Annotated in this window: 57 protein-coding genes and 1 riboswitch (2 of these 58 only partly in view); of the genes, 31 read left to right on the top strand and 26 right to left on the bottom strand. The window is 63.2% G+C overall.

Going from position 1 to position 54,912, the window contains the following annotated elements; genetic code table 11:
* Nucleotides 1–28 carry the 3' portion of a hypothetical protein gene (locus OO306_RS06795; RefSeq protein ID WP_013972506.1) on the top strand. The gene continues 239 nt to the left of window position 1, outside the view, so 28 of the gene's 267 nt are visible here — the last part of the coding sequence; its start codon lies off the left edge, out of view; it ends in the stop codon at nt 26–28.
* Between the two features lie 129 nt (nt 29–157).
* On the opposite strand, the gene OO306_RS06790 is transcribed toward OO306_RS06795, so the two are convergent.
* Genes OO306_RS06790 through cobW form a run of 4 tightly spaced genes read right to left on the bottom strand, consistent with a single transcriptional unit; the run spans nt 158 to nt 6,670 of the window.
* Entirely contained in the window at nt 158–772 is a 615-nt protein-coding gene (locus OO306_RS06790) for a VWA domain-containing protein (protein ID WP_225935652.1), read from the bottom strand.
* A 53-nt stretch (nt 773–825) separates the two neighbouring features.
* A complete protein-coding gene (locus OO306_RS06785; RefSeq protein WP_265968150.1) occupies nt 826–1,836 on the bottom strand; it encodes an ATP-binding protein in 1,011 nt (336 codons plus the stop codon).
* A gap of 1 nt (nt 1,837) precedes the next feature.
* Entirely contained in the window at nt 1,838–5,599 is a 3,762-nt protein-coding gene (gene cobN, locus OO306_RS06780; protein WP_265968149.1) for a cobaltochelatase subunit CobN, read from the bottom strand.
* Nucleotides 5,600–5,602: 3 nt separating this feature from the next.
* Nucleotides 5,603–6,670 carry a cobalamin biosynthesis protein CobW gene (gene cobW, locus OO306_RS06775; RefSeq protein ID WP_323055824.1) on the bottom strand — a complete coding sequence of 356 codons (1,068 nt, stop codon included), beginning with the start codon at nt 6,668–6,670 and terminating at the stop codon, nt 5,603–5,605.
* A 99-nt stretch (nt 6,671–6,769) separates the two neighbouring features.
* Nucleotides 6,770–6,984: riboswitch (cobalamin riboswitch) on the bottom strand.
* A 111-nt stretch (nt 6,985–7,095) separates the two neighbouring features.
* Between cobW and OO306_RS06770 the strand changes: the two genes are divergently transcribed.
* The 5 genes from OO306_RS06770 (at nt 7,096) to OO306_RS06750 (ending at nt 11,432) form a co-directional block, all read left to right on the top strand.
* On the top strand, nt 7,096–7,473 hold the full coding sequence (locus OO306_RS06770; protein ID WP_027594825.1) for a glyoxalase superfamily protein: 378 nt from the start codon (nt 7,096–7,098) through the stop codon (nt 7,471–7,473).
* Nucleotides 7,470–7,829 (top strand): hypothetical protein, encoded by a 360-nt coding sequence (locus tag OO306_RS06765; RefSeq protein WP_085273476.1) that lies wholly within the window; start codon nt 7,470–7,472, stop codon nt 7,827–7,829. Before OO306_RS06770 ends, OO306_RS06765 begins: the two co-directional genes overlap by 4 nt.
* Nucleotides 7,830–8,204: 375 nt before the next feature.
* Nucleotides 8,205–9,224: a branched-chain amino acid aminotransferase gene (locus OO306_RS06760; protein WP_085273477.1), complete on the top strand. Its 1,020-nt coding sequence runs from the start codon at nt 8,205–8,207 to the stop codon at nt 9,222–9,224.
* A 158-nt stretch (nt 9,225–9,382) separates the two neighbouring features.
* Complete coding sequence (locus tag OO306_RS06755) at nt 9,383–10,063, top strand: response regulator transcription factor (protein ID WP_027594822.1); 681 nt, start codon at nt 9,383–9,385, stop codon at nt 10,061–10,063.
* Nucleotides 10,041–11,432 carry a HAMP domain-containing sensor histidine kinase gene (locus OO306_RS06750; RefSeq protein ID WP_265968147.1) on the top strand — a complete coding sequence of 464 codons (1,392 nt, stop codon included), beginning with the start codon at nt 10,041–10,043 and terminating at the stop codon, nt 11,430–11,432. Before OO306_RS06755 ends, OO306_RS06750 begins: the two co-directional genes overlap by 23 nt.
* Here OO306_RS06750 and OO306_RS06745 read toward each other — a convergent pair.
* Nucleotides 11,345–12,190 carry a helix-turn-helix domain-containing protein gene (locus OO306_RS06745; protein WP_265968146.1) on the bottom strand — a complete coding sequence of 282 codons (846 nt, stop codon included), beginning with the start codon at nt 12,188–12,190 and terminating at the stop codon, nt 11,345–11,347. The genes OO306_RS06750 and OO306_RS06745 overlap by 88 nt on opposite strands.
* A 113-nt stretch (nt 12,191–12,303) precedes the next feature.
* On the opposite strand from OO306_RS06745, the gene OO306_RS06740 reads away from it, so the two are divergent.
* A complete protein-coding gene (locus OO306_RS06740; protein ID WP_099429508.1) occupies nt 12,304–13,191 on the top strand; it encodes an EamA family transporter in 888 nt (295 codons plus the stop codon).
* A gap of 45 nt (nt 13,192–13,236) precedes the next feature.
* Here the strand turns inward: OO306_RS06740 and cysS are convergent, their stop codons facing one another.
* Together cysS and OO306_RS06730 are read right to left on the bottom strand one after the other, a co-directional pair.
* Complete coding sequence (cysS, locus tag OO306_RS06735; RefSeq protein WP_085273481.1) at nt 13,237–14,619, bottom strand: cysteine--tRNA ligase; 1,383 nt, start codon at nt 14,617–14,619, stop codon at nt 13,237–13,239.
* A gap of 9 nt (nt 14,620–14,628) precedes the next feature.
* Nucleotides 14,629–16,332, bottom strand: coding sequence for a glutamine--tRNA ligase/YqeY domain fusion protein (locus OO306_RS06730; RefSeq protein WP_027594817.1), 1,704 nt, complete (start codon nt 16,330–16,332; stop codon nt 14,629–14,631).
* A gap of 249 nt (nt 16,333–16,581) precedes the next feature.
* On the opposite strand from OO306_RS06730, the gene OO306_RS06725 reads away from it, so the two are divergent.
* Both OO306_RS06725 and lpxH read left to right on the top strand, forming a co-directional pair.
* Nucleotides 16,582–17,085, top strand: a complete 504-nt coding sequence (locus tag OO306_RS06725) for a peptidylprolyl isomerase (protein WP_265968145.1) — start codon at nt 16,582–16,584, stop codon at nt 17,083–17,085.
* Entirely contained in the window at nt 17,082–17,804 is a 723-nt protein-coding gene (gene lpxH / locus OO306_RS06720; protein WP_265968144.1) for a UDP-2,3-diacylglucosamine diphosphatase, read from the top strand. Before OO306_RS06725 ends, lpxH begins: the two co-directional genes overlap by 4 nt.
* 41 nt (nt 17,805–17,845) lie before the next feature.
* On the opposite strand, the gene OO306_RS06715 is transcribed toward lpxH, so the two are convergent.
* Nucleotides 17,846–20,137, bottom strand: coding sequence for an acylase (locus OO306_RS06715; protein WP_265968143.1), 2,292 nt, complete (start codon nt 20,135–20,137; stop codon nt 17,846–17,848).
* A gap of 196 nt (nt 20,138–20,333) precedes the next feature.
* On the opposite strand from OO306_RS06715, the gene OO306_RS06710 reads away from it, so the two are divergent.
* Nucleotides 20,334–20,708 carry a fe2+ zn2+ uptake regulation protein gene (locus tag OO306_RS06710; RefSeq protein ID WP_085273484.1) on the top strand — a complete coding sequence of 125 codons (375 nt, stop codon included), beginning with the start codon at nt 20,334–20,336 and terminating at the stop codon, nt 20,706–20,708.
* 36 nt (nt 20,709–20,744) lie between these two features.
* Here the strand turns inward: OO306_RS06710 and OO306_RS06705 are convergent, their stop codons facing one another.
* The gene (locus OO306_RS06705) at nt 20,745–20,933 is read right to left on the bottom strand and encodes a hypothetical protein (RefSeq protein ID WP_027594812.1); all 189 of its coding nucleotides are present in this window, start codon (nt 20,931–20,933) and stop codon (nt 20,745–20,747) included.
* 149 nt (nt 20,934–21,082) lie between these two features.
* On the opposite strand from OO306_RS06705, the gene OO306_RS06700 reads away from it, so the two are divergent.
* The 4 genes from OO306_RS06700 (at nt 21,083) to OO306_RS06685 (ending at nt 23,524) form a co-directional block, all read left to right on the top strand.
* A complete protein-coding gene (locus OO306_RS06700; RefSeq protein ID WP_099429510.1) occupies nt 21,083–21,541 on the top strand; it encodes a hypothetical protein in 459 nt (152 codons plus the stop codon).
* 249 nt (nt 21,542–21,790) lie between these two features.
* Entirely contained in the window at nt 21,791–22,198 is a 408-nt protein-coding gene (locus OO306_RS06695; protein ID WP_027594810.1) for a Mor transcription activator family protein, read from the top strand.
* A gap of 40 nt (nt 22,199–22,238) precedes the next feature.
* Complete coding sequence (locus OO306_RS06690) at nt 22,239–22,901, top strand: DUF2589 domain-containing protein (protein ID WP_265968141.1); 663 nt, start codon at nt 22,239–22,241, stop codon at nt 22,899–22,901.
* A gap of 62 nt (nt 22,902–22,963) precedes the next feature.
* The gene (locus OO306_RS06685; RefSeq protein ID WP_265968140.1) at nt 22,964–23,524 is read left to right on the top strand and encodes a DUF2589 domain-containing protein; all 561 of its coding nucleotides are present in this window, start codon (nt 22,964–22,966) and stop codon (nt 23,522–23,524) included.
* A gap of 9 nt (nt 23,525–23,533) precedes the next feature.
* Here OO306_RS06685 and OO306_RS06680 read toward each other — a convergent pair whose 3' ends face one another.
* From OO306_RS06680 to OO306_RS06670, 3 genes are read right to left on the bottom strand one after another with little or no spacing between them, the layout of a single operon-like run.
* On the bottom strand, nt 23,534–27,208 hold the full coding sequence (locus OO306_RS06680) for a translocation/assembly module TamB domain-containing protein (RefSeq protein WP_265968139.1): 3,675 nt from the start codon (nt 27,206–27,208) through the stop codon (nt 23,534–23,536).
* Entirely contained in the window at nt 27,205–28,947 is a 1,743-nt protein-coding gene (locus OO306_RS06675; protein WP_027594807.1) for an autotransporter assembly complex family protein, read from the bottom strand. Before OO306_RS06675 ends, OO306_RS06680 begins: the two co-directional genes overlap by 4 nt.
* A 51-nt stretch (nt 28,948–28,998) precedes the next feature.
* Nucleotides 28,999–29,649 (bottom strand): N-acetyltransferase, encoded by a 651-nt coding sequence (locus OO306_RS06670; RefSeq protein WP_027594806.1) that lies wholly within the window; start codon nt 29,647–29,649, stop codon nt 28,999–29,001.
* A 163-nt stretch (nt 29,650–29,812) separates the two neighbouring features.
* On the opposite strand from OO306_RS06670, the gene xthA reads away from it, so the two are divergent.
* Entirely contained in the window at nt 29,813–30,625 is an 813-nt protein-coding gene (gene xthA / locus OO306_RS06665) for an exodeoxyribonuclease III (RefSeq protein WP_027594805.1), read from the top strand.
* Nucleotides 30,626–30,959: 334 nt separating this feature from the next.
* Here the strand turns inward: xthA and OO306_RS06660 are convergent, their stop codons facing one another.
* Both OO306_RS06660 and OO306_RS06655 read right to left on the bottom strand, forming a co-directional pair.
* Nucleotides 30,960–31,712 carry an anti-sigma factor gene (locus tag OO306_RS06660; RefSeq protein ID WP_027594804.1) on the bottom strand — a complete coding sequence of 251 codons (753 nt, stop codon included), beginning with the start codon at nt 31,710–31,712 and terminating at the stop codon, nt 30,960–30,962.
* A complete protein-coding gene (locus OO306_RS06655; protein ID WP_265968138.1) occupies nt 31,709–32,230 on the bottom strand; it encodes a sigma-70 family RNA polymerase sigma factor in 522 nt (173 codons plus the stop codon). Before OO306_RS06655 ends, OO306_RS06660 begins: the two co-directional genes overlap by 4 nt.
* A 124-nt stretch (nt 32,231–32,354) precedes the next feature.
* Between OO306_RS06655 and OO306_RS06650 the strand changes: the two genes are divergently transcribed.
* From OO306_RS06650 to OO306_RS06630, 5 genes are all read left to right on the top strand, one after another.
* On the top strand, nt 32,355–33,407 hold the full coding sequence (locus tag OO306_RS06650) for a catalase family peroxidase (protein ID WP_265968137.1): 1,053 nt from the start codon (nt 32,355–32,357) through the stop codon (nt 33,405–33,407).
* Entirely contained in the window at nt 33,404–33,970 is a 567-nt protein-coding gene (locus OO306_RS06645; RefSeq protein ID WP_265968136.1) for a cytochrome b, read from the top strand. The genes OO306_RS06650 and OO306_RS06645 overlap by 4 nt, the downstream gene beginning before the upstream one ends.
* A gap of 51 nt (nt 33,971–34,021) precedes the next feature.
* The gene (locus OO306_RS06640) at nt 34,022–35,227 is read left to right on the top strand and encodes an MFS transporter (RefSeq protein ID WP_265968135.1); all 1,206 of its coding nucleotides are present in this window, start codon (nt 34,022–34,024) and stop codon (nt 35,225–35,227) included.
* A gap of 79 nt (nt 35,228–35,306) precedes the next feature.
* Nucleotides 35,307–35,852, top strand: a complete 546-nt coding sequence (locus tag OO306_RS06635) for a cupin domain-containing protein (protein ID WP_027594799.1) — start codon at nt 35,307–35,309, stop codon at nt 35,850–35,852.
* Nucleotides 35,853–35,854: 2 nt separating this feature from the next.
* On the top strand, nt 35,855–36,154 hold the full coding sequence (locus tag OO306_RS06630) for a hypothetical protein (protein WP_265968134.1): 300 nt from the start codon (nt 35,855–35,857) through the stop codon (nt 36,152–36,154).
* Here OO306_RS06630 and OO306_RS06625 read toward each other — a convergent pair.
* Both OO306_RS06625 and OO306_RS06620 read right to left on the bottom strand, forming a co-directional pair.
* Complete coding sequence (locus OO306_RS06625; protein ID WP_186702697.1) at nt 36,127–36,741, bottom strand: 2-hydroxychromene-2-carboxylate isomerase; 615 nt, start codon at nt 36,739–36,741, stop codon at nt 36,127–36,129. The two genes, OO306_RS06630 and OO306_RS06625, sit on opposite strands and share 28 nt — an antisense overlap.
* A gap of 29 nt (nt 36,742–36,770) precedes the next feature.
* The gene (locus tag OO306_RS06620; RefSeq protein WP_265968133.1) at nt 36,771–37,502 is read right to left on the bottom strand and encodes an SDR family oxidoreductase; all 732 of its coding nucleotides are present in this window, start codon (nt 37,500–37,502) and stop codon (nt 36,771–36,773) included.
* A gap of 89 nt (nt 37,503–37,591) precedes the next feature.
* On the opposite strand from OO306_RS06620, the gene OO306_RS06615 reads away from it, so the two are divergent.
* Both OO306_RS06615 and OO306_RS06610 read left to right on the top strand, forming a co-directional pair.
* The gene (locus tag OO306_RS06615) at nt 37,592–38,155 is read left to right on the top strand and encodes a TetR/AcrR family transcriptional regulator (protein ID WP_265968132.1); all 564 of its coding nucleotides are present in this window, start codon (nt 37,592–37,594) and stop codon (nt 38,153–38,155) included.
* Entirely contained in the window at nt 38,142–38,735 is a 594-nt protein-coding gene (locus OO306_RS06610) for a DUF4157 domain-containing protein (RefSeq protein ID WP_265968131.1), read from the top strand. The genes OO306_RS06615 and OO306_RS06610 overlap by 14 nt, the downstream gene beginning before the upstream one ends.
* A 195-nt stretch (nt 38,736–38,930) precedes the next feature.
* On the opposite strand, the gene OO306_RS06605 is transcribed toward OO306_RS06610, so the two are convergent.
* Nucleotides 38,931–39,923 carry a bile acid:sodium symporter family protein gene (locus OO306_RS06605; RefSeq protein ID WP_099429524.1) on the bottom strand — a complete coding sequence of 331 codons (993 nt, stop codon included), beginning with the start codon at nt 39,921–39,923 and terminating at the stop codon, nt 38,931–38,933.
* 119 nt (nt 39,924–40,042) lie between these two features.
* On the opposite strand from OO306_RS06605, the gene ampC reads away from it, so the two are divergent.
* Both ampC and OO306_RS06595 read left to right on the top strand, forming a co-directional pair.
* On the top strand, nt 40,043–41,185 hold the full coding sequence (gene ampC / locus OO306_RS06600) for a class C beta-lactamase (RefSeq protein ID WP_265968130.1): 1,143 nt from the start codon (nt 40,043–40,045) through the stop codon (nt 41,183–41,185).
* A 324-nt stretch (nt 41,186–41,509) separates the two neighbouring features.
* The gene (locus OO306_RS06595; protein WP_027594791.1) at nt 41,510–41,842 is read left to right on the top strand and encodes a hypothetical protein; all 333 of its coding nucleotides are present in this window, start codon (nt 41,510–41,512) and stop codon (nt 41,840–41,842) included.
* A 46-nt stretch (nt 41,843–41,888) separates the two neighbouring features.
* Here OO306_RS06595 and OO306_RS06590 read toward each other — a convergent pair whose 3' ends face one another.
* The 6 genes from OO306_RS06590 to OO306_RS06565 all read right to left on the bottom strand — a co-directional run bounded on the left by OO306_RS06590 (nt 41,889) and on the right by OO306_RS06565 (nt 45,918).
* The gene (locus OO306_RS06590) at nt 41,889–42,194 is read right to left on the bottom strand and encodes a hypothetical protein (protein WP_027594790.1); all 306 of its coding nucleotides are present in this window, start codon (nt 42,192–42,194) and stop codon (nt 41,889–41,891) included.
* A 144-nt stretch (nt 42,195–42,338) separates the two neighbouring features.
* Nucleotides 42,339–42,527 carry a hypothetical protein gene (locus OO306_RS06585; protein WP_027594789.1) on the bottom strand — a complete coding sequence of 63 codons (189 nt, stop codon included), beginning with the start codon at nt 42,525–42,527 and terminating at the stop codon, nt 42,339–42,341.
* Between the two features lie 139 nt (nt 42,528–42,666).
* A complete protein-coding gene (locus OO306_RS06580; RefSeq protein WP_027594788.1) occupies nt 42,667–42,987 on the bottom strand; it encodes a YbjQ family protein in 321 nt (106 codons plus the stop codon).
* Nucleotides 42,988–43,048: 61 nt separating this feature from the next.
* Nucleotides 43,049–43,936 (bottom strand): EamA family transporter, encoded by an 888-nt coding sequence (locus OO306_RS06575; protein ID WP_099429526.1) that lies wholly within the window; start codon nt 43,934–43,936, stop codon nt 43,049–43,051.
* Nucleotides 43,937–44,077: 141 nt separating this feature from the next.
* The gene (locus tag OO306_RS06570) at nt 44,078–44,833 is read right to left on the bottom strand and encodes a class II aldolase/adducin family protein (protein WP_265968129.1); all 756 of its coding nucleotides are present in this window, start codon (nt 44,831–44,833) and stop codon (nt 44,078–44,080) included.
* Between the two features lie 41 nt (nt 44,834–44,874).
* On the bottom strand, nt 44,875–45,918 hold the full coding sequence (locus OO306_RS06565; protein ID WP_265968128.1) for an ABC transporter substrate-binding protein: 1,044 nt from the start codon (nt 45,916–45,918) through the stop codon (nt 44,875–44,877).
* Nucleotides 45,919–46,095: 177 nt separating this feature from the next.
* Here OO306_RS06565 and OO306_RS06560 point away from each other — a divergent pair, with 177 nt between their 5' ends.
* The 4 genes from OO306_RS06560 to OO306_RS06545 all read left to right on the top strand — a co-directional run bounded on the left by OO306_RS06560 (nt 46,096) and on the right by OO306_RS06545 (nt 51,070).
* Nucleotides 46,096–48,048, top strand: coding sequence for an FAD-dependent oxidoreductase (locus OO306_RS06560; protein ID WP_265968127.1), 1,953 nt, complete (start codon nt 46,096–46,098; stop codon nt 48,046–48,048).
* Between the two features lie 38 nt (nt 48,049–48,086).
* On the top strand, nt 48,087–48,689 hold the full coding sequence (locus OO306_RS06555; protein WP_027594783.1) for a cupin domain-containing protein: 603 nt from the start codon (nt 48,087–48,089) through the stop codon (nt 48,687–48,689).
* Nucleotides 48,690–48,727: 38 nt separating this feature from the next.
* Nucleotides 48,728–49,783, top strand: coding sequence for a GlxA family transcriptional regulator (locus OO306_RS06550; RefSeq protein WP_238214896.1), 1,056 nt, complete (start codon nt 48,728–48,730; stop codon nt 49,781–49,783).
* A gap of 81 nt (nt 49,784–49,864) precedes the next feature.
* Nucleotides 49,865–51,070 (top strand): NAD(P)/FAD-dependent oxidoreductase, encoded by a 1,206-nt coding sequence (locus OO306_RS06545; protein WP_265968126.1) that lies wholly within the window; start codon nt 49,865–49,867, stop codon nt 51,068–51,070.
* A gap of 120 nt (nt 51,071–51,190) precedes the next feature.
* On the opposite strand, the gene OO306_RS06540 is transcribed toward OO306_RS06545, so the two are convergent.
* The gene (locus OO306_RS06540) at nt 51,191–51,802 is read right to left on the bottom strand and encodes an FMN-dependent NADH-azoreductase (protein WP_265968125.1); all 612 of its coding nucleotides are present in this window, start codon (nt 51,800–51,802) and stop codon (nt 51,191–51,193) included.
* Nucleotides 51,803–51,934: 132 nt separating this feature from the next.
* On the opposite strand from OO306_RS06540, the gene OO306_RS06535 reads away from it, so the two are divergent.
* Entirely contained in the window at nt 51,935–52,837 is a 903-nt protein-coding gene (locus OO306_RS06535) for a LysR substrate-binding domain-containing protein (protein ID WP_027594779.1), read from the top strand.
* On the top strand, nt 52,830–53,189 hold the full coding sequence (locus OO306_RS06530) for an MmcQ/YjbR family DNA-binding protein (protein WP_027594778.1): 360 nt from the start codon (nt 52,830–52,832) through the stop codon (nt 53,187–53,189). Before OO306_RS06535 ends, OO306_RS06530 begins: the two co-directional genes overlap by 8 nt.
* Nucleotides 53,190–53,192: 3 nt before the next feature.
* Here OO306_RS06530 and OO306_RS06525 read toward each other — a convergent pair whose 3' ends face one another.
* Together OO306_RS06525 and OO306_RS06520 are read right to left on the bottom strand one after the other, a co-directional pair.
* Entirely contained in the window at nt 53,193–53,597 is a 405-nt protein-coding gene (locus OO306_RS06525) for a DUF1294 domain-containing protein (RefSeq protein WP_099429534.1), read from the bottom strand.
* Nucleotide 53,598: 1 nt separating this feature from the next.
* On the bottom strand, nt 53,599–54,429 hold the full coding sequence (locus OO306_RS06520) for an undecaprenyl-diphosphate phosphatase (RefSeq protein ID WP_027594776.1): 831 nt from the start codon (nt 54,427–54,429) through the stop codon (nt 53,599–53,601).
* 296 nt (nt 54,430–54,725) lie between these two features.
* Here OO306_RS06520 and mcpP point away from each other — a divergent pair, with 296 nt between their 5' ends.
* Nucleotides 54,726–54,912, top strand: the 5' end (the start) of a protein-coding gene (gene mcpP, locus OO306_RS06515; protein ID WP_099429535.1) for a methyl-accepting chemotaxis protein McpP. Its footprint extends 1,448 nt past the window's final position; 187 of the gene's 1,635 nt are visible here — the first part of the coding sequence; the start codon lies at nt 54,726–54,728; its stop codon lies off the right edge, out of view.

Raw genomic sequence — 54,912 nt, 5'->3', positions numbered from 1 at the left:
CCTGCAACCGTGGTCGATGCCGAAGTAATTGCGATTGCCCCTCCAAGTGCGTGCCCTGCCACGCACTTGTGCAACTTCTCAGTTGCTGCCGCTGCAACTTTTCTTATTGTGACACCTTATTGCGACATTGTGTCGCAGTATCACGCCGCACTGTTATTCAATCCACGACCTTGAAGTGTTCCAGGTGCTGATAATCGGCCTGCAGTTGCGCAGCCAATTGTTGCGCACGGCCCAGACGAACGGGCGCCAGCTCCATGTCGACCAGTAGCGTGGCACAGCCCATCGGTTGCACGTTATCCGAGTGCTGCAGCCGACCGTCGGTAAATACCAGGCAGCGCACAGCTTCATGAGGGTGGGCCTGCTGCCGCGCCTGCAGCCACTGCCGCGCTTGCTCCAACGCGGCGATCAACGGTGTACCGCCCCCTGCCCCCAGTGCTTGCAACCAGGGCTGCAAGGCCGCCGAGGCCTTGAGGCCGTGTCGCTGCCACTGCGGCGTCTGCCCGCTCGCTGTCAGCAGGGCCAACCGCGCCCGCTGACGGTATGCCTGGTCGAACAACGCTGCCAGCAAACCTTTGGTCTGCGCCAGCGCCTGGTGGCGGCGGGTTGAGGCCGAGGCGTCGACGATCACCAGCCACAGTTCGCCAGGCTGAGCCTTGCGCTGTTGCCAGCAGAGGTCTTCACGCAGCCGTGGCCGCCCCTTGAGCAAAGTCGGCAGCCAGGCTACTCGGCCCGAAGTGGTGCTGTGTACACGGCCACGGCTGGCACCTTTCAACTGCCCTGCACGTGGCCTGGCATCCGTCCCTTGGGCTTTTCGCTGGCGGATGCTCAGGGCTTTTTTGCCCAGTTCGGCACCTCACGGCGCGCACCACTGGTCACTGGCTGTGGTGGCAGCGCGCCCCAGTCACCCTGCCCGCCTTGGCTGCCCTGGCTGCTTGCGCTCTGCTGGCCCGTCTGAGGCGGTGTCGAAGGCGGCGGCTGCTGGGGCGATACACGGCGACGATGGCGCAAAGCGAACTCGGCCACCGCCTCGACATCGGCTTCATCAATGGCCTCGCCGCCGCGCCAGGCACAGTGCGCGCGTGCTGCGCGCAGCCAGACCAGGTCCGCCCGCAGGCCATCGACCCCGGCGGCGTAGCAGCGCTCGGTGATCCAGGCCAGGGCCTGGTCGTCCAGGGCAATCTGGGCGAGGTCGTGGCGCGCCTGCTGGCAGCGCTGGCGCAGTTGCGCCTGGGCAGTTGCCCATTGCGCGCAGAAGGCCTGGGGGTCGCTGTCGAACGCCAGGCGGCGGCGGATGATCTGCTGGCGCGCCTGGGGCTCCGGCAAGCCTTCGAGGGCCACATTCAAGCCAAAACGGTCAAGCAGCTGCGGTCGCAACTCGCCCTCTTCCGGGTTCATGGTGCCAATCAGCACAAAACGCGCGCTGTGCCGGTGCGAGATGCCATCACGTTCGATGCGGTTGGTGCCGCTGGCGGCCACGTCGAGCAACAGGTCGACGAGGGTATCGGGCAACAGGTTGACCTCATCCACGTACAGCACGCCGCCATCGGCCTGGGCCAGCACACCGGGTGAAAACTGGGCCTTGCCCTGCCCCAACGCAGCGTCCAGGTCGAGGGTGCCGACCAGGCGCTCTTCACTGGCGCCCAACGGCAGCGTGACGAACGGCCCTTCGCCGAGCAGGTCGGCGAGGCCACGGGCCAAAGTACTCTTGGCCATACCGCGCGGGCCTTCAATCAGCACGCCACCGATCTTCGGGTCGATGGCGGTCAGGCACAGGGCCAGTTTCAGCGCGTCGGCACCGACCACGGCGGCCAGCGGAAATTGTACGGGTTCACTCATTTCAAGCCTGTTCCTCGCCGTCGAGCAGTTGCGCCTCAAGGGCTTCGCGGTAATCGCCGGGCGCCTCCCACAGGCCGCGTTGCTGGGCCTCCAGCAGGCGTTCGGTGAGGTCGCGCAGCGCCTCGGGGTTGTGCTCGCGCATGAAATCGCGGGTCGCCGGGTCGAGCACGTAGGCATCGGCCAGCGACTGATAATGATGGTCGTCGATCAGGTGCGTGGTGGCATCGAAGGCGAACAGGTTGTCGACCGTTGCCGCCATCTCGAAGGCACCCTTGTAGCCATGGCGCTTTACCCCGTCGAGCCACTTGGGGTTGAGCGCACGGGCACGAATGACCCGGTTGAGCTCCTCCTTGAGGGTACGGATGCGCGGCCGATCGACCTGGCTGTGGTCGCCGTGGTAGCTGGCCACCGACGCGCCAGACAAGGTTTCCGAGGCGGCCAGCATGCCCCCCTGGAACTGGTAGTAGTCGTTGGAATCGAGCAGGTCATGCTCGTGGTTATCCTGGTTCTGCAGGACCGCCTGGACCTGCCCCAGGCGGCGGGCGAACTGCTCCCGGGCCGGGGTGCCTTCATCACTGCCACCATAGGCGTAGCCGCCATGGTTGAGGTAGACCTCAGCCAAGTCATCACGGCTGTGCCACAAGTGGCCGTCGATCGCATTCTGCACCCCGGCACCGTAGGCACCGGGCTTGGCCCCGAATACCCGCCAGCCCGCCTGGCGCGCCGCTTGCTCGGCTTCCACGCCCTGCGCCTGCAGAGCTTCACGCTCGCTGCGCACGCGCGCTGCCAGCGGGTTGAGGTCATCAGGCTCATCCAGCGCCGCCACCGCCTGAACTGCAGCATCGAACAGGCGGATCAAGTTGCCGAACGCGTCGCGGAAGAACCCCGACACCCGCAAGGTTACGTCCACCCGCGGGCGGTCGAGCAGGCTCAGCGGCAAGATTTCGAAATCGTCGACCCGCTGGCTACCGGTGGCCCACACCGGGCGTACCCCCATCAGGGCCATGGCCTGGGCGATATCGTCGCCGCCGGTGCGCATGGTCGCGGTGCCCCATACCGACAGGCCCAACTGGCGCAGGTGGTCGCCATGGTCTTGTAAATGGCGCTCGAGAATCAGGCTCGCCGAGGCAAAACCCAGGCGCCAGGCCGTGGTGGTAGGCAGGTTGCGTACATCCACGGTATAGAAGTTGCGCCCGGTCGGCAGTACATCCAGGCGACCGCGGCTTGGCGCGCCACTCGGGCCGGCCGGCACGAAACGGCCGGCCAGGGCCGCCAGCAGGCCGTTGACCTCGGCCGCACCACAAGCATCCAGGCTCGGCGCCACCGCGTCACACAATGCCTGCACCACATCACGTACCGGTTGCCATTCGCTCAAGCCGGGCAGTACCAGCGTGCCGCCAAGCGCCTGCTCTATCACCTGCAAGGCCAGCAGCTCTAAGCGCTCGCGGGTATCGCCACAGGTGCGCCATGGCGCGTCGCTGATCGCCTGCAAAGGCCCAGGCCGCAGCCCCTGCCACGGCTGCCCAAGGTCGCAATCGAGCGGGTCGAAGCCCGGCACCAGCGCCTTGGCCAGTGCACGCAACAGGCTGGCATTGCCACCCCGGCCGTCACCACGCTCCACACGCAGCAAGGCCAACAGAGTGTCCAAACGCAGCCGGCCCTCGGGCGACTGGCCAAACACGTGCAAGCCATCGCGAATCTGCGATTCCTTGAGGTCACACAGGTAGGTGTCCAGACGCGGCAGCCACACAGCGGCATCGTCCAGCTGCCCTTCCAGTTGCAGTTCCCGGTCGATGTGGTTGGCCTTGACCAGCTCAAGAATGTCGCGTTGCAGCTCGCGGGCACGCCGCGGGTCGAGCAGCTGCGCCTCGTAGAATTCGTCCGCCAGTTGTTCCAGGTGACGCAGCGGGCCATAGGTTTCGGCCCGGGTCAGCGGCGGCATCAGGTGGTCGATGATCACCGCCTGGGTTCGGCGCTTGGCCTGGGCGCCTTCACCCGGGTCGTTGACGATGAACGGGTAGATGTTCGGCAGCGGGCCCAGCAGCGCGTCGGGCCAGCATTGCGCAGACAACCCTACCCCCTTGCCAGGCAGCCACTCCAGGTTGCCGTGCTTGCCGACATGGATCACCGCGTCGGCGGCAAAGGCATGGCGCAGCCAGAAGTGAAACGCCAAGTACGCGTGTGGCGGCACCAGGTCAGGGTCGTGATACACCGCGCTTTGATCGACCTGATAGCCCCGCGCCGGCTGGATGCCGACGAAGGTCAGGCCATAGCGCAAGCCCGCAACCATCAAGCGGCCACTGCGGTACATCGGGTCTTGCTCCGGCGGCCCCCAGCGCTCCAGCACTGCCTGGCGGTTGGCTTCAGGCAGGCGGGAAAAGGCTGCCTGGTAGTCATCCAGGCTCAGGCTCTGCGCGCACGGGCGTTGGTCCAGGTGATCGAGGTCATTGGTCACGCCGCCCAGCAACTGCTGGATCAACTGCGTGCCAGTGCCTGGCAGGCCCGCCAACGGATACCCTTCGGCCTGCAGTGCCTTGAGGATATTCAAGGCCGCTGCCGGCGTATCCAGCCCTACCCCGTTGCCGATCCGGCCGTCACGGGTCGGGTAGTTGGCCAGCACCAGCGCTACGCGCTTCTGGCCATTGGCTAACCGGGCCAGCTCTACCCAGCGCCGAGCGAGCTCAGCGACAAAATCCATGCGCTCGGGGTGGGCGCGGTAACAGACTACGTCGGACTGGCTGCGCTCACTGCGCCAGGCCATGTCCTTGAAACTGACCGGGCGAGTGATGATCCGCCCGTCCAGCTCCGGCAAAACGATGTGCATGGCCAGGTCACGCGCGCCCAGGCCCTGCTCGCTGGCTTCCCATGCGGGTTGGTTGTCCTGCGCGCAAATGGCCTGCAACACCGGGATGTCGCGGCGGAACGGGCGCAGGTTGGGGCGTTCGGGGCTGGACAAGGCAAACCCCGTGGTGTTGATCAAGACCTCGGCGCCGACTTCGTCCAGCCAGGCTTCGACCTGTTCGAAGCAGGCGCTTTCCTTGAGGCTGGCCACGGCAATCGGCAAGGGGTTGAGCCCCGCCGCCAGCAAACGCTCGCAAAAGACGTCGATGAACGCGGTGTTGGCCGCTTGCAGGTGTGACCGGTAGAACAGCAACGGTGCCACCGGATGCTCCGGGTGCCACTGCGCGTACCAGTCCTCAAGCAGCGCATTGCCTTTGGCCGGGTGATACACCGAGGTGCGTGGCAGTGGCTGCGGCTCGTCCCAGCCATAGTCACAGCCCAGCCATTGGTTGGCCAGGCAGTTGAACAGGTTGAGGGCGTTGGCCTTGCCACCCTGGCGCAGGTAGTGCCAGAGGCGTTCGGCCTGATCGCCGGTCACGGTGCCCAGGCCGGTCAGCTCAGGGTCCGGGCGGTCATCGCCCGGCACCAGGATCAACTGCACGCCGCGGGCCGCCAGGGCGACCATTTGCTCGACGCCATAGCGCCAGTAGCCAACGCCCCCGTGCAACGACACCAAAATGACCTTGGCATGGCGCAGCACCTCGTCGACATACAGGTCGACCGAGGCGTGGTTCTGCACCTGCATCGGGTTGGCCAGGCGCAGGCTGGGGTAGTCCTCGGGCAATTGCTCGGCGGTATCGGCGAGCAATGCCAGGTGTGAATCGCCGCTGCAGAGGATCACCAGTTCGGCGGGTGTCTGGCCGAGGTCGGCAATGCTGTCATCCGGCACGAAGCCGCCGGGCTGGGTCCGCAGCAGGTGCATGGGTCAGGCGCCCAAGGCCTGGCGCAAACGCGCTTCGAGCTGCACGGCATCCAGGTCCTGACCGATCAGCACCAGGCGCGTGATACGCGGCTCGTCGGCACGCCAGGCGCGGTCGAAGTGCTTGTCGAAGCGGGTACCCACGCCTTGCACCAGCAGGCGCATCGGCTTGCCCGGGATGGCGGCGAAACCTTTGGCGCGCAGGATGCCGAACTCGACCACCAACTGGGTCAGGGCATCGAGCAACAGGCTTTCGTCGGCTTCTGGCAGGTCGATGGAGATCGAATCGAAGGCGTCGTGGTCATGATCGTCGTGATCATCGCCATCGTGGTGCGAATCGTGGTGGGTACGGCGGCCATCGATGTGCACCTCGGACTCGGCGCCCACGCCCAGCAGTACCTCCAGTGGCAGACGGCCGCTGCTGGCCTCGATCACCTTGACGGCGGGCGGCAGCTCTTCGGCCACCTCGGCGCGGACCTTGGCCAGGCCTTCCACGTCGATCAGGTCGGCCTTGTTCAGCACCACCAGGTCGGCACTGGCCAACTGGTCAGCGAACAGTTCGTGCAGCGGCGACTCGTGGTCCAGGTTCGGGTCCAGCTTGCGCTGTGCGTCGACCTGGTCTGGGTAGGCGGCGAAGGTGCCGGCCGCCACAGCCGGGCTGTCGACCACGGTAATGACCGCATCGACGGTGCAGGCGTTACGGATTTCTGGCCACTGGAAGGCCTGTACCAACGGCTTGGGCAGCGCCAGGCCACTGGTTTCGATGAGGATGTGGTCAAGGTCGCCACGGCGTGCGACCAACTCGCGCATGACTGGGAAGAACTCTTCCTGAACGGTGCAGCACAGGCAGCCATTGGCCAGCTCGTACACGCGGCCGCTGGCCTCTTCTTCGGTGCAACCGATGCTGCACTGTTTGAGGATCTCGCCATCGATGCCCAGTTCGCCAAATTCATTGACGATCACCGCGATACGGCGGCCTTGGGCGTTGTCGAGCATGTGGCGAAGCAAGGTGGTCTTGCCCGAACCGAGGAAGCCGGTAACGATGGTGACGGGGAGTTTGGCCAGTGTTTTCATGTCGCGATGCCCTTGGCAAGATGGCGCGGGCATGCAGGACGAAAGCCACGGGCCAGGTCGGCCGGGCTTGTTCGCCACCGGATCACCCCGCCCGGTTGAAAGTCGAAATCGCCTCGAGGCAGGTCTCCTGGCTCGCACCGTACCTGCCGTGCTTTGAATAGCAGGGCTGGAGGGCGCGACGCCTTCCCGCGCGCTTGCGCAGTGGCTGTGTCGACCCGTTGTCGGTGCTTACAGTTGCGGGGGCAGCCGCGGCTTGTACCGCGTTCCCGTCTTAGCTTCGGCCTGGCCGAAGAACCTCGAAGTGGCAAGGCTACGCAGTGGCTGGCAGGTGGTCAACCATTGCCGTCGGTCATTGCGCGACACACGCACAAGCATCGGCGCATCTGCGCTACAGTTGCACCTTCATCAACGGCCAAGGACGCCCTATGCCGCTCGCCCCCGCCATCCCGGTACTGCGTATTTTCTCGGTCGAAAAAGCCAAAGAGTTCTACCTCGACTTCCTCGGCTTCAGCCTGGACTGGGAACACCGCTTCAGCCCGGACCTGCCCCTGTACGCGCAAATCCACCGCGACGGGCTGATCCTGCACCTAAGCGAACACCACGGCGATGCCACCCCGGGTTCGACCGTGTTCGCCCGCCTCGACGACCTGCGCGCCCTCGAGCGCGAACTTCAGGCCAAACGCTACGGCTACGCCCGCCCCGAAGCCGAACGCCTGGACTGGGGCCTGCAGATGCAGGTCCATGACCCGTTTGGCAACCGCCTGCGCTTCTGCCAGCAAATCGATGATGAGGCCGCGCAATGAAGGCCATGGGCAAGCGCGAAATGGCACGCGTGGAGCGTGAGCTGGTGGTTTGCCTGACGGAAGCCTGCGAAACGGCCAAGGCAGAGATTGTCGGGTTCACCTGGCTTACCCATCACCTTGACCCCGACAGTTTTCCTGCCAGCCTGCGCATTACCTGGGTATTCGAGCGCGAGGCAGACAAGGCTGCAGCGCTGGCTGGGGTGGCCAAAGCGCGGATGCTGGCGTTGACCTGTCAGGCGCTTGATGAAGTGGGAATACGGCTGGATCACCCGGCCTGGCATGTGAGGTTTGACAGTGAAGAGGCTTGTAGTCGGAGCCACGGCGGGGATTGGGGTAAGCGGTTGCGGGGGCGCTGAGATAGAAGTAGTGGCCCGGGTGTATGGCGGAGGGTCTTCGGCGCTCTCGAGATCGAGCCCCGCCTGCGCGGGGCTTCGCAGCACAAGGCTGCTCCTACAGTCTGTTTCGGGCCAGTATCGAGGCGGGCGTCAATGCCTCAGGAATAATTGGCCCGAAACTGACTGTAGGAGCAGCCTTGTGCTGCGAAGCGCCGCGCGGGCGGCGCTCGGCCTCATAGCCGCCGCAAAACCCCAGACATACGCCCTCCCCCTACCCAATCGCACGCTGTTTCGTGACTGGCCGTTCCCGATCCGCGACGGATGTATTATCGTGGCGTGGTGCGCATATAACAGCAGCCCGAGCGATCGGGCATCTGCAAGACAATCGAGGGTGTCATGAGTAACGAGAGCATTAACTGGGACAAGCTGGGTTTCGACTACATCAAGACCGATAAACGCTACCTGTCCGTATGGCGCAATGGCGAGTGGGACAAGGGCACCCTGACCGAAGACAACGTACTGCACATCAGTGAAGGCTCCACTGCCCTGCACTACGGCCAACAGTGCTTCGAGGGCCTGAAGGCCTACCGTTGCAAGGACGGCTCGATCAACCTGTTCCGCCCGGACCAGAACGCCGCACGCATGCAGCGCAGCTGCGCCCGCCTGCTGATGCCACACGTGCCGACCGATGTGTTCATCGAGGCGTGCAAGCAAGTGGTCAAGGCCAACGAGCGTTTCGTGCCGCCCCATGGCAAAGGCGCCCTGTACCTGCGCCCGTTCGTGATCGGCACCGGTGACAACATCGGCGTGCGCACCGCCCCCGAGTTCATCTTCTCGGTCTTCGCTATCCCGGTTGGCTCGTACTTCAAAGGCGGCATGAAGCCGCACAACTTCCAGATCTCCAGCTTCGACCGTGCCGCCCCACAAGGTACCGGCGCGGCCAAGGTCGGTGGCAACTATGCCGCCAGCCTGCAGCCGGGCGCTGAAGCCAAGAAAAACAACTTCGCCGACGCCATCTACCTCGATCCGCTGACTCACACCAAGATCGAGGAAGTCGGTTCGGCCAACTTCTTCGGCATCACCGCCAACAACGAGTTCGTAACTCCGAAATCGGCCTCCGTGCTGCCAGGCATCACCCGCCTGTCGCTGATGGAACTGGCGTCCTCGCGCCTGGGCCTGAAAGTGATCGAAGGCGATGTAGAGATCAACCACCTCGACCGTTTCATCGAAGCAGGCGCTTGCGGTACCGCTGCGGTAATCACCCCGATCGGTGGCATCGAGTACAACGGCAAGCTGCACGTCTTCCATGACCTGGAAAAAGTCGGCCCGGTAACCCAGAAGCTCTACAACGAGCTGACCGGCATCCAGAGCGGTGACGTCGAAGCACCAGCAGGCTGGATCGTCAAGGTCGCCTGAGGCGCTTTGCAAGCCTGACAAAGGGGCATGCCAGATGATGGCATGCCCTTTTTTTTGGCTGCTGGGTCGGGCCCGAACCGCCAGATGAATTTTTCTTAAATCGCCGTTTGTCTATTCTTTGGCACAATCAAGCCTCTATTCGCCGCCCAGGAACCAGCATGCCACGCGTACTGACCATCGAAGACGACGCCGTCACCGGCCAGGAAATCGTCGCCGAACTCTCCAGCCACGGCCTGGACGTGGATTGGGCCGACAATGGCCGGGAAGGCCTGGCCAAGGCGATTGCCGGTGGCTACGACCTGATTACCCTGGACCGTATGCTGCCCGAAGTCGATGGCCTGACCATCGTCACGACCTTGCGCAACCTGAAAATCGCCACGCCGATCCTGATGATCAGCGCCCTGTCCGACGTTGACGAACGCGTGCGTGGCCTGCGTGCCGGGGGGGATGACTACTTGACCAAGCCGTTCGCCTCGGACGAAATGGCCGCCCGTGTCGAGGTGCTGCTGCGCCGCAACAGCGTGCCGATGACCCAGACCCGCCTGCAAGTCGCCGACCTGCAACTGGACCTGATCAGCCACGAAGCACGCCGCGGCGAGCACACCCTCAATCTGCTGCCGACCGAGTACAAACTGCTCGAATACCTGATGCGCCACAGCGGCCAGGTGATCACGCGGATGATGATCTTCGAAGAAGTCTGGGGCTATCACTTCGACCCGGGCACCAACCTCATCGACGTCCACATCGGCCGCTTGCGCAAGAAGATCGACTCGCCCGGCCAATCGCCGCTGATCCGTACGGTACGGGGCTCCGGCTATGCCATTGCTGAACCCGTCTAAGGGCTGGAGCTCGTCAACCAGCCGCTTGCTGGCGCTGTACAGCTTTCTGTTCGTGGCCTGGAGCAGCATCCTGATGGGGGTGCTGTACTTCGAGGTCTCCAGCTACCTGAACAAACTGACTCGCCATTCCATGCTGCAGCGCCAGCACCTGTTCGCACACATGAGCGGCAAGCAACTGGACGACGCCTTGATTGCCAGCCAGGCCTTCGAGGAACGCAGCTTCGATGCCTACGGCCTGTTCGATGCCCAGCTCAACCCGCTTGGCGGCCGCCTGCGCACGCTGCCTTCGGAGCTAGGCTTGGACGGCAAGGTGCATGAGCTCAAACGCTGCCTGGACGCCGATGACCCGCACATGCCACGCGACAGCTGCGACGCCGTGGCCATCAAAGTGCAGGATGGCCGCTGGCTGGTGCTGGTACGGGACAATGGCTCGTTGTTCGTGGTCACGCGGATCATCCTGCATGCCCTGCTCTGGGGTATTTCCCTGACCTTGATCCCCGGGTTTGCCGGCTGGTACCTGCTGCGCCGCAGGCCGCTCAAGCGCATTCGCGCGATTCAGGCCCAGGCCGAGTTGATCGTCGCCGGCGACCTCACCCACCGGCTGCCGCTGTCAGCCCGTCGCGACGAGCTGGACATGCTTGCCGCCATCGTCAATGCCATGCTCGACCGCATCGAGCGGTTGATGCACGAGGTCAAGGGGGTGTGCGACAACATTGCCCACGACCTGCGCACGCCGCTGACCCGCCTGCGCGCGCAGTTGTACCGAATCCGCCAGCAGAGTGCCGCAGATTCGGCGCAAGCCGAGGCGCTTGACCAGGCGATTGGCGAAACCGATACCTTGATGGCGCGCTTTCGCGGCTTGTTACGCATCAGTGAACTGGAGGACCGTCAGCGGCGTGCAGGTTTTGTACAACTCGACCCGCATGGTCTGCTGGTAGAGCTGCACGACTTCTACCTGCCGCTGGCGGAAGATGGCGGTATTCGCCTGGAGCTTGAGCAGCCCGCGCAGCTACCGGCGCTGCACGGCGACCGCGAACTGCTGTTCGAGGCATTGGCCAATCTGGTGGGCAACGCTATCAAGTTCACCCCAGAGGGTGGCCGCGTGCGCGTGTTGGGGACGCAGGACGACCAAGGCCTGCACATCGCCATCGAGGACAGCGGCCCGGGGATTCCTGAAGAGGAACGTACGGCGGTACTCAAGCGGTTTTATCGCAGCGAGGAAGGTCACCGCCACCCAGGCTTCGGGCTGGGCCTGTCGATCGTTGCTGCGATCGTCGACCTTCATGGGTTTGGGCTGGAGGTAGGCGCCAGCGAACTGGGCGGCGCCAAACTGGTACTGCATTGCCCATTGACGGGGGCATCGAAGTAACGGCTGGGCGCCTCGCCCAGCAAGCGCTTGAACACGGTCGCAAAGGCGCTCGGGCTGCTGTAGCCAAGCGCCAGCGCGACGCGGGTGACTGGCTCCCCTTTGCCAAGCCGAACCACGGCGTCCAGCAAGCATGCCTGCTGGCGCCATTCAATGAAGCTGATCCCGGTGTACACGCGAAACTGGCGCGTGAACGTGCGCCGGCTCATGCAGGCCCAGTCCGCCATGCCATCGATGCCTGTTTGCAGCGAAGGCGCCGCCAGAAACGCTCTGCATGCCCGCGCAAGGCGCGGCTCCTCGGGGATCGGCGCATTCAGCGACAGCGCCGGCATGTCGGCAATCTCATGCAGCAGCAAGCCCATCAAGCAGGCATCACGCCCCTGCAGGGGGTACTGCGCAGGCACTTCGATCGCCTTTTCAAGCAGCTGCTGCACCAAAGGGGAAACCGCAAACACCTGGCAATGCCCAGGCAACCCCACCCGCTCGGCGGCCTGCGGGCAAATATAGGCATTGAGCATGGTTACCGGGCCGCGCATCTGCATGGCATGGGCCACTTCTGCAGGCACCCAGATGGCCCGTAAGGGCGGCACGGCCCAATTACCTGATTCGGTTGCAACCGTGATCACGCCGCAAGCGGCAAAGGCAAACTGGCCTCGACCATGGCGATGCATCGGGAACAGTTCGCCATCCGCAAAGGCCTTTCTCGTCACCACCACATCACAAGGCGTGTCGTCGTACAGCGTATCTTCAACGTAGGTCATGGCCTGATTTTAATTGGATTCGACCTTGAATTGAAAGCGGGCCAAACCGTTACCGCGGCATAGTGACTGAAGCGTCAAGGCGCACTGCCGCGACCTCAGAAGATTGCCAAACCATGCACAGAAAACACCTGACCCTTGCCGTCCTGGTCACAGCCCTATGGGGCCTTAACTTCCCGATCACCAAACTGGGCTTGGCCCACGTCGACCCACTGCTGCTCACCGGCTTACGCTTCGCGCTGTGCGCATTGCCGTGGGTGTTTTTCGTCAAGCGCCCCAAGGTTGCCGTCCGCTGGTTAGGTGCCTATGGCCTGATCTTCGGCGTAGCCATGTGGGCACTGATCAATCTCGGCATCGCCATGGGCGTGCCACCGGGCAGCGCCTCGCTACTGATTCAGTTCAGTGCATTCTTTACCCTGGCGTGGGGCTGCTTGCTGTTTCGCGAGCCCCTGACCGGCCCGCAACTGGTCGGCATCGTGCTAGCGGCGACCGGCTTGGTTGGCATCCTCGCAGCAAGCCCGGGCAAAACCACGACAACAGGGTTGCTGCTGGTCTTGATCAGCGCACTGGCCTGGAGCATCGGCAACGTCATCATCAAGCTGTCAAAGGTGAAGGAGATCTTTGCCTTCGTGGTATGGGCCAGCCTATTTGCGCCAATACCCTTGCTGTCGCTCACGTGGTGGCTGCATGGCGCAACCCCGTTCGTGGCACTGGCAGCGCAGACGAATGCCATCGTGGTCTTTTCCCTGGTCTTCCAGGTGTATGCCGCGACGCACTTCTGCTATTGGGGATGGAATTACCTGTTGCGCGAATACCCGGTGTCCACGGTAGCGCCGCTGTCGCTGCTGATTCCGGTATTCGGCATCGTCAGCTCAGCCTTGATCGTGGATGAGGTGCCTAGCGGCTGGGAGTGGCTGTGTATTGCCCTGATCTTGTCAGCGCTGGCGGTCGGCATGAAAAAAGGGCGAGCGGTGCTGGGGAGAAAACCGCTGCCTGCTGTTTAGTGGCGTGTCGCGAAAGGGCTGCGTGGCAGCCCCTCGCGCCATTGATCAGTCGGCCAAGCGCCAGGTAGTCCCGCCCTTGCCGTCTTCCAGCACCACGCCCATGGCGGTCAGCTGGTCACGGACACGGTCGGATTCCGCCCAGTTCTTGTCTGCACGCGCCTGCAGGCGCGCCTGGATCAACGCTTCCACTTCAGCCGCATCGACCTTGCCTTCTGCGCCTGCACGCAGGAAGTCGTCGGCCTCCAGCTGCAGCACACCCAGCACATCACCCAGCTCACGCAGGCGGCCAGCAAGGCCCGCTGCCGCGTCGAGATCGCTGTCGCGCAGGCGATTGATCTCGCGCACCAGGTCAAACAGCACGGCGCAGGCTTCGGGGGTGCCGAAGTCGTCGTTCATCGCCATGCTGAAGCGCTCGACAAACGCCTCGCCCCCCTTGGCCGCCACCCGTGGCAAGCCGCGCAGGGCGTGGTAGAAGCGCTCCAGCGCGCCTTTGGCATCGCGCAGGCTGTCTTCGGAGTAGTTGATGGCACTGCGGTAGTGGCTGGCCACCAGCAGGTAGCGCACTACCTCCGGGTGGTACTTCTCGAGCACGTCACGGATGGTGAAGAAGTTGTTCAACGACTTGGACATCTTCTCGCCGTTGATACGGATCATGCCGCAGTGCATCCAGGCATTGGCGTACTGCTTGCCGGTGGCCGCTTCGCTCTGGGCGATCTCGTTCTCGTGGTGCGGAAACTCCAGGTCGCTACCGCCACCGTGAATGTCGAAGCTCTCGCCCAGGCAGCAGGTGGACATCACCGAGCACTCGATGTGCCAGCCCGGACGGCCCGGGCCCCACGGCGACTCCCAGCTCGGCTCGCCCGGCTTGACGCCCTTCCACAGCACGAAGTCCAGCGGGTCCTGCTTGGCCTCGTCGACCTCGATGCGGGCACCGATACGCAGGTCTTCGATCTTCTTGCGCGACAGCTTGCCGTAGCCGACGAACTTGCCTACACGGTAGTACACGTCGCCGTTACCCGGCGCGTAGGCGTAGCCCTTGTCGATCAGCGTCTGGATCATGGCGTGCATGCCCGCGATGTGATCGGTGGCACGTGGTTCCTGGTCCGGCGGCAGGATGTTGAGGCGGCGCTCGTCTTCGTGCATCGCGTCGATCATGCGGGCGGTCAGCGCGTCGAAGGTCTCGCCGTTCTCGTTGGCCCGGTTGATGATCTTGTCGTCGATGTCGGTGATGTTGCGCACATAGGTCAGCTCGTAGCCGCTCTTGCGCAGCCAACGGGTGACCAGGTCGAAGGCCACCATGCTGCGGCCGTGGCCAAGGTGGCAGTAGTCGTACACGGTCATGCCGCACACGTACATGCGCACCTTGTTGCCATCCAGCGGTTTGAAGGCTTCCTTGGTTTTGCTCAGCGTGTTGTAGATGTTAAGCACGACGGTTCCTTAGCTGCCCCAGGAGTCACGCAGGGTGACGGTGCGGTTGAACACCGGGCGACCCGGCTGGCTGTCCTTGAGGTCGGCGCAGAAGTAGCCTTCGCGCTCGAACTGGAAGCGGTCTTCAGGCTGTGCCTGGCCCAGCGACGGTTCGGCGCGGCAGCCGGTCAGCACTTGCAGCGAATCTGGGTTGATGTTGTCCAGGAAGCTGCCGCCGTCCTCGGTCTTTTCCGGGTTTGGCGAGCGGAACAGGCGGTCGTACAGGCGCACTTCACACTCGACGCTGCCTGCGGCCGGCACCCAGTGGATCACGCCCTTGACCTTGCGGCCTTCCGGGTTTTTGCCCAGGGTGTCCGGGTCGTACGAGCAGCGCAGTTCGACGATGTTGCCGTCGGCATCCTTGATGGCTTCATCAGCGCGGATCACGTAGCTGCCACGCAGGCGCACCTCACCGGCCGGCTCCAGGCGCTTGTAGCCCTTTGGCGGTTCTTCCATGAAGTCGTCGCGGTCGATGTACAGCTCGCGGGCGAACGGCAGTACACGTACGCCCATGTCTTCCTTCGGATGGCGCGGCAGTTCGAGCTGCTCGACCTGGCCTTCCGGGTAGTTGGTGATGACCACTTTCAGCGGGCGCAGTACGCACATGGCACGTGGCGCGGTGCGGTCGAGGTCGTCACGGATGCTGAATTCAAGCATCGACATGTCGACCACGCCGTCGGAACGGTTGGTACCGATCATCTCGCAGAAATTGCGGATCGACGCCGGCGTGTAACCGCGGCGGCGGAAGCCGGACAGGGTCGACATGCGCGGGTCATCCCAAGCGTCGACATGTTTCTCGTCGACCAGCTGCTTGAGCTTGCGCTTGGAGGTGATGGTGTAGTTCAGGTTCAGGCGGCTGAACTCGTACTGACGTGGGTGCGCCGGCACCGGCAGGTTGTCGAGGAACCAGTCGTACAGCGGACGGTGGCCTTCGAACTCCAGGGTGCAGATCGAGTGGGTAATGCCCTCGATGGCGTCCGACTGGCCGTGGGTGAAGTCGTAGTTCGGGTAGATGCACCACTTGTCACCGGTCTGGTGGTGGTGGGCATGACGGATGCGGTAAAGAATCGGGTCGCGCAGGTTCATGTTCGGCGACGCCATGTCGATCTTGGCCCGCAGCACGCGCTCGCCGTCCTTGAACTCGCCGGCCTTCATGCGTGCGAACAGGTCGAGGTTTTCTTCGACGCTGCGCTCGCGGAACGGGCTGTTCTTGCCAGGCTCCTTGAGGTTGCCGCGGTATTCCTTGGCCTGATCAGGGGTCAGGTCGCAGACATAGGCCTTGCCACGCTTGATCAGCTCGACCGCCCAATCGTGCAACTGGTCGAAGTAGTTGGAGGCATAGCGCACGTCGCCGGCCCAGTCGAAGCCCAGCCACTTGACGTCGCTTTGGATGGCGTCGATGTATTCCTGGTCTTCCTTGGCCGGGTTGGTATCGTCGAATCGCAGGTGGCAGACGCCACCAAATTCCTTGGCCAGGCCAAAGTTTACGCAGATCGACTTGGCGTGACCAATGTGCAGGTAACCGTTGGGCTCCGGCGGGAAGCGGGTGACGATGCTGCTGTGCTTGCCCGAGTCCAGGTCGGCCTGGATGATCGGCCGCAGGAAGTTCGCAGGGACAGCGGGGGCGCCTTTGGCAGCGGCGTTGGGCGCGTTGTCGGCAGTGGGCTTGCTCATAGGATCCTTGAATGCACGTGTCCGGCCTGGGTAGGCCGATTGAATCAAAGGGCCTATCATAGCCGAAGCAGTCAAGCTGCTGACAGCCGGGCTCGGACAAACTGGCGTGATTTATCACGGCTTTTTGCCGCAGGCTGGCAAAATGGCCTGTGCGCGCCATTGTGTCGCGATCGCCTGATACTGCGTCAGGTGATAACCCGCGCACTGCGCACCCTAATTCCTTAATGCCTTGAAAGAGCGAATTTCAGCATGTCCAACGTTAAACTGACCACCAACCACGGCGACATCGTCCTGCAACTGAACGCCGAAAAAGCCCCGCTGACCGTTGCCAACTTCCTGGCATACGTTGAAGCCGGTCACTACTCGAACACCGTGTTCCACCGTGTGATCAAGGGCTTCATGATCCAGGGCGGCGGTTTCGAGCCAGGCATGAACGAAAAGCGTGACAAGCGTGCCAGCATCCAGAACGAAGCCGACAACGGCCTGAAGAACGACAAGTACACCATCGCCATGGCCCGCACCATGGAGCCGCACTCGGCCTCGGCGCAGTTCTTCATCAACGCCTCCAACAACGACTTCCTCAACCACAGCGGCAAGAACGTGCAGGGTTGGGGCTACGCGGTATTCGGCGAAGTGATCGAAGGCCGTGAAATCGTCGACGCCATCGAAAAAGTCGCCACCGGTTCGAAAGCGGGCCACCAGGACGTACCGAAAGAAGACGTGATCATCGAGAAAGCCGAGATCATTGGGTGATACTGCTGATCTCCGATCTGCACCTGCAAGAAGAACGCCCGGATATCACCCGGGCGTTTCTTGATCTGCTCGATGGCCGTGCGCGGCATGCCAAAGCGCTGTACATCCTGGGCGACTTCTTCGAAGCGTGGATCGGCGACGATGCCATGACGCCGTTCCAGCAGTCGATCTGCCAGGCCATGCGCCAGTTGAGCGACAGCGGTACGGCGGTCTACCTGATGCATGGCAACCGTGATTTCCTGATTGGTCAGGACTTTTGCGATGACGCAGGCTGCACCTTGCTGGCCGACCCGAGCGTTGTCGAACTGGGCGGTGAGCAGGTGCTGCTGATGCATGGTGACACGCTGTGCACGCGGGACGTGGCCTACATGAAGCTGCGTCGTTACCTGCGCAACCCGTTGAGCCTTTGGATTCTGCGGCACCTGCCGCTGTCCACGCGGCACAAGCTGGCGCGCAAGCTACGCAGTGAAAGCCGCACGCAAACGCGCATGAAGGCCACGGAAATCGTCGACGTCACGCCAGAGGAAGTGCCCAAGGTGATGGCGGCGCACGGTGTCAGGACACTGGTTCACGGTCACACCCACCGGCCGGCGATTCACAAGCTGGTGGTGGACGGGCAACCGGCACGGCGCATTGTGCTGGGGGACTGGGACCGCCGGGGCTGGACCCTGCAGGTCGATGAACAGGGCTTTCAGTTAACGCCGTTCGAGTTTTCCTGACTACCCGGAAATCTGGGGCCGCTTCGCAGCCCCAGATTCACTTATCTATCCCCTTCGCTGATCACTGTCTCGCGATACTCAGGATCTGCCTTTATCTGCGCCTCGGTAAACGGAATCACTGCCAACTGCTTGGCCGAGAACGCCTTGGTCTGGTCATGCGCATGCGCCGAGCCCGCCTCGCTTGACTGTGAAAACGCCAGCAGCCCGCGCGCCTGCGGCCCTTGTTCGGTAAAGCTGACCAGTTGCAGGTAGCTGGTACCACTGACCACCAGGCGCTTGCCCGGCCCATGCGGCACACTGTGGATCGCGTTATACACCCCAAGCCCCTGCGGCCCGCCAGGCACCGGCGTACCATCGATAGCCTGCTGCACCTGCCCCCAACGGCTATCGCCCCCTACCCCGCTTTTGGCCACTTGCTGCTGGGACGCCAGCGCCGCCTGGTGCAGCAGCTTGCGCACTGCCGCCTGCTCGACCGCCAGGCCACGCGGCGTATGCTGCGGGTCGGCCGGGTTGAACGCTACCCGCCAGCTTTCAGGGTGAGCCACCAGGGCCTCAAGCATGTTTTCGAAATGCACCAGGCCAACGCCGCTGTCCAGGTCTGCCTTGCCATTCCAGGCGACCAGGCTGGCACAGACAGGCTGCACATCTGCCTCGGCACCCTTGCACCACGCCAGCAGGTCCGGCAGCAGCAGGCTCGCGAGGTAGACCTCATCATCCGTCACCATGCGCTGCAGGTCGTCTACACCCAGCTTGGCCGTGCCTTGCAGGCGCTGCAGGGCAAAACGCCCACGCATGCCGAGCGGCTGGTCATCGCGGCTGACCAGCGGCGAAAACCCGGTCAACGGCTGAGCCGGGTTGGCCATCCAGGCAGGGTCGTTGGAGTTCTGCACGAAGTCCTTGCGCTCGAGGCTCGGCAGCAATCGTGCGGGGAAGATGCCGGGCTGCGCCGCCCGCGCGTCGACCTTCCACTGGCACGCACTGCGCGAACCATCGAGCACCACCATGCGCCCTTGCGCCTTGGGGTTGCCGCACTCACTCAGCAGTTGCTGGTCGACGTACGGCACCACCGACTGGTTCAGGTACAGCGCCCCGCCCCCCTCATCGACAGCAAGCGTGTTAACCCAGGGAATGCCCTGCAACTGCTGCACCGAACCCTTCAACGCGTCCAAGCTGTCGGCGCGGTTGATGCGGTACCACTGCTGCAGCACCCGCGTGTTGCCCAGGTTGGCGTCGCGCAGGCTGTAGGCCGCGTGCGCGTCCCAATCCAGGCGCCCAGGCCATTGCACCACTGGCCCGAATTCCGAGCTGTAGACCTGGCGTTCTACCTGGCTCAAGGTGCCATCCTCGGCCTTGACCGTAACGCTGACAGCCTGCCGCATCAACGGCAGTGACTTGCCATCGAGCATGTAGCGGGTCGGGTCCTTCGGGTCGAGCTGAAGGCGATAAAGGGTGAAATGGTTTGACGTGTCGACCGTATGCGTCCACGCCAGATGCCGGTTGAAACCGATGTTCACCACAGGCAAGCCCGGTAGTGCCGCCCCCATCACATCCAGCTGGCCCGGTATGGTCAGTTGCATCTGGTAGAAGCGCATGCCGCCCATCCAGGGAAAGTGCGGATTAGCCAGCAGCAGGCCACGGCCATTGGCCGAGCGCTGCGAACCGACGGCCACCGCGTTGCTGCCGCGCTCCGAGGCAAAACGCTCCTGCCGGGCCAACGCCGTGGCAAAGCCTGTGGCCTCGCGCTGGCTGGTCAATGAGGGGGGCTGTGCCCCTGCCAACGCCTCGGCGAACTGTCCAACACCCCCTTCAGCCAACAGGCGACGGGTCAACTTGACCAAGTCTTCGCTGCTGATCGGCCGCACCCAGTCACCCTGCCCGCACTCTGCCGGCAGGCCTTGGCTGCGGCGCTCGGCGAGGGCACGGTTGAAGCCGCGTGCATAGCCATCGAGCAGGTCACGCACCGGTGCCGGTTGTGCCTGCAGAAATGCCCCCACAGCGCTCGGCGTATTGAGCCAGGTGAAGAACAGGTCGCTGGCAAGGTTGTCCCGTTGCTCGACGGTCTTGGCCTTGGCACCGAAGTGCCGCGATCGCTCGCCGCTGACCGTCAGCACTTCGTTGGCCAACAGGCACAGGTTGTCCTGTGCGTAGGCATAGCCGATGCCATACCCAAGGCCGCGCTCATCCTTGGCCACGATGTGCGGCACTCCGTAGCTGGTACGCCGGATCTGGGCACTGGCATCCGTGCTGGCGGGCTGCGCCAGCGCGGCAGTGCTGAAGGCGACCAGCGCAGCCGCCAGGCCTGCGCTGGTTATGGGACGAGAAATTGAGAACACGGGCACACCTCGGATCCAGGGGTCATCCCGATCAGACGAATGGCTGAATGAAAATTTTACGTATTACAAGGCGATAGAACGTCTTGAACAGGAAAGGCATATTTTTTTTCGAGCGGGCTGCAGATTTTCCGTTCTCATTCGTCCTAGTAAGTGAGGCAACCACATTTCGGGTTAGTCCACGAAAAGGAGCATTCACATGTACAACCCGCAACCCTCAATGCAGGCTGCACGCGTACCCGGCAAAGCGCCCAAGGGACAGGACGTTTTCGCCGAAGAACGTGTCGGTAACGAACAGATTCGCGAACTTTTACGCACCTTTGGCTTGCGCACCAGCCTGATCCGCTTGAAGGTGATCGATGCGCTGCATGCGGCCGACCGTAATGGCCGCAGCATTGGCGTGCGTGGCGTGCACGCGCAACTGGAACAACTGGACATTCCGCTGTCGTTCCTGAGCGTGCGTGAAGTGCTCAAGCGGCTGTGCGCTGAAGGCGTCATCAATCTGGGCAGCGACAAATGCTACAGCCTCAACCCCCAGGCCCGCGCCGTGCTGGATCAAGCGTCCCCGCGCTGAGCGTACGGCCGGCCACGCCTGGCCGGCCCGCACAGGTCAGGGCTTGACCTTGCGCCGCAGAATGCCGTTGATGACTACCACGACCACCGCAATGGCGATCGCCAGCAACTGGAAGGTCTGCTCACTGATCGTGCCCTGCTTTTGCAGGTGGGACAGGCCAACCATGAGGCCCAGTACTACCAGGATGATCAGAAGTGAATATTTGAGGCGCTGCACGTGTGTCATTGAAAGTTCCTTGCAACATCAGGGGCAAAAGGCTCGCAACGAGCCGCGGCAATGATACAACGCCCACCCGCACTGGCGCTGCATTTCCTGCTTAGTGTGGTGCCACTCGCCTGAAAGCATGGGCCCTCATCGCCCGTGCCGGAGGCACTATGTACAAATCCCTGCTGTTCGCATCCCTTGCTGTGACGCCCTTACCTCTTTACGCGCTGGACACGCGCCAGACACCCCCCGAACAGTTGCTCAAGCTAGGCAGTGAACTGGCGACCAACGCCGGGTCCAGTCAATGGCAGCAACTCTGGTACAGCGTTCGCGAAGCGGGTTACCTGCAGGCTCATGCCTCCCAGGTGCACTTCACCGTGCCGGCAACCCTGTTACCGGAGTTGGCCCGACAAACACTGGCACAGGCCGACCAGGTGCACGCAGTGAAGCAGACCCGGGCACTTTATCGCCGAAATTTTCCCGATCGCATTGTAGGAAAACGCGCCGAGCATGCGTTCAACGCGCTGTGCCTGCTGGTCGACTGGCGCGCCCTGCCCCAAGGCATGAGCACGACCCCCAAGGCATACCTGAGAAGCGCAAGCCTGTTGAGCCTCTATCCGTGCGACTGAGGGTCACTGACCCAGCAGGTAAGCCATGGCGTGTCACAGCGGGAATTCACCGGCTGCAGCGAATAGTTGAAGGCATGTCCTACAAGAAGGGAAATCACTGCCTGCAAACACTGTTCAACGAGGCTACAAACCCAAGCCTATATGGCGCCTAGCGACGCACCTTGGCTCTACCTGAGAATTCGGTCACACCTTCGACACAACGCCGCAGGTGATCGCTTACCGCATCTACACCGAACGAAGGAGCGTCTTATGGAGTTACCAGACCTTACCCGGATAGACATCAGCCAGTTACCCCACTCACTGCAAGCGCTGATCGACTGCATCGGTATCGACAATGCATTCCAGCTCACCTGCGCCTATGGCGGCAGACCCAAATACATCCCCAAGCACCGCGAGCGCACCAAGCTCGCCGATGTGCTCCCAGCCGACGCGCTCGATGCGCTGATCAAGCGCTTCGCTGGCGTTGCCCTGGAAATCCCCAAGGCCGACCACTTCATGCGCCAGTTGCGCAACCTGCAGATCCAACAGGAAAGCGCCGAGGGCTTGTCACGCAGCCTGCTGGCCGACAAGTACGGCCTGAGCCTGCGGCAGATCGGCAATATCCGCCGACAGGACCCCCTGTGTTCGCTGGTCGATAACCCTAGTGGTCGCCACTGACGGCTAGGTTTGCAGCACCCATTAAAAAGAGAATCCAGCTATGTCCCTAGACAACAGCCTCATCGGATCCGTCATCAATGCCTTGCCGATGGACCGCATGATCGCAGGCCCCCTGCAAGCCATGGTTCAGGCACAAGTAACCGCAAGCAAGTCGTACGCCGACTTCCTGATGCAAGTGTGCGTTCAGGAAGGCAAGGCGGTCGCCATCCAGTTCGACTACGACGAAACCATCGTCGATGAACAGGGTGAGTACCAAGGCGTCGTCAGCAAAACCATGAAAGTGCCGCTGGTAGCGGCGATCACCCACCCGAACATCGCCATTGAGGAAGGTAATGTCGAGTTCGAACTGACCATCAACCAGATGTCGGAAGACGTGGCCGACAGAAACCTGGCCGCAACGGCAACCGGGTCGCTGGGTTGGGGGCCATTCAAGCTCAACGTCAAGGGCAGCATCAGCCACAAGTCCACGCAAACCCGCAAGACCGACACCCGCGCCCGCTACGCTTTCAGCACGACCCTGAAGCGCCAAGACCCGCCTGAAGCGGTGATGAGGGTTATCGATTTCCTGACCGAGGCTGCCACCAAACCCACTGTCGTCAAGTCCGCAAAGCTGAATAGCCCGGACATGATCTCGCAAGCCGACACGCTCAACGGCCTCGCGAACGGCAGCAAAGCAACGCCTGGGGCACCTGCTGCTAACTAACGTTGGTAACGATCGCCCCCTTGCAACAGGGGGCACCCCCCCTGGACCCAGGAGCCGAACGTTTGGACAAGTCCCCCGCCCCCATGACATCCATCGACCTGCGCGAGATCACACGCGGCCTGCAAGAAGCCGCCAGCGCCACCAACAGCCTGATAGCTCAGCAGTACATCAATCTGTTCGATCAATTCTTCGACTGCGACACCGAAGCTCTGGGTGCGCCCATGAAAGCCAAAATGGTCGAAATCGCCATGGATGAGCAGCACATCATGCGTGTGCCCTTGTTTGCGCTAGTGTCGCCCAAGGGCCTGGCACTTGAGCGCATGCAGGTTGACCTGTCGGTCCGCGTCAAGGGCACCGAGGCGCAGCAAGCGCTGCAGGCGGCCAGCGAGACGAACGCCGCCAGTTTCAAGGTGACCATTGGTGGCCAGGGCCGTCAGGGTGACAGTCGCGACCCTGACGAGGTGCAGATCCGCATGCAGTTCCAGGCCAGTGAGCCGCCTGAAGCGCTTAACCGGCTGATCGAGGAATACACCAGCCTGATCACACCGGTGCGCATAGCTAAACCCACACCCTCGCCTACTCCCGATACCAATGAATTCGTCGAAGCTGCCACGGTCCGCTGACCGCGGCGATCAGAAGTCCCGTTTGTAGAAGATGTCCAGCGAGCTTGCCAAGCCGCTGGCAGCCTCCAGGTACACCATCCGGCTCAACTTGTAGCGCAACGCGATGGTGTTGGCAGGCTCGAACACCCCTACCCCGTAACGCAAGCTCAGCTTCTCGGTCAGGTTGCCGCTGGCGACCACACTGGTGGTATTGCCTGAGCCTTCGGTATCCAACTGGAAATCATCGATACCCAGGCTCGATGCCAGGCTGCCGGTAATGCCGGCACTGCCTGCCAAGCCCAAGCCCAACGCGGCCTCGGCAAGCATGTTGTTGTCCTCACCCGACGTGCCCAATGGGCGACCCAGCACCAGGTACGACAGGGCCTGCTCCTGGCTCATGGCAGGTTCGGAGAACACCTGCGTGGTGGGCTGCTCGGCACTGCCGCTCAAGCGAATACCGGCAATCACGTCATCGACTTTTCGAATCGCTTCAATGTCCAGGTACGGCTGATCGAGCGGGCCGGCGAACAGCAAGCGCGCCCGGCGTATGGTCAGGCGCTGCCCGTAGGCGCGGTAACGACCATCGGCCAGGCTCAGTTCACCGCGGGTATCGAGGTTGTCGCCGATATGCACGTGGCCCAACAGGTTGGCCGTGAGGCCAAAGCCTTTGAACGACAGCTTTTCGCGCCCGACATCGACATCGATGTCCATGGCCATCGCCATGGGCGGCTTGCCCTCTTCGGTCTGATGGCCAACGATGACGGTGTCATCAGACACCTTCACCGTCGAGGGCGGCAGCTCGCGTACCGTGATCTTGCCTTTTGGCACCTGCACCTTGCCGGTTATCGCCAGCTTGTCGTCGACCAGGCGCAGGTTCAGGTCCGGGGCGACTTCCAGCGTCGCATAGGGCTCAACCGTCACCGGCAATTGTTGCCCCTGCAAACGCAGGTCCATGCCCAAGGCCTGGCCCCAAGTCAGATTACCGGACAGTTGCCCGCGCCCCGCTTCGCCGCTGCGCCAACCGCCGTTGAGCTGGACCTGTTCACCCGCGATCGTAGCCTGCAGCGAGAGGTCTTTGAGGCTAACCGGCAGTTCGGCGCCACTGACCTCGCCCTGGCTCAGTACCAGGTTGCCGTTGACCTGCGGTGCCAGCAGCGTACCCGACAAATTTCCGCTGCCATTCAACTGCCCGGCCAGGCGTTCGACCATGGGCACGAACGGTCGGGCGACCGACAGGTCCAGGCCCGCCAGGCGGAAATCGCCCGACAATGGCTTGTTCTTGCCCAACGGGTCGAGGCGGGCATTCAGGCTCAGTTCGCCCAGGCGCTCACCCCGGAAATTCAAGCGGGCGTCGATGCGGCGAGGTGCCAGGGTACTGTCCAGGCGCAGCGCCTGATAAGGGAAATCGATCCAGCGCCCCTTGTCGCGCACGCGCAAGGTGCCGCCACTGGCGTCGACAACAATGTTGCCTTTCGGGCCGCTGGCCGGGATATCCAAGTTGACGTCGGCATTCAGCAGGCCCTGCCAGGCAAAGTCCTTTGGCAGCCACTGGGCCAGGCTGTCCAGCGGGAACTGTTTAAGGTGGTAGCGCAAGCGCGGCTCAGGCGCCAGGCGCTGGTCATCACCACACAGGCTGGCCTGGCCGGAACGCCAGCAATGGGCGCCAAAATCCAGCTGGCCGCTGGCCAATCGCTGCAGGCGTGCCGGCGCCTGCAACTGCCAATCCTGGCCTCCAGCCTGGATTCGGCCACTGGCAAGGCGACCACGCCAATCGCCTTTGCTCAACTGGCCGTCCAGGCCCAGGTCCAGCTTGAGCTGCGGGCCGTCGAGCGCCAGGGTCAGGGCTTGCTGGCGAATGTCGCCTTTGCCATTGGCCTGCAAGGTGCCCAGTGCCGTGTCACCGAGGTGAATGCCGCCGGCTTTGAGGTCGATCACACCACGTTGGGCGCTGTCCAGGCGTGCGTCCAGGTCCAGGCGCTGAATACGGTTTTCGGCCTGCGCCAACTGTTGGCCCTGCAAAGTGAGCGTACCTTGGGGCGCCTTCAAGGTCCCGGCGACGTCCAGCCGGCCCTTGACCTGCCCTTGCAGCCTGGGCCATAGCTGCCCCAAACGCGGCAAGTCGAGATCCACGCGCCCGGCCAGCCGCTGTTGCAGGCTGCCACTGCCATTGATGCGGTTGTCACCCAGCTGGATAGCCAAGGCTCCGAGCGTCCAGCTTTCCCCAGCCCCTTGGGCTTCGACCTTGAGCACTGCCGGCTGCCCGCGCAGGCGGCCTTTAAGGTCGAGCTGGGCATCGAGCTTGAGTGCATCCCCCTTCATTTCACCTTTGCTGCGCAGCGGCCCGGCCAGGGTGCCGGGCAGTTCGGCAAGCCAGTACGCGGGGTCGAGCGCCGAGAGCTGCAGGTCGACATCCCACGCCAGCGTATCGGCGAAACGCACCGCGACGCTGCCTTCGGCCTTGCCTTGCCCAGCGCTAAGCGCCAGCTGCGGCAGTTTCACCTGGTTCAAATCACCTTCGAACGGGCTGGCCAGGGAAAACGCCCCCGCCGGGCCGTCAAGATCACCCTTGAAGGTGCCTTGATAATTGCCATCGCGGTAGTGCACCTGGGCATTGAATTGCTTGAGCGTCACGTCAGGCGGCGTCTCCAGCGGGTACAGGCGCAACCACGGGAAGTCCAGCCAATCGAGCTGGGCATCGGCAGTCAGGCCCTGTTGCCAGTCGGCACTGGCCTGCAGCTTCAGCCGCTGGTTATCGCTGGCGTTGAGGTCCAGGGCATCGAGCTTGGCCCCTTTGCTATCCACCCGCCCGGACAGGACCAAGGCAATCGGTGACTGCTCAGCCGGCAAACTGGCCGAGCCCGACAATTTATAGCCCTTGCGCAAATCACCTTTGGCATTGAGCTCAAGCTGATTGAACTGCAGGGTATCTGGCAGCGACCCGGTTGGTTTGAAAGCGTCGGAACGGATCTGCAGCGTTGCCGGCAGGTGCTCGGCCAACGCTTGTAGCTCACCGCTCAGCCGTGCATCGAGGTAACCCGAGCTGGTGCCTTGGAGTGTGAGGGTTTTCTGCAACTCGCCTTGCGCGGTCAACGCCAGTTGCCAGCTTTTACCCTCTACCGAAGGCAGCTGAACTTGCCCTTGCAGCTGCAGCGGCCAATCGCCCTCAGGTTGCAGGTCGCCTTGCAGGTCCAGGCGCAGATCATCGCGCTGCAGATGCAGGCGGTCGATGCGCATGCCCGTTTGGGTCCAGTGGGCGGCCAGTTGCACATCACCCAACAGGTCGCTGCCGTCGAGTCGCAGTTGGCCGATCTTGACCTCGCCCAGCTCGATGGCGACCGGCAAGCGCAGGGCCGGGAGTTGCAGCGGGCCGCTTTCAGCCGGTGCATCGCTGGGTGCAAACGCCATGTCGATGCGCTGCGCCTGCAGTTGATCGATACACAAGGTGGCACGCAGCAGGCACCCGGGCGACCATGTCAACAGCGGGGCCTGCACCTCAACCCGATTACCGCCCTCCACCCAGCTCAGCTGGCTGGCTTGCCAACTGCCCGCCAGGCGCCCTTGGAAGTCAGCGACCTGCAACCCCGGCACCCTGGCCAGTGCCCAGCGGCTGCCGCTTTCGGTCCCCACCAGCACGCCCAGCGCCAGGCCCACGGCCACTACCCCGCCGAGCACGCCCAGCAGTACGAATTTGAACACACGTGTCACAGCTCAGGCCCCATGGAGAAGTGCAGGCGAATACCGCCCTCGTCATCGAGGGCCTTGGCCAGGTCCAGGCGCAATGGCCCAACCGGTGAAACCCAACGCACACCAATGCCCACCCCAGTCTTGAGGCTTGGCAGCTCGAAGGTGTTGAACGAGTTGCCCTGATCGACAAAGGTTGCCACGCGCCACTTTTCAGTCAGTGAGTACTGGTACTCGACGCTGCCAGCCACCAGGTAGCGGCCACCGATGCGGTCGCCGTCGCTGTTTTTCGGCGACAAGGTCTGGTAGTCATAGCCACGCACGCTCTGGTCGCCACCGGCGAAGAAGCGCAGCGATGGCGGGATGTTGTTCTTGTAGCCGTTGGTGGCGCTGCCGCCAAATTGCACCCGGCCGAGGAAGCGATGGTTATGGCCAAGCGTGGTAAGGCCCTTGAGCAGCACGTTGCCGTGCAGCAGGTTGGTGTCGGAGACCAGGCCTTCCTTCGCCACCTGGGTATCGAACTGCAGGCGGTAGCCATTGTGCGGGTCAATGCGGTTGTCGCTGCGCAGGTACGAGAAGCTGACACCCGGCATCAGCAAGTTGCTCAGCCCCGAGTCATCGCCCAGGCGGTACTCTTCACGCTGGTACTTGAGCGAGATGACCCGCTGCCAACCACTGGGCAACTTGCTGTGCCATTCTGGCCCGACGGTGAGCAGCTTGCTGAGGGTGTCGGTACCGGCGAGTTCCTCGTTCTGGTAACCACCGGCAAAGCGCAGTTTGTCGGTCAGCGGCGGGTCGAGCGGCACGTCATACCACAGGCCGACGTTCTGCCGAGGTGCCGACAGTTCGGTTTCCCAGCCGTAGCTGTGGCCCTGAGGGTTGACCCAGTGTCGCGTCCAGTTGGCCTTGCCACGGGGGCCGACGTCAGTCGAGAAGCCCAAGCCCAGGCCCATGGTGCGTGGTTTGCGGGTTTCCAGGCGGACCTCCACCGGGATGTCCTCGCCCACGGCGGCAGTCGGGGCGGCGTCTACCCGCACACCCTCGAAGTAACCACTCGATTGCAGGTCGTTGTTGAGTTCGGCAATCAGCTCGGAGTCATAGGGCGTGCCTGGCTTGAACGAAACCATGCGCTGCAGCAGGTCTTCATCCAGCGGTGTGTCACCGCCAAACTTGACCGCGCCCAGGCGATAGCGAGGGCCGCTTTGGTAGACCAGTTCGATGTCGGCCACGCCGGCCTGGGGGTCGACTGCCAGGCGTTGGCGGCTGAAGCGGCCGGCGAAGAAGCCATAGCGTGAAGCCTGGTTCTGGATCAGCCGTTTGGCATCTTCGTAAAGCCCATGGTTAAGCTGCTCGCCAGCGCGCAGTGCCTTGCTGTCGGGCACCCGAAACGCCTTCATCTCACTGGCAGGCCCTTCGATGCGCACCGTCACGTTGCGCAGGCGCACAGGCTCGCCGGGGGCGATCTGGATTATCAATTGTGGGGCTTGGTCGGCTTTGGCGGGAGGCTTGACCTCGGTATCGATCTGGGCTTGATAGTAGCCAAGTGCCTGCGCGGCTTTGCGCGCCTGCTCCTGAGCCCCGCGACTGAAGCGCAGCAGCGCTTCTTCATCGCGGTCACCCAAGTTGCCGATATAGCCTTCGACATTGGCCTTGAGCGCTTTGTTGGCTGGTTTTACCTTCACCAGCAACTCGCTCTGGCCCCATGCTGCGAAACTGGCGACCCAGAAAACCAGGCCCCAGGTTAATCTTCCTGAATACGTCATGCGGGGCATGCTACCAGAGCCGGGCGCTCAAGGGAGCCGTCTGGCGGCTTGTCAGGCAAAAGCGGAAGTTGAAGACACGGGGTTGGGATGGAAGAACACCCTTTCTCGGATCGGCCCTACGGCAACCTCGCCAATTTCTTCATAGCCCTGACGCTGGTAGAACGCCAGGTAGTGCTCATTGCCGGTGTCCAGCACCACGCCCTGGGTGCTGGGGTCTTCCGCGCACCAGTCATGCACAGCTTGTAACAATTGCTCACCGTACTGGCGCCCCTGAAATTGCGGGTGCACGCCCAGTAGAGGCAAGACGTGCACTTGGTCTGTAGGCAAGCAACTGGCCAATGCGGCCTGGTAGTCCATGTAGCGTCGCGTGCAGCGCAGGCCGGTACCCAGCATCATGCGCAGACGCCAGGCCCAGCTGTCGGCCACCCCCAGCCTGCGCAGCGGCGGCACGATCAGGGCCAGGGCAATCAAGCGGTCATCCAGCAACAGGCCAATGGCCGGCAGTTGCAGGTAAAAGTGCTGGCGGACCCATTCACGCACCATCACGCGCAGGCGGCGCTCATAGCCTGGGCGCTGCGCCTCGAAAATGTAAGCAAAGGTAGGTTCATGGCGGTAGGCGTTGTACAGCAGCGAACGCGCCTCACGGCTGTAGCCGTCGTCAAGTTGGCAGATACGCGCCGGCGTGGCAGTGGTTTCGGGCATTGCGGGCAGTCCTCCTGGAATGGGCTTGCAATGCCTTGGAGTGTGCTCCACCGCGCATCGTTCAGCCCCTACAGCACGTTAGCAGCAGCACCCCGAACCCGCCATGCTGGTGATGACGCGCGATGTCGGCTAGCATCGCGGCTTTTACCGGGATTGTCTTTCCATGAAGATCGTCTGTTTCAACATCAACGGCCTGCGAGCGCGCCCGCATCAGCTGGCGGCGCTGATCGACAAGCATCAGCCTGACGTGATCGGCCTGCAGGAAACCAAGGTCAGCGACGATCAGTTCCCTCTGGCCGATGTCCAGGCACTGGGCTACCACGTGCATTACCACGGCCAAAAAGGCCACTATGGCGTCGCCTTGCTGTCGCGCCAGGCACCGCTGAGCCTGCACAAGGGCTTTGCCACCGATGAGGAAGACGCCCAGCGCCGCTTCATCTGGGGCACCTTCGCCGATGCCGACGGCAACCCGATCACCATCATGAACGGCTACTTCCCCCAGGGTGAAAGCCGCGACCACCCCACCAAATTCCCGGCCAAGCAGCGCTTCTACAGCGACCTGCAGGCCCTGCTCGAAAACCAGTTCCGCAACGACCAGCCGGTGCTGGTGATGGGCGACATGAACATCTCGCCCCAGGACTGCGACATCGGCATCGGCCCGGACAACGCCAAACGTTGGCTCAAGACCGGTAAATGCAGCTTCCTGCCGGAAGAGCGCGAATGGATGGAGCGCCTTAAAGGCTGGGGCCTGGTCGACAGTTTCCGCCACCTGCACCCGGACGTGGCCGACCGCTTCAGCTGGTTCGACTACCGCAGCCGCGGTTTCGAGGATGAACCCAAGCGTGGCCTGCGCATCGACCTGATCATGGCGTCGCAGCACCTGGTGCCACGGATCAAGGCGGCGGGTGTGGACTATGAGTTGCGCGGGATGGAAAAGCCGTCGGACCATGCACCGATCTGGCTGGAGTTGAGCTGACCCTAGTCAGGTGTAAGCCATTGGATTTTTATTGCCCGTGAGATCGAGCGCCGCCCGCGCGGCGCTTCGCAGCACAAGGCTGCTCCTACATTTTTTTCGGGCCAGTAACGCCTGTAGCAACGCGCACGACCGCCTTGTTTGTTCCACACGATATCGAGGTGGGCGCCAAAGGGCCGCGCGCCTCTGTCTCAGGATTGATTGGCCCGAAACAGATGTGGGAGCAGCCTTGTGCTGCGAAGCGCCGCGCGGGCGGCGCTCGATCTCACAGGCGCTGTAAATCCAATGCCCTACACCTGGCTGCCCACACCCACTCAACCAAATCATCACCATCACCCTACAACCCCAACCGCAACGCCTCCCCTACCCCCGCCCCACGCGTATCGTCCGCCGCACTGACCAACGCAAAGTTATACGCCCCATGCGACCAGTACCGTGCCTCCAGTTGCCCATCAACCCGCTGCCCCTCGGGCATGCGTTCATAACGCTCACCCGGCGAGCGCAGAAACAGGCTGATGCGTTCCCCTTTGCCATCCTGAAACACCAGGAGCGCCGCAGGCCCTTGCTCGTTGCTGAGCAACCGCGCGCCCACCGGCCTGAAACCGTAACCCGCCAGGTCCGGCAACTGGCCTACCCGGCTGAAATGACGCCCCAACCAGTCACGCAATTGAGTCGGGTCGCTGGCCTGGATATCCAGCGCCTCGCTGCCGGCAAACAGCCGATGAGCCTGGACCGCATCGGCCATGGGCAGATCGACCCTGGCCAACATCGCATCCCGCGCCTGCCAACCGCCCAAACCACCCACACCAATCGCCAGCACGAGCACTGCCGCCGATGCCCAACGCCGTTGACGACGCTGGCGCAGCCGCTGCTTTAATTGGCCCAGATCCAGCTGCGCAGCCCCCGGTTGTTCACCCAGGCCGGCGAGTGCCACACGCAGCCGCCGCGCATCGCTGCGCCAGCCCTCGACCCGCGCCGCTTCCTGCGGGTTGGCCGCCAGCCAAACCTTTACCTCTGCCCGGCGGGCAGGCGTCAGGCGCTCATCGATGTAGGCATGCAACTCATCTTCAGTGGGGATCAGGCGTGTCATTTCAGTCTCCGCAAGGCCGGGGGTTGAGGGTTGCCCTCGGTCAGTTCGCGCAAGGCATTGCGGGCGCGCGACAAGCGCGACATCACGGTACCGATAGGGATGCCCAAGGCCTGGGCGGCCTCTTTGTAACTCAAACCTTCGATGCTCACCAGCAGCAGCAAAGCACGCTGCTCCGCCGACAGCTGAGCGAAGGCACGCAGGTCGGCCTGGGCCAGCACGATGTCTTCGATATTGCCGCCAACGGGCTCGCTTTCCACCTCGGCGCGGCCGAACCAGGACAGCCAACGGGCATGCAGGCGGTCGCGGCGTTTGCCGTCAAGAAACAGCCGATAAAGGATGGTGAACAGCCAGGCGCGCAGCGCCTCAGCTTCACGTTGCTGGCCCTGGCGGCTCAAGGCTCGCTCCACGGTGGCCTGCACCAGGTCGTCGGCGCTGCCCGGTTCGCGCGTCAACCACAAGGCAAAGCGGCGCAAACGTGCCAGCAGCTCGCGCCACTGGTGTTCGTCCAGATCGTGCATGGCTATGTCCCGGCCTCTGGGGTTATCAGTGTAAGAGGCAGACGCCCGGTAACAAAATCTATTCCCGCCGAGGGAATAAGTTTTTCCCTGCAGCGTCGTACCGGCACCTTCACAGAACCGGACGATGATCATGAACTCACCTTTGCACGGCCCCGCCAAGGCCTTGCGCCTGGCGGCCATCGGCGCTGTCATGCTGGCTGCCGGCGCAGGCTTTGCCTATGCCGCCGGCTGGATCGGCGCACCTGAACTGACGCCAAAGCGCATCATCGACACCTTCGAGGCCCAGGCTGGGCACTACCCAGGCTACCGCAAGAACCACGCAAAAGGGCTCTGTGTCTCGGGCTACTTCCAAGCCAGCGGGCAGGCTGCCAGCCTGTCCACGGCCCGCGTGTTCAGCCAGGCACGCGTGCCGGTTATCGGCCGTTTTGCCATTGGCGGCGCCAACCCGTTCGCGCCAGACACGGCAATCCCGGTGCGCAGCCTGGCGCTTCAGCTCAGCACTGACGATGGGCAAGTCTGGCGTACCGGCATGAACAACCCGCCGGTGCTGGCGGTGGGTACGCCGCAGGCGTTCTATGAACAGGTCCTGGCCAGTACGCCAGACCCTGCCACTGGCAAACCGGACCCGGCCAGGCAACAAGCGTTTTTTGCCGCCCACCCCGAAAGCGCGGCGTTCCGCCAGTGGGCGGCGAGCTACAAGCCAAGCAACAGTTTCGCCAGTACCCAGTATCACAGCATCAATGCCTTCCGCCTGATCGACGCCGCCGGCGCGGCCCAGCCGGTACGTTGGCAACTGGAGCCGCAAACCCCGTTTACCGCCCTGCCAGGCCAGGTGGACGACAAACTGTTCTTGCAGCATGACCTGCAACAGCGCCTGGCCCAAGGGCCGCTGCGCTGGACCCTGCGCCTGGTCCTGGCCGAGCCTGGCGACGCCGTGGACAACCCGGCCAGCCCATGGCCTGCGCAACGGCGCAGCGTGGACGCCGGCACGCTTGTACTCGAACAGGTCGACGCGCCTGAGCAAGGCGCTTGCCGCGACATTAATTTCGACCCGCTGATCCTGCCCCACGGCATCGAAGCCTCTGCCGACCCGATTCTGGCCGCCCGATCCGCCGCCTATTCGGAATCGTTCAACCGCCGCAGCCGTGAATCGCTCGGCACTGGAGCCCGCCCATGAAACCTGAAGCCTTCCACCCCCTCGCCCGCCTGCTGCACTGGCTGATGGCGGTGTTGATTGTGGCCATGTTGTTCATTGGTGTGAGCATGGTCAGCGACCTGTCACTGCGCCACCCCGTATTGCTCAGCCTGCACAAGGCCACTGGCCTGGCCTTGCTGGTACTGGTGGTGTTGCGTATCGGCCTGCGTTTAGCCTTGCCACACCCACCGCTGCCACGCGACCTGCCACGGCTGCAGCGGTTCGCCGCCGGTGCCTCGCATGTGCTGCTCTATGGCCTGATGCTGGCCATGCCACTGCTGGGCTGGGCCATGCTGTCGGCCGGCGGCTACCCGCGGCCCCTGCAATTGCCGGCAATCGCCCCCCACGACCTGCAGCTGTATGCCGTGCTGCGACAAGCCCACGGCTGGGCTGGCTACCTGCTGTTCGCGACGATCCTGGTGCACCTGGGCGCAGCGCTGATGCACGCCTTGGTGCGCCGCGACGGCGTCTTGCGTAGCATGTGGCCTGGCCCCTGCGTCGCAGCGAATAAGCCGGTGCGGTTCAGGGCGTTCGACAATCGATAATAATTCTTACTAAGATCGGCGCACTTATCGCTGAACTTCTCTGGACTGCCCATGAACGTCGCAAAGGATCCTGCCACTCTCGTGCCTGCCAGCACGCTGGACTTACGCCCACTGCTGCTGGCCAACATGGCCTGCACCATGTCGATGATGGCCTTCGTTGCCCTCATAGGCCCAATCGCTCGCCAGCTCGGCATGGCCACCTGGCAGGCCGGTGCCGCTGTTACCGTCGCCGGGGTGGTCTGGGTGCTGCTGGCACGCCCGTGGGGCCGCGCCGCTGACCGGCTCGGCCGCCGCCGCGTGCTGCTGCTGGGAAGCGCAGGCTTCACCGTGGCCTACTGGCTGTTGTGCGTGTTCGTCGAAGGCGCGCTGCGCTGGATGCCGGGCGCAACCCTGGCCTTTATCGGCCTCATGCTCGCACGCGGCTGCATCGGCGCCTTCTACGCCGCCATCCCAGTGGCTTGCAATGCACTGATCGCCGACCATGTCGAACCGCAGCGCCGAGCCCGCGCCATGGCCTCACTGGGCGCGGCAAACGCGGTCGGCCTGGTGCTGGGCCCAGCACTGGCCGCACTGCTCGCGCGCTACAGCCTGAGCCTGCCGTTCCACCTCATGTCGCTGCTGCCGGCCACCGCGTTCTTCGTGTTGCTGTTCACACTCAAGCCACAAGCGCTGGCGCACACCCATGCGCCCAGCCCTGTGCAACTGACCGACCCCCGGCTGCGCCGGCCTTTGCTGGTGGCCTTCAGCGCCATGCTTAGCGTCACCGTGTCACAGATCATTGTCGGGTTCTTCGCCCTGGACCGCTTGCAGTTGGGCCCGGCTGACGCGGCTCAGGTCGCCGGCATTGCCCTGACCACGGTCGGTGTGGCGCTGATCCTGGCCCAAGTTGTGCTGCGCCAACTGGAATGGCCGCCGCTGAAGATGATCCGGGTGGGCGCCAGCGTGTCGGCCGTGGGCTTTGCCTGCGGTGCACTGGCGACCACCGCGCCCTGGCTGTGGGCGTGCTTCTTCGTCGCTGCGGCCGGCATGGGCTTTGTGTTCCCGGCGTTTTCGGCGCTGGCGGCCAATGCCATGCAGGCCTCGGAACAAGGCGCCACAGCGGGCTCGATCGGCGCCGCCCAAGGCATGGGCGCAGTAATTGGGCCACTGGCCGGCACCCTGGTGTATGCCCTTGACCCACGCTTGCCGTTCCTGGCGGTAGCCGCGCTGTTGCTGCTGGTCGGGCTATGGCCGATGCCACGCGAACCACGTGCCTGATAAGCACAGCGCGCAAGCGTGCAGAGTGTGTTTTAATGCGTCGCTCATTATTTTTGACACCTCTGATTACAAGGCGGCTATGGACACGGGGACGCGACTCAAACTGGTGCGTGAACGCAACAACCTCTCCCAACGGGAACTGGCCCGCCGCAGCGGGCTGACTAACTCGACGATCTCGCAGATCGAACAGAACCGCGTCAGCCCTTCGGTCAGCTCCCTGAAAAAACTGCTCGAAGGGATCCCGATGAGCTTGGCGGAGTTTTTCAGCTTCGACGAGCCGGTGCGGGAAGAGCGCTTCGTGTTCCGCGCCAGCGAGCAGCCAGACTTGGGCCGTAACGGCCTGCGCATGCTGTTGGTAGGTGCCAGTGTCGAGGCCCGTCAGATGCGCATGCTGCGTGAACTGTACGCACCGGGCGCCGATTCGGGCGAGCCGATCGTGCATGCAGAAGGCGAAGAGTGCGGCCTGGTCACCCGCGGCACCGTCGAACTGTGGGTCGATGGCCAGGTCAGCGTGCTCAATTCGGGTGATGGCTACTACATCCCCACTACCCTGCCGCACAGCTTCAAGAACATTGGCCAGGATGAGGCCGAAATCATCAGCGCCAACACCCCGGCGAACTTCTGACCGTGAACCGCCCAGGCACCGTGAACACACGGGCCGCGTATCAGCGCTTGCGTGACGCAGCCCTGGGCGTCCATCCCGTGCACATCACCGCCCAGCGCGCCGAAGGGCTGGTCGATGTGCTGATCGAAGGCTGGCAGTTGACCCTGGCCGTGGATGCCGAAGGCCTTGCTCAATGCGTCCAGTGCGTGGCCCCCAACGGTGATCAGGCCGGCCTTGACGACTGGCACCGCTACGGCACCAACCCCACCGACCTGCTCAGCCTGTGGGAACGTACTCAGCTGGAAGCGCGCCTGGCCGGTTGACGCAGCGCGTCCTCGACAAAGTCCAGGCGGTCTTGCCCAAAGAACATCTCATCACCGACAAAACAGGTCGGCGCACCAAATACACCGCGCGCAACGGCTTCCTCGGTCGCCTGCTTCAGGGCCGCCTTCACCTGCGCGTCGCCCGCCAGGGCAGTGAGCGCGGCAAGGTCAAAGCCGGCCTGTTCCAGCGTCTGCTGCAACACCGCCGCGTCCCCCAGGTTGCGTCGCTCGGCCCACAGGCCGTTGAACAATGCCCGCAACAGTGCCTCGAAGCGTTCCGGTGCTTGCAACTGTGTGCCGATTACACCGCGCATCAGCATCAGGGTATTCATCGGGAAGCCCGGTGGTAGCCCAAACGGCACACCGTAGCGCGCTGCGAAGCGTGCAAGGTCGGTGAACATGTAGCGGCCCTTGGCTGGGATCATTGCCGGCGAGGCATTGCCGGTGGCCTGGAATACCCCACCCAACAGCATGGGCCGATAATGCAGCGCCGCGCCATGGCGGTCACAGATACCCGGCAGCTGGGTCCACGCCAGGTAACTGGCGGGGCTGCCGAGGTCAAAGAAGAATTCGACGGTCTTGGTCATGGGTTCGGTCCTTGGTCGATGAGGGGGGCTTACCAGCGTTCCATCCAGGGGCGCAGGTCCAGTTCGAATGTCCAGGCATCTCGCGGTTGGGCGTGGAGGAACCAGTAGCTGTCGGCAATATGGGCCGGGTCGAGGATGCCATCCTGGTCCTTAAGGGCGTAGCGCTCGGGGAAACTGTCGCGGATGAACGCGGTATCGATTGCCCCATCCACCACTACATGGGCGACATGGATATTGCGCGGCCCCAGCTCACGCGCCATGCTCTGGGCCAATGCCCGCAGGCCGTGCTTGGCACCGGCGAATGCGGCAAAGCCAGCAGCGCCACGGGTACCTGCAGTAGCGCCTGTGAACAGAATCGTGCCGCGCTCACGCACCACCATGCGCCGAGCCACCGCCTGCGCTGTCAGAAACCCGGCAAAACAGGCCATCTCCCAAATCTTGAAGTATTTACGCGGCGTTTCGTCGAGAATGCTGCAAGGCACATTGGCGCCGATATTGAAGACAAACGCCTCGATCGGGCCAATATCACGCTCGATGGTCTCAACCAGCGCGGCCACCTCTTCCTCCTTACGCGCATCGGAGCCAAAGCCATGGGCCTGGCCACCTTCGGCGCGGATCTCGTCCAGCAGCGGTTGCAGCTTGTCCGCCTGACGGCGAGTGACGCAGGCCACGTAGCCCTCCCGCGCGAAGCGCTTGGCGATCTCGCCCCCCGTGGCATCCCCTGCGCCGATCACAAGCACTACTTTTTGTGGTTGAGTCATGTGCGCCCCTTTGGTGAATGATCGTTTAGTAAACGAACGCTATGTTATGATCGACCCCATCGTCAAGCCAAGCGCGCAGAGGCAATTGAATGCGCTATACCAGCGACCACAAGAAACAAACCCGCGAAAAGCTGCTGGCCACCAGCGGTGCACTGGCCAAACGCGGCGGTTTCACGAGCACTGGCGTAGCCGGGCTGATGAAAGCCATCGGGCTGACCGGCGGTGCCTTTTACAATCACTTCCCTTCCAAAGATGACCTGTTCACCGAAGTCGTTCGCCAGGAGCTGTGCAACAGCCCGCTGGCGCGCCTGGCCAGCCAAGGTGCCAGCCGCGAGCGGCTTGGCCGTTGCCTGCAGCAGTACCTGAGCCTGGCCCACCTGCACAATGCCGAAGGGGGCTGCCCCTTGCCGCCGCTTGGGGTGGAAATCGCCCGGGCAGATCAACCGGTGCGTGAGGTGGCCGAACATTGGCTGGTCGAGCTGCACAAAGCCTGGAGCACAACACTGGAGGATGAACAACTGGCCTGGGTGTTGATCAGCCAGTGCGTCGGGGCGTTGCTGATCGGGCGCATGCTCGCCAGCGAAGCCGTGCAGTCCGAAGTACTCGATGCCAGCCGCAGCTTCGTCGAAAAGGCCTTGAATGAAAGCCGTTAACCTGTTGCTTGGCTTGCTTTTGAGCGTGCCCGTGTTTGCTGAACAGACCTGCCCTCCGGGCCAGTACCAAGTCTGCCTGATGGGCTGTTTCTGTGCGCCGGTCGACCCAGGCCAGGCCGGGCAGATCCTCAAGGACTTCGAAACCATGGCCTCAACCAGCCTGGCCTACGCGTTGCGCCAGGCCCGTGACGAAGCCAGCGCCAGCGGCAGTGAGCCGATCCCGCTGCACATCCGCGCCCAGCTCGAACCCTGGTATGACTTTGCCGTGCTCGATGCCGCGCGCTTCAGGGTTGGCGATGAACAGCAGATGAGCGCAGCCAACGCGATGCTGCAAAACCCCGATGTGAATGCCGTGACACTGATCGACACGATCATCTTCCGCCATGCCAGCGATGCTGAAGACAATGTGGCGCTGTGGGCGCACGAGCTCAAGCACGTGCAGCAGTACCAGGCATTAGGCGTCGATGAGTTCGCCCGGCGCTACACGCGTGACTTCAATGAGCTGGAAGGCCCGGCCTACAACATAGAGGCGGAGGTTGCCAAGGCGTTAAGAGCGCGCAGCTCCGGCCAGGCCCGGTGATGTGACAAAGAACCTCAAGAACAACACATAACTACCTGACTTATTAGATATTTGTTGAAGATCCCAAGGTTCGAGCCTGCGCAATTACCTGTGGGAGCGGCGGTGCGGCGGTCCGACTTGCCCGCGAAGAGACCGGAACACGCACCAGAAGACAGTTGCTCTCACACAGTCAGCAGTAGGTATACCCCTTGTCTATCAGGAAGATACAGGGGCCTTCTCACCCACATCCTCACGGCTGGCATAACGCTGCGCCAGCACCGCGCACACCATCAGCTGGATCTGATGGAACAGCATCAGCGGCAAAATCATCGCGCCAATGCCACTGCCCACAAACAGCACCTGAGCCATCGGCACGCCGGTCGCCAGGCTCTTCTTCGAACCGGCGAACAGAATGGTGATGCGGTCTTCAAGGTCAAAGCCCAGCACCTTGCCAAGGAAACGGGTGCCATACAGCACCACCGCCAACAAAATCCCGCAGACCACGAACAGCCCCGCCAGGTGCTGTGGCGATACCGTGTGCCACAGGCCCGTCACCACCGCTTCACTGAACGCGGTGTACACCACCAGCAGGATCGACCCCTGGTCCACGACCTTGAGCCAGCGCGCGTTGCGCTTGACCCATGCGCCGATCCAGCGGCGTGCGATCTGCCCGGCCACGAAGGGCACCAGCAGCTGCAGGGTGATTTTCAGTACGGCATCCAACCCCGACCCAGTGTCACCGCTGGCGCCCAGCAACATCATGACCAGCAGCGGCGTGAGGAAGATGCCCAGCAGGCTCGAAGCGGCAGCGCTGCAAATGGCGGCCGGCACGTTGCCGCGGGCCAGGGAGGTGAACGCGATGGCTGACTGCACAGTGGCCGGCAATGCACACAGGTACAGCACGCCCAGGTACAGCTCGTTGCCAACCAGCGGCACGAACAGCGGCTTGAACGCCAACCCCAGCAAGGGGAACAGTACAAAGGTGCAGGAGAACACCAACGCGTGCAGGCGCCAGTGCCCGGCCCCGGCGATGATCGCTTCGCGCGACAACTTGGCGCCGTGCAGGAAGAACAGCAGGCCGATGGCCAGGTTGGTCAGCCAGCCAAAATACACTGCACCGTCACCCGAGCAGGGCAGCACGGTGGCGATCAGCACCACCCCGAGCAACGCCAGGGTGAAATTGTCGAATAACATCCGCAAGTACTTCATCACAGGTTCCGTCTTGTCATTGTGCAAGGGCAGACGATAAGGTCTGCGGCTTTTCTTCGCTAACGCCGGAACCCCCACAGGTGTCGATGAACGGACACAACCCCACAAAGGACCTGCCCATGTTGCTCCCTCGCCTGGCCGCACTGACTGCCGCCATCACATTCGCCATGGGCCACGCAGCCGCTCAGGCTGACGACACGCTGCAAGCACGCGTCGACCCCCTCATTCGCACACTGATGCAGGAACAAGGCATTGCCGGCATGGCCGTGGCGGTGTACGCCCACGGCCAGGCGCACTATTTCAACTATGGCGTGGCCAGCAAGGCCGAGGGCACGCCGGTTACCCAAGACACCCTGTTCGAGGTCGGCTCGTTGAGCAAGACCTACACGGCTACCCTCGCCGCCCTGGCCAGCGCCGAAGGCAAACTGGACCTTCAGGCCACGGCAAAACGCTATCAGCCCGCACTGGCCGGGGTGCCACTGGGAGACGCCAGCGTGCTGGAACTGGGGGCCTACAGCGCCGATTGCCTACCGTTGCAATTCCCCGATGAAGTGCAGACGCCGCAACAGGTCGTGGACTTCTTCCGCCACTGGAAGCCTCGCGCCGCGCCGGGCACCCAGCGCTGCTATTCCAACCCGAGCCTGGGCCTGTTCGGCGATTTGGCGGCACGCGCGCAGCAGCGCCCCTTCGCGGAGCTGATGAGCCAGGGCCTGCTGGTGCAACTGGGCCTGAAACACACCTACCTGCAGGTGCCCGCCAGCGCCCAAGGGCTTTATGCCCAAGGCTACGACGCAGAAGACCGCCCGGTACGCGTCAGCCCAGGCCCTTATGCCGATGAAGCCTATGGCATCAAGACCAGCGCCAGCGACATGCTGCGCTACGTGCGCCTGCAGATGAAACCAGACGGCCTGCCCGCTGCACTGCAAAACGCCATCGCGATCACCCATAAGGGCTACTTCCAGGTCGGCGCCATGACCCAAGGCCTTGGCTGGGAGCATTACCCTTATCCGGTTGCGCTAGGCACCTTGATCGATGGCAACAGCCCTCGCCTGATCCGTGAGCCTCAGGCCACCACCCGCCTCGTCCCTGCCAGCCCTGCCCTGCGTGAGGCCTGGTACAACAAGACCGGCGCAACCAGCGGTTTTGGCGCGTACGCCGCTTTTATTCCTGCCAAAAACATGGCCGTGGTGTTGCTGGCCAACCGTAATTATCCCAACGAAGCCCGCGTGCGTGCGGCCTTCCAGATTCTTGAGGGGCTGTAAAGGCAACGGCCGGTTATACGCCGGCCTGCGCTTGGATTGTCGAACAACATGACAAAAATGTAGTGCCTAAAAATATTCACTACAAAACTGTTGACGCCGTTCATCGCGCTTGGGCATGATTGAGTCGTCTCCCCGATCGGGAGCGGTGGCAAGGGTGTTCCAGACGGCTTGCGCGGTAACGCAGGCCGTCCGTGGAGAGGGAACTGTCCAAAAGGCAGCGTGTGAAAGCCCCTGTTGCGATGCTGCTGTAGCAGCCTTGGTAGTGCGCTACACCGTGGTAGCGCCAACTGTGAAAATCACCTACGAATGGGTAATGGGGGCTTTATGATGAACTTGAACAACAATCCCACAATCGACCAATTGGCCCAGCTGTTCGCCGTGCGCAAGGACAGCCTCGACGACCATCTGCTGTGGGTCAGCCAGACCGGTGAGGTGCGTCTCGACCGCCTGCCACCGAACACCATCGAAGCTGAATTCGAAGAGCACCTGCCCAGCATGCGTGCACGCTTCAAGGTCTACCGCCGTGGCCAAGGCTACGTCGGCAAGAAGGCCGCTGCCGACACCGAGTTCGTTGGCCGCGTGCTGCAGACCCTGCAACAAGAATGGCCCGCCGCCCGTGAGCGGCAGGCAGTCAAGGTGATCGAACCGCTCAACTGAGTGGCTACCCGCACCCTCAAGCCCGGCCCCAAAAGGCCGGGCTTTTTCATGCGCGCCTGCGCGGTTGCGCCATGGCTGGCAGCGGCAAGGCGCCCGTAGCCAGTGCCCGGGCCCGCTCGACACCCCAGACCAGCGCACGGGTCATGGTCTCGCCAGGGCGCGAGGGGTAATACTCTTCCAGCACTGCCCGGCCATTGCCGGCGTATACACCGAGGAACAACTGGGTGGCGCCGAGGCGCGACAACCGCACCTGCACGTCCAGCGTGGTGCCGTCACTGAGTGCTTCATCGTGGCTGCGGCTGTGCAGTTGAGCGTCGGCCCACTGCCAATAGGTCTCTTCCCTGACTCGCATGAGCGTTCAATCTCCGTTTGCTGAAATGCCGCGCCAGAAAACCACATCTTCGCAAGCCCGGCGAGCGCAACCCAGCGATGCCATGAGCAGCGTCAACGAATGGCAATAAAAACCCCGCCGTTTGGCGGGGTTGCTGGAGCGGGATCACTTTTTCAGCGGAACCCGCGGCATGAAGCGGCCCTTCTTGGTGCGCTGCAGATGTGCAGGCTGAAGCTGTTCCGAATCATCCAGCGTCATGTTGGCGAAGCCCAGACGGAATGCCGACTGGCCGCAACGCACCTGGCTGTTGATCGGGAATGCGTCGTTCAGGTCTTCAAAAAAGGATTCGCTCATGCCCAGTCTCCCTCCAGTGGCGGTCGCGCCGGCAAGCAGATGGAATGCCTAGGTGAACGCGGCCGGTAAAAGTGAGACTAGCTGGTCATTTGCAGACTGCCTGGCCAAACGCTTTACGCCCGACCAGTGGCACATGGCCTTATTTCAGGCGGACTGCCGTGCCGGTGGCGAACACCACGACCATGCCGCCCTGCACCGATGGCATGCTGATTTCGAAATCCACACCGACTACGGCATCAGCATTCAACTGCCGTGCGCGCGCTTTCAACTCTTCGGTAGCCTGTTCGCGGGCCTCGCGCAGTGCGCTCTCCAGGGTTTGTGAGCGGCCACCGAAGAAGTCGCGGAAACGCGCGAAAAAATCCCGCACAAAGTTGATGCCCTGCACGGACTCAGAACTGACGACGCCCAGGTAGTCGGCAATCGGACGGCCTTCGAGCTGGCTGGTGGTGGAGATGATCATGAAAGTGCTCCGTTGGCCTGGCGAAAAGCGCCAATTCTAACAGAGCACTGGCAGCCCGGCGTCAGGAGACGCTGGCCGCACGTAACCGCTGGCCGATCTTCGCGCCAAACACATTCACCAGCAGCCCGACCATCACCAGCAACGCGCCCCACCCCTGCAACACGGTCAGGCGTTCCCCCAGCAACCAGGCCGAGGAGCTCAAGCCAATCACGGGGACCAACAGCGAGAACGGCGCGACCTTGCCCGCCGGGTGGCGCGACAACAGCTTGCTCCACAGGCTGTAGCCGAGCATGGTGGCGACGAATGCCAGGTACGCCAACGCCAGTACCGAGTTCCAACCGATGTTGGCCAAAGCATGGCCGATGCGCTCAGGCCCTTCCAGCCACCACGACAAAGCCAAGAATGGCAACGGTGGAATCAGCCCGCCCCAGATCACCAGTGCCACCAGGTCGACCGACCCGAAACGCCGCGTGATGATGTTGCCCACGCCCCACATCGCGCCCGCACACAGGGTCAGCAACAGCGCAAACATCGGCACATGGCCGCCGTCTTCACTGCCGATCAACGCCAACCCGCTGGCCGCCACCAGCAGCCCCAGCAGGCTGGCAAGGCGCAACCGCTCACCCAGGAACAACGCAGCGAAACCCAAGGTGAAGAATGCCTGGGATTGCAGGATCAACGACGCCAACCCCGGCGGCATACCGCTGTACATGGCCTGGAACAAGAAGGCGAACTGCCCCAAGGAGATCGTCGCGCCATAAGCGATCAGCCAGCGCCAGGGCAGCTTGGGCCGCTTCACCAGCAACACCGCTGGGAAGGCCACCAACAAGAAGCGCAACGCCCCCAGCAGCATCGGCGGCAGGCCATCCAGGCCGACCTTGATGACCACGAAGTTGACTCCCCACGCAACAATCACCACCAGGGCGATCAGCAGGTCCTTGAGCGGCATTGCGACATCCTTCTTCAGGCTTTCTAGACATAATTCGTTACAGCATAAGGCTATTCCTTTTCCAGGGACCAGCACAGTTAGGGCGCAGGGTTGCGCAACAGTGTCACTGTTGCAGTCTTCATACGCCGTGGCATTCAACCATCAGTCGCGGTAACCCGGCGCCACCCGCTCCAGCATCCGCAGTAGCGCGCCCCACGCCAGCCCCACTGCATCCGGGTCCGACAGTTCGCCCTGCTTCAAGCCCTTCAGTGGCGCATTGAACTGCTGCTCGGTACGCTCACACACGGCGGCCGGCGGCAGGATCAATTGCCCGGCACCCTGCGCCGCCAACTGGATCTCGCAGGCTTTTTCCAGGTAGTACATGCGCAGGAAGGCTTCGGCCACAGAACGCCCGGTGGTCAGCAACCCATGGTTACGCAGGATCATCACCGGCCGGTCACCCAGGTCGGCCACCAAGCGCTGTTGCTCATCCAGGTCCAGGGCGATGCCTTCGTAATCGTGGTAGGCAACCTTGCCATGAAACTCCATGGACATCTGGTTGACCGGCAGCAGGCCACATTCCAGTGCCGCCACCGCACACCCGGCCCGGGTGTGGGTGTGCAGCACACAGTGGGCGTCTTCGCGAGCCGCATGAATAGCACTGTGGATGACGAACCCGGCCGGGTTGACCGGGTGTGGGGTCCCCTCGACTGGCTGCCCATGCAAGTCGATCTTCACCAGGCTGGAGGCTGTGATCTCGTCGAACAGCAAGCCGTAGGGGTTGATCAGAAAGTGGTGCTCCGGCCCAGGCACGCGTAGCGAGATGTGCGTGAAGATCAGGTCGCTCATGCGAAAGTGAGCGACCAGGCGGTAGCAGGCCGCCAGCTCCTGACGCAGGGTCTGTTCGGTAGGGGTCATTTCTCGTTCATCCTGTTAGAAAGGCAGCTGTGAACACTAGGCTATTTCGTAGCCCAGGCATTGAATCGCTGCTCCAGCTCTTCGCCATGGTCGACCCAGAACTCCACGTTCATCGCCAGCGCCCCCTGCAGGTTCTGTGGCGAGGTCGGCACCCAGCCGGCCAGCCCCGGGGCGAGCCTGGCCGCTGCCTGGGTGTTGGTCGGTCCATAGGGGATCTGTTCGACGTAACGCACCTGGGTATCAGGCTGATTGGCATAGGCGATCAGCCGCTTGGCCTGATCGACATGCCGCGAGCCCTTGATGATCGCCCAATAGTCCATGCCATACAGGCTGCCCGGCCAGACCAATGCCAGCGGGCTGCCCTGCTGCGCCGCCACCGCGATGCGGCCACTGTAGGTAGACGTCATCACCACATCACCGGCGGTCAGCCACTGGGCCGGCTGGGCACCCGCGTCCCACCACTGGATATAGGGCTTGAGCTCAGTGAGTTTGGCAAACGCGCGGTCGACCCCGGCTGGCGTTGACAGCACCGTGTACACGTCCTCGACCTTGACCCCATCAGCCAGCAAGGCGAACTCCAGGTTGTACACCGCACGCTTGCGCAGGCCACGTTTGCCTGGGTACTTGCTGACGTCCCAGAAGTCTGCCCATGAAGCGGGGGCTTGAGCCAGCTTGTTGCGGTCGTAGGCAATCGCCACGCTCCACACCAGGGCGGCAGAACCGCAGTCCTGCGCGGCATCCGGTATCAGCTCGGCAGCATGGCCCAGGCGCTGCCAGTCCAGCCGTTCATAGATGCCCTCCTCACAGCCGCGCATCAGGTCGGGCCCCTCGATCTGCACCACGTCCCAATCGACGTTGCCGGTATCGGCCATGACCTGGATGCGGGCCATTTCGCCGTTGTATTCGCTCTGGATCAACTTGCTGCCGTCCTGGGCACTGAAAGGCTTGAAGATCGCCTCGTCCTGGGCTTTCTGACCGGCGCCGCCATAGCCGACCACGACCATCTGCGGCGCAGCGTGCGCACTGCCCAAGCCAAGGGCCAGAAGCGCTGCGCAAAGGTGGGTTCTGCGAGGGAATGCATGCATCGAGGTTTCCTCCTGCCGGTGCCCAAGGGCCCGATTTCTTGTTGTTGTGAGGTCACGCCCTCATCAGTGAGGGTGAAGAAAACCTAGCCGCGCACCAGTAAAAAAACAAGTTGATTTTTTACTGGCGGTACACTTTCATAAACAAAACAAGAACAACACCGCACCGGAGCCGCCCGTATGCAAACTGCCTTTCCCCACCTGTTCGAAACCTTGCAGATTCGCGGCAAACGGTTGAAGAACCGCATCATGTCCACGGGCCACGACACGTGCCTGCCCACCGACAACCTGGTCAACGACAAGCTCATCGCTTACCAGCGTGACCGCGCTGCCGGTGGGGTTGGTCTGATCGTGCTGCAGGTGGCCGGTGTGCATGACAGCGCCCGCTACACCTCCCACGTGCTGATGGCCACCGACGATGCCTGCATCGACGGCTACCGGCGCCTGGCCGAGGCCTGCCATGAACACGGCACCGTGGTGCTGTCGCAGCTGTTTCACCCGGGGCGGGAGATCATGGAATCTGCCGACGGCTTGCTGGCAGTGGCCTATTCGGCCTCGTCAGTGCCCAACGAGCGCTTCCGGGTGATGCCGCGCGCGCTGGACCAGCCGATGATCGATGACATCATCCAGGGCTATGCCAGCGCCGCCCGCCGCCTGCACCAGGCGGGGCTGGATGGCGTCGAAGTGGTCGCCAGCCATGGTTACCTGCCTGCGCAGTTTCTCAATCCGCGGGTCAACCTGCGCACCGATGGTTACAACGGCGGCCTGGAGCAGCGCCTGAGGTTTCTGCGCGAAGTGTTGGCGGCGGTGCGCGCCGCCACCGACGAACACTTCATCGTCGGCCTGCGCATCAGCGCCGACGAGCGTGACAGTGAAGGCCTGAGCGAAGACGAGTCGCTGGCGGCCGCCGAAGCGTTGCAAAGCCAGCTCGACTACCTGCACATCGTCGCCGGCACCTCGGCGTCCCTGGGGGGCGCGGTGCATATCGTCCCGCCCATGGCCATCGAGCCGGCCTACCTGGCGCGCGAAGCCGGCACGTTCAAGCAGCGCCTGGCCATTCCGTTGTTCGTTACTGGGCGCATCAACCAACCCCAAGAGGCCGAGCTGATCCTGGCGCGTGGCCAGGCCGACGTGTGTGGCATGACCCGCGCACTGATCTGCGACCCGCTGATGCCGACCAAGACCGAGCATGGCCGGGTTGAGGACGTGCGCGCCTGCATTGCCTGCAACCAGGCATGCATCGGGCATTTTCACCGCGGCCTGGCGATTTCCTGCATTCAGCGCCCAGAAACCGGCCGCGAACTGCAGTACGGCCAGATGACGCCCACCCCAGCCACCAAGCGCATCCTGGTTGCAGGCGGCGGCCCCGCAGGCATGAAGGCGGCCGCCGTCGCCGCCGCGCGCGGCCACCACGTCACCCTGTATGAGGCCGGCCCACAACTGGGTGGCCAGGTGCTGCTGGCGCAACTGCTACCCCGGCGCAGCGAATTCGGCGGCGCCAGCACCAACCTGCAACGGGAAATGGCCTTGGCCGGCGTGGAGGTGGTGCGCAACACGCGGGTCGACCGCGCACTGGTCGAGCGCGAGCGGCCTGACCTGGTGATTGCCGCCACCGGCGCCACGCCCTACTGGCCGGCATTCGAACGCGCCGGCGAACTGCAGGTAGTGGATGCCTGGCAAATCCTGCGCAACGAGGTCACCCCAGGGCGCTCGGTCCTGGTCATCGACTGGCGTTGCGACTGGATCGGCCCGGGTATCGCCGAACGCCTGACGCGCGAAGGGCATCAGGTGCAATTGGCGGTGAACGGCACCCACTGCGGCGAGAACCTGCCGCTGTACGTGCGCGATCAACTGGCTGGCGAGCTGCACCGCCTGGGTATTCCCATCACGCCCTACGCCCGCCTCTATGGCTGCGACGACAACAGCGTGTACTTGCAGCACACGGCCAGCGGCGAACCGATGATCTTCGAAGGCATCGACACCTTGGTGCTGTGCCTGGGCCACCAGCCAAACGACACCTTGGCGACGGAGCTGGCCGGCCTGGTCGAAGTTCGGCGCATCGGCGACTGCCTGGCACCGCGTACCGCCGAGGAGGCAATTCACGATGGCCTGACGGTTGCCTGGGCGCTCTGAGGCTGTACATACTGCCGTTTTCCGACGGACCGACGTGCATGAGCCAACTCCCGCAGCCCCCCTCCGCCACCGACGACGGCAGCGCCGCGCCGCAGTTTCTGGGAACCCGCATCCGCGGCCTGCGCAAGCGCCGCGGCATGACCCTGGCGGAGTTGGCCACACAGAGCGAGCTGACGGCCGGCTACATCAGCCAGTTGGAGCGCAACCTCTCTTACCCGTCGATCCCGGCACTGTTCAACATCGCCCGCAGCCTGGGTGTGACCATCCAGTGGTTTTTTGCCAGCGAGGCCAGCACTGCGCCAGAGGACCAGGGCTACGTGGTACGCCGTAACAGCCGCCTCAGCGTGCATTATGAGGACGGCATCGTCGACCAACTGCTGACACCCCAGCCCAACCGCGAGCTGGAGATGCTTCACTCGCGCTTTCCACCGGGCACCTACAGCCAGCAGAGCTACAGCCACGACGGTGAAGAGGCAGGGTATATTCTCAGCGGCAGTTTTGAACTGTGGGTGGGCGAGCGCTATTTTCAACTGGGCGAAGGCGACAGTTTCAGCTACTCCAGCCAGGAGCCGCATCGCTATGGCAACCCAGGGGACGTGGATGCTGTGGTGATCTGGGTGATCACGCCACCGACCTTTTGAGCCCGCCAAGCGGTCACTTTTGATCAGGCCATCCGCCAATGACTGAACACGCCCACCAGCTTGAGCCTGCGCTGCAACCGGTCGACCACCCTCGCGTCGTGGTCTTCGTCGCCTATCCGCACATGGGCCTGCTCGACCTCACGGGCGCCCAGACGGTGTTCTGGGCCGCCACCAAGGCCATGGCCGAACGCGGCCGACCAGGCTATCGGGTACACACCGCCAGCCTTGACGGCGGCCTGCAGCAAACCGCTGAAGGCCTGGTGGTGGCGACAGAAACCTTGGACACCGTGATGGCACAGGTTGTCGACACGCTGATCGTACCCGGCGCCCCGGACATCATCCGCACCCTCCCCGACCACGCGCCGCTGGTGGCCTGGCTGCGCCGCGCCGCCGTGCAGGCCAGGCGCACAGCCTCGGTGTGCAGCGGCACATTTCTGCTGGCCAGCGCCGGTTTGCTCGATGGGCGCCGCGCCGCCACCCACTGGGCCATGTGCGAGGTACTGCGCCGCGACTTCCCGGCGGTGCAGGTAGACCACGAGTCGATCTTCGTTCAGCAAGGCGCGGTGTGGACCTCGGCCGGGGTCAGCGCCGGCATCGACATGGCCCTCGCCCTGGTCGAACTGGACTGCGGCCGTGAAGTGGCGATGCAGGTGGCACGCGAGTTGGTGGTCTTTCTCAAGCGGCCTGGCGGCCAGGCGCAATTCAGTGAGCTGCTCAAGCTGCAGGGGCGCGATTGCAGCGAGTTCGAAGCCCTGCACCTCTGGCTCAACGAACACTTGGGCGACCCACGGCTGAGCGTCGAACACCTGGCCGAACAGGCGCACATGAGCCTGCGTAACTTCACCCGGGTGTACAAGCTCAAGACCGGCCGCACACCGGCCAAAGCCATTGAAGTGTTCCGCCTGGAAGCCGCGCGGCGCCTGCTGGAAAGCGCCGACAGCCACATCGAGCAGGTCGCGCGCCAGTGCGGTTTCGGCAACGAAGAACGCATGCGCCTGGCCTTCCAGCGTCATCTGGCGGTAACACCGCGTGACTACCGCGCCCGTTTTGCACGCTCTGTTTCGTTGGCCGAAATTCAGGGTTCTTTGGCCTAGGGCGTTACGCTCGTCGCTCGTAACATCGGTCTCCTCAAACACGGGCTACCTTGGTTACCCGGACATTCCAGGAGCACAACGATGAAGAATATCCTGATCATTGGCGCGGGCTTTGCCGGCCTCTGGAGCGCTCTGAGCGCCATACGCCAGCTGGACTTGAACGGTCGCAATGATGTCGAGGTGACGCTGCTCGCGCCCCAGGCCGAACTGCATGTACGCCCGCGCTTCTACGAACCTGAAGTACATACGATGGCCGCGCCGCTGGAAGCGCTGTTTGAGGCGGTGAACGTGCGCTTTGTGCAAGGCACGGCCTTCCACATCGACGAAGCCGCCAGGCGCGTGCGCTATCGCACGCAAAGCGGTACCGAGTGCGAGCTGGGTTATGACCGCCTGATCATGGCCTGCGGCAGTGTGCTCAACCGGCCGGACATGGTCGGCATCGAGCATGTTTTCGATGTCGACAAGATCGACAGCGCGGCGCGCCTGGAGGCGCACCTCAAGTCCCTGGCTAGCCTGCCGGACACACCTGCCCGCAACACCGTGGTGGTGGCCGGGGGTGGCTTCACCGGCATCGAGACTGCCACCGAGTTGCCGGCGCGCTTGCGCAACATCCTCGGTGAACAGGCCACACTGCGTGTGGTGGTCATCGACCGTGGCGCCAGGATCGGCGCAGCCTTGGGTGATGGCATCCGCCCCGCGATCGAGCAGGCATCCGAGGCTTTGGGGGTGGAATGGATCTGCGGCGCAACCGTGGCCTCGGTGGACCCCGACGGCGTCCTGCTGGATAACGGCCAGCGCATCGATGCCAATACCGTGATCTGGACGGTGGGGTTCAAGGCCAACCCGTTGACCGAGCAGATCAGCGGTGACCGGGACCGCCAAGGCCGGCTGCACGTGGACGGCAACCTCAAGGTCAAGGGTAACGACGCGGTCTACGCGGCAGGTGACGTTGCATATGCCGCCTGCGACGAAGCTGGCAACTATGCGGTAATGTCTTGCCAGCATGCGATCCCGCTGGGCCGCTACGCCGGCAACAATGCCGTGGCCGAATTGATCGGCGTGGCACCGATGACCTACAGCCAGCCCAAGTACGTCACCTGCCTCGACCTGGGCGCCTGGGGCGCAGTGTATACCGAAGGTTGGGAGCGCAAGGTGTCGCCACCGGAAGACAAGGCAGAAGCCAAGGTGCTCAAATCGCAGATCAACACGGTCTGGATCTACCCACCGGCCGCGAACGATCGTGCGGCGGCGCTGGCGGCGGCTGACCCGACGATACCGGTCGCCTGACACAGCCGAATTGCCGGCAAGCCGGCTCCCACAGGTACAGCGCCAGAACTGAGGTTGGCGCTATCTCTGTGGGAGCCGGCTTGCCGGCGATGGGGCGCAAGGCGCCCCCTTTTACTGCAATCAGGCAGCAGCGAACAGCTCGTTGGCGATCTGGGCCTGTGCGGCGTCGATGGCCTGGCTGCGGTGCTCTGGGCCGTAGGCCAGACCATGGGCGCGTACGATTTCCAGGTCGGTGACACCGATAAAGCCCAGGAACACCTTGAGGAAGTCTTCATGGCCGGCACCCGTCGGCTGGCCAGCGTGCAGGCCACCGGCGGTGGATACCAGGATCACCTTCTTGTTACCGCACAGGCCTTCTGGGCCGGCTTCGGTGTAGCGGAAGGTCTTGCCGGCAACGGCTACGCGGTCAATCCAGGCCTTGAGCTGGGTCGGCACGGTGAAGTTGTACATCGGCGCACCCATCACAACGGCGTCGGCGGCGAGGAATTCTTCCAGGGTTTCGGCGCTCAGCTTGGCTTCGAAGGCCTGGGCCGCGTCGCGCATGTCTTCAGCGGTACCGGCGGCCACCAAGGTAGCAGCGGAGAAGTGGGCGATGGCGTCGGCAGCCAGGTCGCGGTAGACCACTTCCAGGCTTGGGTCGGTGGCTTTCCAGGCTTCGACCACTTCGCGGCTCAGCTGGCGGGAGGCGGAATTGTCGCCCAGGATGCTCGAATCGATGTGCAACAGTTTCATGGGACTCTCCTGTAATGAAGACCGCGGCATTGGGCGATCACGATGGGGAGAATCCTACCGGGATGACGAATAGCTGATAAGCAGGCAAAAATGCGTTAGTTTGTCCCACAGATGGAACAGTGAGACATTCCCATGCAAGACCTCAACGACCTCTTCTACTTCGCACGCGTGGTCGAAGCCGGCGGTTTCGCCGCTGCCGGGCGCCAGCTGGGCATCCCTAAATCACGCCTGTCACGGCGCATCGCCGAGCTGGAAGAGCGCCTGGGCACACGCCTGCTGCAGCGCACCACGCGGCAATTGAAGCTGACCGCCGTGGGCGAGCGCTACCTGCACCACTGCCAGGCCATGCTGCTGGAGGCAGAAGCCGCCGACGAGGCCGTCGCCAGCATGAGCAGCGAACCACGCGGGCGGCTGCGGGTGTCCTGCCCGGTAGCACTGGCACATGCCTTTCTGCCGGACGTGATCAGCCGTTTTCTCGCACAGTACCCACTGGTGCAACTGGACATGGTCCTGCTCAACCGCCGGGTCGACCTGATTTCCGAAGGCATCGACGTGGCCTTGCGCGTGCGTGATCTGGGCGACGAAGACCCGGCCCTGGTTACCCGCCGGCTGCGCCAGGCGCAAATGCAACTGGTCGCCGCTCCAGGCTTTGCTGACCACATTCGCGAGCCCGCCGAGCTGGCCTCATTGCCGGTGCTGGGCGCGGCCGAAGCTGACCGGCTGGTACACTTTCGCCTGCTCGGCCCGAATGGACGCCAACAGGACATCGCCCTGGAGCCACGCTTGGCCATCGATGATTTCGTGGTGCGCAATGCCGCGGTCCGTGCCGGGTTGGGCTTCACTGCGCTACCCAGTATGTTCTGCGAAGAGGAACTGGAACGTGGCGAGCTGGTGCGGCTGCTGCCGGACTGGTCATTGCCGGGGGGGTATCTGCAGGCGGTGTACCCTCACCGCCGCGGTGTGTTGCCGGCCGTACGGGTATGGATTGATCATCTGGCAGCGTCGTTCGAGGCCTGTGGGGAGCGTTATGTCTAAGCAGAAAATGACCGAAGCCCAAGTGGCGGACTTTTGCCTGAGCCTGCCCGGTGCGCGGGAGGACTATAAATGGGGCGGTATCCGGGTGTTTTCGGTCGCAGGCAACAAGATGTTCGCGGTGCTGGACCTGGCGGGCGCAGGGTTATCGTTCAAGGTCGCCGATGAGCTGTTTCTGGGCTACTGCGACCGCCCCGGCGTGCGTCCCGCGCCCTACCTGGCCCGGGCGCGGTGGGTCAGCATGGCGCCGCCTTACCCCATGGGGCGCGACGAGCTGTGTGACCTGCTGCAGCGTTCGCACCAATTGGTGGTGCGAAAGCTGGCGAAGCGGTTGCAGGTGGGCTTGTTGATCTGATGATCAGATGGCGGAGAGCAGGTGGCGCCCCAAAAACAGGTAGTCCACCCAGAACACCTGATGCAGCAACACAATCCCCCAGAACACCAGCTGATACGACAGCTTGCGCGTCTTGTGCCGGAACATCTGCTGGGCAACCAGCGCCCCCGGCCAGCCGCCACACAGCTCGCTGGCATGCAGCACGTTTTCTGGCGTGCGCCAGGCCTGGCTGCGTGCCTGTTGTTTGTCCTGCCAGTACAGCAGCAGGCTGATCAGGCTTACCGCCGGGTAGAGCGCCAACGGCACCCAGGACTGGTCGGTCCAGGCCATCTGCGCCGCCCCCAGCCCCGGCAACAGGCACAGCGCGCCCAACACCAGCAGTTTCAGGCGTACATGACGTACGCCCTCCTCGCTTTGAGCTTTGGCCATATCAACCGTGCGCCGTCGACCAGTCGACCCAACCGAACTGCCAGGTCGCCAGGATCAACAGGCCAAAGGCAATGCGGTACCAGGCGAACGCCGCATAGCTGTGGTTGGCGATGAACTTGAGCAACGCGCGCACAGCGATCATGGCGAAGATGAACGAGGTCACGAAGCCGATGGCGAACACCGGCAAGTCGCTTGGCTGGAACAGGTCACGGTACTTGTAGCCCGAGTACACCGCTGCACCGACCATGGTCGGCATCGCCAGGAAGAACGAGAACTCGGTCGCGGCCTTGCGCGACAGCCCGAACAGCAGGCCGCCAATGATGGTCGAGCCAGAACGCGAGGTACCCGGAATCATGGCCAGGCACTGGACGAAACCAATTTTCAAGGCATGGCTCCAGCGCATCTCGTCAACGTGGTCGACCTCCACGCGGTGCTCACGGCGCTCGGCCCAGAGCATGATCACGCCGCCCACCACCAAGGCCGCAGCCACGGTGATCGGGTTGAACAGGTATTCGTGAATCAGGTCGGCGAACAGCACGCCCAACACCACCGCCGGCATGAACGCCAGCAGCAGGTTACCCGTAAAGCGCCGCGCCGTAGGCTGGGTGGTGAGCCCAAAGACCACGTCGAGTATCTTGCGTCGGAATTCCCACACCACCGCCAGGATGGCGGCAAGCTGGATGATGATGTTGAACGCCATGGCCCGTTCGCCACCAAAGCCGATGAGGTCGGCGACGATGATCTGGTGCCCGGTGCTGGAGATCGGCAAGAACTCCGTCAACCCTTCGACCACGCCTAAGATGATTGCCTGAAAGGCAGTCCAAAAATCCATCATTCCCCCGATGGAGCGCTGCTGCTGCAGGCCCCTTGTTCTTGATTTACTTGAAGTTGCCGCACACGGCCCGGCAGTTTTACAGCGACTGTTGGGCGTAACGCCAGTGGAAAAGTTCACGCCCCCTAAAGGTTTCATCTTGCGCGGCCGAAATCCTATCAAAGCCGCTTTGCAATGGCTTGCTCCGTTGCTGCAGACTACGACCAGACTAGCACTTAGCCATTAGTCGAGTGGGGGCTTGTCGCAAAGCATGCTTGGATGCACCTGAATAACAAGAACAAGGCGGGAGTGCCTGGATGAAAACCCTGAGATCGATGTCGATCAGCCGTCGTCTGTGGCTGATTCTGCTGGTGGCAGTGGCGATGCTGGTAGTACTGGGCCTGCTGATGCTGCGCCAGATCCATGGCGACCTGTATCACGCCAAGGCGGAAAAGACCCGCCACGTGGTGCAGACCGCAGCCGGTGTGCTGGCCTATTACCAAG

The sequence above is a fragment of the Pseudomonas sp. DCB_AW genome (genome assembly GCF_026240895.1).
Lineage (GTDB): Bacteria > Pseudomonadota > Gammaproteobacteria > Pseudomonadales > Pseudomonadaceae > Aquipseudomonas > Aquipseudomonas kermanshahensis.
The sequence above is the reverse complement of the archived record's forward strand: the minus strand, read 5'-3'. Positions and strand labels throughout refer to the sequence as shown.

Bases quoted from the DNA above. Each gene is read 5' to 3' on its own strand.
- OO306_RS06785 (WP_265968150.1), bottom strand. From the start codon at position 1,836: ATGAGTGAACCCGTACAATTTCCGCTGGCCGCCGTGGTCGGTGCCGAC.
- cobN (WP_265968149.1), bottom strand. From the start codon at position 5,599: ATGCACCTGCTGCGGACCCAGCCCGGCGGCTTCGTGCCGGATGACAGC.
- cobW (WP_323055824.1), bottom strand. From the start codon at position 6,670: ATGAAAACACTGGCCAAACTCCCCGTCACCATCGTTACCGGCTTCCTC.
- OO306_RS06770 (WP_027594825.1), top strand. From the start codon at position 7,096: ATGCCGCTCGCCCCCGCCATCCCGGTACTGCGTATTTTCTCGGTCGAA.
- OO306_RS06765 (WP_085273476.1), top strand. From the start codon at position 7,470: ATGAAGGCCATGGGCAAGCGCGAAATGGCACGCGTGGAGCGTGAGCTG.
- OO306_RS06760 (WP_085273477.1), top strand. From the start codon at position 8,205: ATGAGTAACGAGAGCATTAACTGGGACAAGCTGGGTTTCGACTACATC.
- OO306_RS06755 (WP_027594822.1), top strand. From the start codon at position 9,383: ATGCCACGCGTACTGACCATCGAAGACGACGCCGTCACCGGCCAGGAA.
- OO306_RS06750 (WP_265968147.1), top strand. From the start codon at position 10,041: ATGCCATTGCTGAACCCGTCTAAGGGCTGGAGCTCGTCAACCAGCCGC.
- OO306_RS06745 (WP_265968146.1), bottom strand. From the start codon at position 12,190: ATGACCTACGTTGAAGATACGCTGTACGACGACACGCCTTGTGATGTG.
- OO306_RS06740 (WP_099429508.1), top strand. From the start codon at position 12,304: ATGCACAGAAAACACCTGACCCTTGCCGTCCTGGTCACAGCCCTATGG.
- OO306_RS06730 (WP_027594817.1), bottom strand. From the start codon at position 16,332: ATGAGCAAGCCCACTGCCGACAACGCGCCCAACGCCGCTGCCAAAGGC.
- OO306_RS06725 (WP_265968145.1), top strand. From the start codon at position 16,582: ATGTCCAACGTTAAACTGACCACCAACCACGGCGACATCGTCCTGCAA.
- OO306_RS06710 (WP_085273484.1), top strand. From the start codon at position 20,334: ATGTACAACCCGCAACCCTCAATGCAGGCTGCACGCGTACCCGGCAAA.
- OO306_RS06705 (WP_027594812.1), bottom strand. From the start codon at position 20,933: ATGACACACGTGCAGCGCCTCAAATATTCACTTCTGATCATCCTGGTA.
- OO306_RS06700 (WP_099429510.1), top strand. From the start codon at position 21,083: ATGTACAAATCCCTGCTGTTCGCATCCCTTGCTGTGACGCCCTTACCT.
- OO306_RS06695 (WP_027594810.1), top strand. From the start codon at position 21,791: ATGGAGTTACCAGACCTTACCCGGATAGACATCAGCCAGTTACCCCAC.
- OO306_RS06690 (WP_265968141.1), top strand. From the start codon at position 22,239: ATGTCCCTAGACAACAGCCTCATCGGATCCGTCATCAATGCCTTGCCG.
- OO306_RS06675 (WP_027594807.1), bottom strand. From the start codon at position 28,947: ATGACGTATTCAGGAAGATTAACCTGGGGCCTGGTTTTCTGGGTCGCC.
- OO306_RS06670 (WP_027594806.1), bottom strand. From the start codon at position 29,649: ATGCCCGAAACCACTGCCACGCCGGCGCGTATCTGCCAACTTGACGAC.
- xthA (WP_027594805.1), top strand. From the start codon at position 29,813: ATGAAGATCGTCTGTTTCAACATCAACGGCCTGCGAGCGCGCCCGCAT.
- OO306_RS06660 (WP_027594804.1), bottom strand. From the start codon at position 31,712: ATGACACGCCTGATCCCCACTGAAGATGAGTTGCATGCCTACATCGAT.
- OO306_RS06655 (WP_265968138.1), bottom strand. From the start codon at position 32,230: ATGCACGATCTGGACGAACACCAGTGGCGCGAGCTGCTGGCACGTTTG.
- OO306_RS06650 (WP_265968137.1), top strand. From the start codon at position 32,355: ATGATCATGAACTCACCTTTGCACGGCCCCGCCAAGGCCTTGCGCCTG.
- OO306_RS06645 (WP_265968136.1), top strand. From the start codon at position 33,404: ATGAAACCTGAAGCCTTCCACCCCCTCGCCCGCCTGCTGCACTGGCTG.
- OO306_RS06640 (WP_265968135.1), top strand. From the start codon at position 34,022: ATGAACGTCGCAAAGGATCCTGCCACTCTCGTGCCTGCCAGCACGCTG.
- OO306_RS06635 (WP_027594799.1), top strand. From the start codon at position 35,307: ATGGACACGGGGACGCGACTCAAACTGGTGCGTGAACGCAACAACCTC.
- OO306_RS06625 (WP_186702697.1), bottom strand. From the start codon at position 36,741: ATGACCAAGACCGTCGAATTCTTCTTTGACCTCGGCAGCCCCGCCAGT.
- OO306_RS06620 (WP_265968133.1), bottom strand. From the start codon at position 37,502: ATGACTCAACCACAAAAAGTAGTGCTTGTGATCGGCGCAGGGGATGCC.
- OO306_RS06615 (WP_265968132.1), top strand. From the start codon at position 37,592: ATGCGCTATACCAGCGACCACAAGAAACAAACCCGCGAAAAGCTGCTG.
- OO306_RS06610 (WP_265968131.1), top strand. From the start codon at position 38,142: ATGAAAGCCGTTAACCTGTTGCTTGGCTTGCTTTTGAGCGTGCCCGTG.
- OO306_RS06605 (WP_099429524.1), bottom strand. From the start codon at position 39,923: ATGAAGTACTTGCGGATGTTATTCGACAATTTCACCCTGGCGTTGCTC.
- ampC (WP_265968130.1), top strand. From the start codon at position 40,043: ATGTTGCTCCCTCGCCTGGCCGCACTGACTGCCGCCATCACATTCGCC.
- OO306_RS06595 (WP_027594791.1), top strand. From the start codon at position 41,510: ATGATGAACTTGAACAACAATCCCACAATCGACCAATTGGCCCAGCTG.
- OO306_RS06590 (WP_027594790.1), bottom strand. From the start codon at position 42,194: ATGCGAGTCAGGGAAGAGACCTATTGGCAGTGGGCCGACGCTCAACTG.
- OO306_RS06585 (WP_027594789.1), bottom strand. From the start codon at position 42,527: ATGAGCGAATCCTTTTTTGAAGACCTGAACGACGCATTCCCGATCAAC.
- OO306_RS06580 (WP_027594788.1), bottom strand. From the start codon at position 42,987: ATGATCATCTCCACCACCAGCCAGCTCGAAGGCCGTCCGATTGCCGAC.
- OO306_RS06575 (WP_099429526.1), bottom strand. From the start codon at position 43,936: ATGCCGCTCAAGGACCTGCTGATCGCCCTGGTGGTGATTGTTGCGTGG.
- OO306_RS06570 (WP_265968129.1), bottom strand. From the start codon at position 44,833: ATGACCCCTACCGAACAGACCCTGCGTCAGGAGCTGGCGGCCTGCTAC.
- OO306_RS06565 (WP_265968128.1), bottom strand. From the start codon at position 45,918: ATGCATGCATTCCCTCGCAGAACCCACCTTTGCGCAGCGCTTCTGGCC.
- OO306_RS06560 (WP_265968127.1), top strand. From the start codon at position 46,096: ATGCAAACTGCCTTTCCCCACCTGTTCGAAACCTTGCAGATTCGCGGC.
- OO306_RS06555 (WP_027594783.1), top strand. From the start codon at position 48,087: ATGAGCCAACTCCCGCAGCCCCCCTCCGCCACCGACGACGGCAGCGCC.
- OO306_RS06550 (WP_238214896.1), top strand. From the start codon at position 48,728: ATGACTGAACACGCCCACCAGCTTGAGCCTGCGCTGCAACCGGTCGAC.
- OO306_RS06545 (WP_265968126.1), top strand. From the start codon at position 49,865: ATGAAGAATATCCTGATCATTGGCGCGGGCTTTGCCGGCCTCTGGAGC.
- OO306_RS06540 (WP_265968125.1), bottom strand. From the start codon at position 51,802: ATGAAACTGTTGCACATCGATTCGAGCATCCTGGGCGACAATTCCGCC.
- OO306_RS06535 (WP_027594779.1), top strand. From the start codon at position 51,935: ATGCAAGACCTCAACGACCTCTTCTACTTCGCACGCGTGGTCGAAGCC.
- OO306_RS06530 (WP_027594778.1), top strand. From the start codon at position 52,830: ATGTCTAAGCAGAAAATGACCGAAGCCCAAGTGGCGGACTTTTGCCTG.
- OO306_RS06525 (WP_099429534.1), bottom strand. From the start codon at position 53,597: ATGGCCAAAGCTCAAAGCGAGGAGGGCGTACGTCATGTACGCCTGAAA.
- OO306_RS06520 (WP_027594776.1), bottom strand. From the start codon at position 54,429: ATGGATTTTTGGACTGCCTTTCAGGCAATCATCTTAGGCGTGGTCGAA.